Source organism: Corynebacterium sp. HMSC30G07 (assembly GCF_001806945.1).
Classification (GTDB): domain Bacteria; phylum Actinomycetota; class Actinomycetes; order Mycobacteriales; family Mycobacteriaceae; genus Corynebacterium; species Corynebacterium riegelii.
Genome location: NZ_KV786473.1, coordinates 179619 through 235821, shown reverse-complemented (window position 1 = coordinate 235821; position 56203 = coordinate 179619). Strand labels below are relative to the sequence as shown.

Genomic DNA, 56203 nt, shown 5'->3' with positions numbered 1-56203 from the left:
TCGGCGGTTCGAGCCAAGAGCATGGGACCTACCGGGGCGGCGTCGACTGCCTGCACCATCAGAAGCGCGGTTGGGGTGATGAAGCTTGTGGCGATGGTGTAGTTGCGGGTGACATACATTTCGGTGAGGTACTGCAGGACCACGATCCAAATGACAAGCTGCCAGCCCTCCAGGGAGTGGGAGAGCAGGAACCCGGCGACCGCGATGCCGGTGAGGGTGCCAAGGACTCGCTCGATCGCACGGTAGTACTGCATACGAAAGCGCGAGTTCACCAGGGGAGCGACGGCGGCAACCATGGCCCAGTAGGAGTGGGAGAGCGGATCAATCAGCGTCACCGAGATAAGGCCCAGGGTGCCGGCGATCAGCGGGGCGAAGAAGAAGCGCGCGGCCTCAACTCTGAGTCGGACCCATGGCAAGCGTTTGGCGTTGGGGCCGCGGGTGGGCAGTTCGTTCGCCTTTGCGTCGCCACCCGGGCCTTCGCCGAAGAGGTGGGAGAACATGCCTAGGACCAGGCTTAATAGCGCCGCACCGCCCGCAATAGCGAACGCCATCAGCGGATGTACCGGGTTGCTTAAAGAGCCGACGGCTGCCACCGAAAAGACGACGAACACGGAGCCGGTGGGCTTCATATCCTTGGCAAGTGCGACCGTGGCCCACAGCGAGGACACCAGGCAGGTGACAACCATCAGAACCCACGGGCTGATGTCTAGCCACGCAATTGTCGCGCCGAGTGTTACCGCCAAAGTCAAGGCGCAGCCGGCTAAGAGGTGGTGTTCCAACCTGACGGCGCGGGTGGTGTGTCGGCCATAGACGCCGGTGAAGGCGCCGAAGTTGGCGTAGATGGCGAGATCGAGGCGTCCTAACGCAAGCAGCGCGAACATCGGGATTGCAACGCCGAGGGCGACGCGGAAGGCGGGGATGTGGTCGCGCCGGGCGGGCCCCATCTGAAAGAGTGGGCTGAAATGGCGCAACTGTAACCTCCCTGGTGCAAGCTTCATCGGTACCCGAGACACTTTAACGAAGGGCCGCTACGATCTGCCTGTGTGTTGGAAGTGCTGCGCGTATTCACCCGTCTCGGTCTGACGTCCTTTGGCGGCCCGACGGCGCATTTGGGCTACTTTCGTGATGAGTTTGTGGACAAGCGGAAATGGCTCAAGGATGAGGAGTACGCGGACCTAGTGGCGCTGTGCCAGTTCATGCCGGGTCCGGCATCGAGCCAGGTGGGCATGGCAATTGGGCTCAAGCGCGCGGGCTACGGCGGCATGTTGGCGGCGTTTGTGGGCTTCACGCTGCCCAGCGTCATCCTCATGGTGGCGTTCGCCCTTGGGGTGGCTCAGCTGGGCGACATCTCGGGTGCCGGCTGGCTCGCGGGCCTGAAGGCGGCGGCGGTTGCCGTGGTTGCGCAGGCGGTGCTGGGCATGAGCAAAAGCATTGTCACTGACCGGCTGCGCGCCGCCGTGGCGTTGGGAGCGTTTTTGGTGGTGCTGCTGGTGCCGCACCCATTGTCCCAGGTCGGTGCCATTGCGGCAGGCATGCTGGTTGCGCTTGGGCTTTTGCGTATCGACGCCACGCCAAACCCCACCCTCGCCCCACCCCAACGCAGCGCAGTGGGTATTGCGGCATTGGGAGCGTTTGCGGGCCTGCTCCTGCTGCTACCAGTGCTGACAAACAGCAGCGTTGGCGCCGCGATCTTTGACAGCTTCTACCGCTCCGGCGCCCTCGTCTTCGGCGGCGGGCACGTGGTGCTCCCACTTTTGGAGCAGGCGACGGTGCCGACGGGGCTGGTGGATCACGACACCTTCCTCGCAGGCTACGGCGCCGCGCAGGCGGTGCCGGGCCCGCTGTTTACGTTCGCGTCGTTTTTGGGCGCCTCGGCACAAGGCGTCAACTGGTTGTGGGGCGCAACTATTGCCACGGTAGCGATCTTCTTGCCGGCAGCGCTGTTGGTTGTTGGCGTGATGCCGTTCTGGGATCGCCTGCGCGCCAACCCGAAGGCTGCCAGTGCCTTGGCTGGCGCTAACGCAGCAGTTGTGGGCATCTTGGCCGCCGCGCTGTACAACCCTGTGTTCACCGTCGGCATCCACGGGCCTGCGACGATGGCGGTTGCCGCGGCGGCGTTCGCGGCGCTACACAACTTCAAGGCTCCAGCCTGGGCTGTGGTTCCGCTGGCGGCCCTGGTTGGCTGGGTTGCGTTGTAAGTGGTGCTGTAGCGTGGGCGCCATGCACGCGCACGACCTTTTAAACGTCATTTACACCGCTGGCGTGGTGTTTGACGGGCTGTCCACCAGTCGTTTCGCAACCGACAAGTTTTTGCGCACTGGGGACACCGACGGTGTGCGGGGGAGAGGGGACTTGGCGCTGCTGCAAGACTTGCAGGCGGCGGCGGAGTTTGTTATCAAAACTGCTGGTAGCCACATTAATGCGGACTACTTGAGCAGGATTAATGGCCAACTGACGCGTAGTGCAGCCCTCAATCCGGGGGCGCTGCGGCGCGCCGAGCAAGGTATCGGAGTCAACACTGCGCATGGCAGACATGAGCCGGAGGCGTTGACGGCTGGGGAGGTAGACGTGATCGTCACAAAGCAGCTGGCCCATACGGACCCGCTTGAGGCTTCCGCGTACCTGTTTGTCGAGCTCGCGCGGGCCCAACCGTTTGAGGACGGCAACAAACGCACCGCGATTTTCGCGGCGAACAGTTACCTGCTGGGCCAAGGGACTGGGGCGTTGCTTGCAGTGCCGCATGATGACGAAGACCCCACCGTGAGTGCCACGTTCAGCGACCTGCTAGCACGCGCCTACGTGTTTGGGGAAGTGGAGCCGGTCGTGGAGATGCTGCTTAAAAACGCAGGGTAGCCGTCACGGAGCCGTCGTCGTGTTGGTCGATGGTGAAGGTGGCGCGGTGCGCGTCTGCAATCGCCTGCACCAAGGTGAGACCCAGGCCGTGGCCGGTGGTGGAGCGCGCGTCACCGTCGGCGTTGGTCACGGTCACGGTGGCGGGGGTTGTCAATGCGAGTGTGGCGGTGTCGGCGGCGCCGTGGGTAACCGCGTTGCGCACCAGATTGTCCACAGCCTGGCGCAGCAGTTCCGGGTCGCCGTCCACCGTGATGCCTGCAGTGATCTCGGCGGGCACGCCGCGTTCGGCGGTGATGGCCTCACACAGTTCGGAGAGATTGACGGGTTGGGAATCTAAGGGGCGGCCCGAGTGGGCGTTCGCAAGCAACAACAGCCCCTCGACGGTGCGCAGGTTGCGCGCGTTGACCTCCCGGATGCGGGTGAGGGCTTGGGTGGCACCGGCGGGGTTGGAAAGCGCCACGTCTGCGATGGTTTGGATGGTGGCGATCGGCGTTTTCAGCTCATGCGAGGCGTTGGCTGCGAAGCGCTTCTGCGCGGCGAGGGCGGCGGCGAGGGAATCCAACATGGTGTTTAGGGCGCCTGCGACCTCGGCGATCTCATCGTCGGCGGCCGGCGGGGTGATGCGCACCGAGGTGTCGCCGGCGGTGATCTGTTGGGCGGTAGCCGCGATGTCTCGTAAAGGTCGGATGACCAGGCCCGCGAGGAACCAGCCAACGGCGCCGGCGGCCACCGTCATCAGCGCCAACACCACAAGCGAGATTGTCAGTACGGTGCGAAGGATCTCGTTGGTGATGGGGATTGCGGCGTCAATCACCGCGCCCTCGCCCGCGAACTCTGCCTGGAACGGCACCGGGGTAAAACGCAGGTAGGCGTACACCAACCCGATGAGCAGCAGGCCCGCGCCCAGGGTGGTTGCTACGAACATGACGGTGATGCGGGCGCGCAGTGTCAATCCCCGTGTCATGCCCCGTGTCATGCCGGTTCCTCCGCCGCGTAGTAGCCCACGCCGGGGGCGGTGTGGATGATCCAGGGGTCGCCCAGCTTGCGGCGCAGATGCGAAATAGTCACGCGCGGGGAGTTGGTGAACGGGTCGGCGTTTTCGTCCCAGGCTTCTTCGAGGAGGGTTTCGGCGGAGATAACGCCGCCGTCGTAACGCAGCAGCACCTCAAGCACCCTGAACTCCTTGGGGCTTAAGGCAACCGGAACCCCCGCGCGCGTGACCTGCTTGCGGAAAGTATCAAGCCGCACATCGCCGCAGCGAAACACCTCGCCCTGCGTGGGGACGGCGCGTTTTGCTAGCGCCTGCACCCGCGCGATCAACTCGGGTACTTCAAACGGCTTGGGCAGGTAATCGTCGGCGCCGATGGCAAACCCCTCCAACCGGTCATCCAGGGTGCCGGAGGCCGTCAGCATGATCACGCGCGTGGCCGGGTGGTCCTGAGTGATGCGCTGGCATACCTCGTCACCATGCAGGCGCGGCAGGTCACGGTCCAACACCACCACATCGGGGCCGAGCTCATCGATCTTGGCTAGGGCCTCCTTGCCGTCGAAGGCGGTGGAAGAATCCATTCCTGCCTGCGACAATGCCTCGGCAACCGCCTCTGCAAGGTAGACCTCATCATCCACCACAAGCACACGAATACTCATGGTCTAAAGCGTAGGTTGCGCACGTTAACGCTGCCGCAACATGGGTACTTTTACTGTCATGAGCATGCAGATGCGAAACGCGAACCGGATTGTCGGTGTGGACGTGGCCAGGGCGGTCGCGCTGATCGGAATGATCTGCGCGCACCTGACGTTTCCCGACGGTGTTTTAGGCGAAGTGCTCTACGGGTTTCCGGCAGCACTCTTCGGCCTGCTCGCCGGGGTGAGCATGGGACTTATGCACGATCGTGGCGCGCGCCCGATGAACTTCGTGGTGCGCGGGCTGATCATCATCGCGATCGGCATGGTGCTGTCTTTGGTACCAAGCTCGATTGTCATTGTGCTGGGGACGCTGGGCATCTGCATGGTCGTGCTGGCGTGGGCGCCGGGGCAGGGATCAGGTTTGCTTGCGGGATGCGTGGCTGCGGCTGCGCTTATCTCCGGGCTGGCCTATGCGTTCCTGCCGTTTGGCCTCGGGGTGTACCCGATCTTCATGTGGCTTGCGCTGCTGCTGTCCGGGATCTTGGTGCAGCGACACCTGCTGGGGCGCCCGGTGCGCCTGGCAGTGGCTGCTGTGCTGGGGCTCGGTCTGATGGCGGCAGATATCGCATCCCGCTGGTACCTGGAGCTGCCCATGTTCCTGGAGGCGCAGGGGCATACAGGTGGGCTGGCGGATGTGATCGGCAGCGTCGGCGCAAGCGTAGGAATCGTCGCCCTATGTTGCCTGGTGGCGCAGCCGTGGCAGGTGGTCCTGCCGCGAATGGGCGCGATGCCGCTGACGCTCTACTTCCTGCACGTACCAACATCACTGTTTATTGGCGTAGTGCCGACACTCATCGGCGCGGCCGTATTCGCAACCGTATGGCTCGCAGTATTTAAGCGCGGCCCGTTGGAGGAAGCCGTGCGCCGCGGGGTTACCGCAGGCACCGGCTGGATTGAAAGGAAACGAAATGAAAAAGGTATTGGGTCTGGCAGCAGCAGTGGGCATGTGCTTGTCGACGCCCCCCGCCCTCGCCATGGAGAGCACCACCTTCGCCGGTGACGCCGAAGAAGCCACCCCGGTAGTCAGCGTGCGCGTGGAAAAGTCCGACCCCGACGACGGCGTATGCACCGGCACCGCGATTAGCGAACACTGGGTGATCACCGCCCGCCACTGCACCGAGGCAGCCCGCAAGCTGGCACCAACGGTACGCACCGGCCAGGGCGACGAGCAGAAAACCTACGAAGTGGACCGCTGGGAGATCGCCCCGCGTGGCGACATCGCCCTGCTCCACACCGTCCAACCCATGCAGCTTTCCCACTTCGCAGGGATTGCGGACACGGTGCCTTCCGGCAGCGTGAACGTGTACGGCTGGTCCTCTGACGGCTCGGGCGGCTCCACCAAGTTGCCGTCTGCAACCGGCCAGGTCAAGGGCGAATCCCCGCTGGCGCTGTTCGAGGCGCCGAGCGCCCTGGAGGTTACCTTGGATAACGGTGCCCGCATCCAGCCGGGTGACTCCGGCGGCGCTATTTTTGCCGACGGCAACGTCGCCGCCATCATGTCCGCCGGCCTCTTCGAAGACCCCGAAAACCCAACAGAGGAGGAAATGACCTCCAACGCGGCGGTTGCCGTGGCGCCGGTTGCGGACCAAGCCGACTGGATCAACGAAACGATCTCGCAGCCGGAGAACGATGCTGCTGCTGAGTCCTCTTCAGAGTCTTCTTCGGAGGCTTCGGGGGTGCTGCAGTGGGTCCTCGTCGGCCTCGGCGTGCTTGTGGTGCTGGGCGGACTGTTCTGGATGCTGCAGCGCCGGAAGGGGTAGTGGCTAGGTAGTGGCTAGGTAGTGGCCAGGTTGTGACCAGGTAGTTGTGGCTAATCGCCATCGGGCGCGCCCGAGCAGGCGGCAAGACCCCACGCGGTTGCGGCGGCGAGCAGGGCAACGAGATCATGTTTCCGGAGGTTGTTCGGCATGGTTGTCAATATAGATCTGTCGATATAGATCCGTGTCTACAGATCACACTCGGGGATGAAAGGCTGGGTCCGGCATCCCTGTTCGGGCGCAGTCGCACCTTCCCTTTGCCGCATATATTCGGCTGACCGCAGATTGTGTTGCGGGGACGGATTGGTTGAAACGCAGCGGATCACTTGGACGTTTCCGGTACCCTGACCTGCCCGTTTGAGGGTCGAAATCCATGTAACCCTTGTTGAAAGAGCCGTCTCTGTGGTCGTTGTTGCACCTGTGGTGTTCTCGACATAAACCGGTGAGGTTTTCAATGTCGGTTCTGCCGCCTTTGATCCACGCCAGGATGTGGTGCGCTTCGCACTCTGACATTGCGGCGGTGCAGCCGAGCCAGGAGCAGACCCCTTGGACGGCAAACATCGCGATGCGTTGTGCAATTGAGGCGATCCTGTTGCTTTGGCCAAGCCACAGGGGAACAGAGGTCACCCCATCTACTTGCAGTACGAAGTCGGTCGTGCCGTCCATACCGAGGCGGACAAGATCGAAGCAATCGACTTCGAGTCCTACGTTGGTGCCGTACAACATGACAGCATCACCGTCCGCGAGGTCATCCAGCGTAACTGCAATGACAACGGACGCCGCACCATTGTGTTCTTCCTGGTACTCCTGCTCGTACTGCCGGAAGATGGCAAAGAACTGGTCGTAGCGACGCTGACGGGGCGTACGCGGGTCAATCTCACCCTGCAGCTCCTTGGGCAGGTTGCTGTTTGGTGCGAGCCCCTGATCCAGGTGTGCCTTGATCAGTGCAGCGTGGCCAGCCGTGGTGTTGATGTGGATATCAACGGTGCCGTCGGCTTTCCTGCGGCCAATCGCAATGCCACGGTTCTCGTGGCCCGCGTTCGGGTTGGTCCGCGGCGCATGCTTCCGGTTCGCCGCCTCGACAGCCTTGCGCACGTAGATACGCAGGTCTTCGGGGGAGCGGGAGAGTGCTTCGCGCATCGCGTCGGCATGAATGCGGGCACGATCCCCGGCTGCGGCCTTGAGAAGCTTGTCCAGCTCGCGGCGGATGATGTCCTGCTTTTCCGCGCTCACCTGGGCGGCGTGCTTGCGCGCGTCGCTCTGCTGTTGGCGCTGCTCCTCTTCCTGCTGCTGGCGACTAGCATCAGGGCCACTGTCAGGGCCAGCGCCAGCGTGACTGTCTGCGCCGCTGAAAAGATCTTCCGCATCTTCGTCCGCAGGCGGGGGAGGAGGTGGCGGGGGCTCGGGTGGAGCGAACAGGAGGCGGCCGCGTTGCAGGCGGTTGTAGGCCTCGCCCTTTGAAAGGTCTAGGCACTGTTGGAGGTAGGCGTTGGCGTAGTTTGCTCCCACCATCCGGCCGGCCTGGTCGCGTTCGGCGATGAAGGCAAAAGCTGCGTCGATAGTCGCCTTCTGCTTGAACTGCACTTCGAGCAGCTCCATGTCCTTGTGTATGTCTTCGAATTCCAAGCAGGAGGGGTCTTCGAACAACGCGCTCAGCGTTTCAAGTGCGGTTGTAATCTGTTCCACGCACTGCGCTACTTCCGTGTTCATTGTACCCTCCTTCCTGCTGGAATGTTGCTTAACTACTCGGTTCAAAAACTGTTAAACAACACACTAGCAAGCGAGGTACACACGCCACTCAGGAAAACAAACGCATGTTCTAAAATGTGCCCTTAACCAGCAAATGTGTACCCGGTGATCTCATCAATCCTCGGGGAGTGGCCGGGCCAGCTTGGATCACCCGGGTAGAAAATCCGGTCAGGATTAAGAAACAGGTGAAGCATTTTGCCTTCAAGCAGGGAAAGGTCCGTGTCGTAACCGAAAAGGTCTAGTGCCTCATCTTCGGTGCCGATGGTGATCCACTTTGTTTCGCTCACCTTAGGCGCGCCGCCCTGGATCCCCGAGATCTCGGTGGGGGCAGGTAGTTCCAGGAAGAAATACGTCTCATCCGGGTCGGCGTAAAAGTTACCGACCTCGCGCACAGCAGTGTCGCCATCCATAATGCGCAGGGTGGCAAAAACATCGGGGTGGTCGGCGTTGACGGGGGCGTCGTCAAGCAAAGGCTCCTCAAGCGCAGGCTCCTCAACCTCCGGCAAATCCGGCACCTCAGGCAACTCCGGCACACACGCGGTCAACGCTAACGCAGCAAGCACGACACTGAGGCGGCGCATCAGTCCAGCACCTCAACGTTCTTAAAGGACGTAACGCGCAGCGCACCCATCGGCATGCCGGTATCGGTTTGGAAGTGGACCGAGTCCGCAGCCATCGTCAAGCGGACGCGTTTGCCTAGGACCTGCTCCCATTCGGTGCCCCAATCCCGGGGGTATGTGCTGATCTCCCGGCCGCCTAGGGAGATGGTGTCGGTGTCGCGGGTCACTACTTCACCGGAGGCCCGGTAGTCGGTGAAGTCCTGCGACGCGTCCAGCTGGAGCAGGAGGTATTCGCTGTTGGGGTCCTCGTTGTTCGGCATGCCTTCAGGGCGAAGCTCGTAGCCATGCTTCATCACCACGGTGCCTTCAGCCACCGCATCCGGTGCGTCAGCGGGAGCGTTGCCCCGACGGGCCTCGGGCAGTGCCACGGTGAGATCGCCAGTTTCGAGCGGGCCGCGGTCCTCGATCGGCGTCCACGTGATTTCTAGATGGAGCGGAAACGCGTACTGAATGTTGAAATCACGGGGTTTTTCTGCCGACAGGATCTCCGTGCCGTCGATCTCGCACCAGGTTGTCTCGCCACGACCCGTGCCGCTGGAGTGCTCGCTTTGGTACAGGCCGTATCCAAGCTGGGAGGCCTGGATCGTCGCACGGTACCCGCCCGCACCGGAGGCACCTTGGGTCAGGATGCTTGTCGACGCCTCCGCGGTCCCACCATCCCCAACCTGAAACAGCAGCACGCGAGAGAAGTGGTTGGACATTTCATCGACGCCGTCGAAGCTCAAAAGCAGCTCCGGCGTGCCGCCGCCGTTGGCCTCTACAAGGGCGTAGCGGTAGTTGCCATCGGGGGCGTATTCAAGGGCGATGCCGGTGGGGTTGGGGAGGTCAAAGTTGTAACTGCCAGGGTTATCTAGCACTTTGGCGTATTCGGTGCGCCAGTCTGCTTCCTTGGCGCGTGTGTCCTGTTTGCGCGTCGGCGGCTCCTCAGGCTGGCCAGCAACGGTGGTGTACACCTCGCCGGAATCAGGGTCTACAACTTCGGTGGCGGTTACAACGACGGTGTCGCCGCTGCCGGAGCAGGCGCTGAGCGCAAGAGCGCAGGCAACAAACGGCAGGGCAACACGCACGGGAAAACTACGACACATAGTCATTTAACCTACAACCGAATCGGCCGCAACTGGTGCTGTGGCAACAGCAAAACACTGGAGTGGAATCTCGAGCATTGATTAGCCCGACTGAATCCATAAAATGAAAGTACGTCACTAAAAAAGGGGGCTGATGGCTACCAATATCCCAAAAACGATCGCGGAATACTCCAAGCTCACTCGGAGTGAGGAGAGCTTTGTAGACAAGCTATTGATGAATGATCCGGCTGATGTTGAGGTTGCGCCTTTGAACATTGGACTTCAGCCGGTGAACACTTGATATATCTCCCAAATCAGCGGGGATAGGGGCAAAACCGGGCAAACCGATGTCGTCTTTCCGCCACTAGGAACACCGGTACACCTCGTAGTCATCAGGAACTCCTGCACCGGGGACGTGCTGAAGTCCCAGCTTCAAAGCCAAACCAATTGACGCCTCATTCGTAGGGTCAATGATGGCAACCACGGGCAACTCTGGGAACCGCTCACGGGCGCTTGCCAGGGCCGCGGCCGCAGCTTCTTTGGCATAGCCTTTGCCTTGGGATTCTGGGGCGAAGCGGTAGTAGAGGTTGAGCACGTCCTCGCCAGCCTCCTGGCTATGGCGCAGGCCCGTAAAGCCAATGGTTGCACCATCGAGTGTGGACACCACGTAGTAGCCCAGCTGCTTCTCACGCCAATTCGTCTGCCACGCATGCGCCAGCTCCTCGGCTTCCTGCCTGGTTTTCATGGCCAGATCGGGGCGGTGCTCGTAGGTACGCGCATCCGAGTGGATGGCAAAGATGGCGTCAACATCGGCGTCCGTGGGTACGGACAATACAAGGCGTGGGGTGCGAAGCAAGTGCATGCTGATCCATGCTACGCGCCGTATTTGACCTTGCCCCTACGGCAACCTGTTCAATCGACAGTATGGTTGATGGAAACGAGTACACGGTTGGCCAGGCGGCGGAAATCCTTGGTGTGAGCGCGAAGGCGCTGCGCCACTGGGAGTCGATGGGCCTGCTTATCCCGGAGCGCACCACGGCGGATTACCGCATCTACACCGACGCTGAGATGGAGCGCGGTGCGGCGATCGCGCTGTACCGCGGGGTCGGCGTGCCGCTTGCCCAGATTGGTGAGCTGCTCGACGCCTCCCCGGATGCCCTTGCGGCCGCCTTGGAGCACCACCGTAGGGCTCTTGCTTATCGACGCCGCACGCTCACCCAACAACTCACCACCATCAACAACCTGATCAACGATATGAAGAAAGGCAACATAGATATGGACGCAATGAAGAAATACCTGGGCGAAGACATGCCCGCGTACCAGGCAGAGGCACAGGAGCGCTGGGGCGATACTGCTGAGTGGGCGCAGTCCCAGGAGAAGCTCGCGCAGATGGGGGAAGGTGACTTCGCTCGCCTCCAAGAAGAGCAGGAGACGCTGGCTGCTGATCTGGTAGCCGCCCGCGATGCTGGTGTGAAACCGGGGTCCGAGGAAGCTGCCCCGTTGGTTACACGCCACCGCGAGAGCATTGGGCAGTGGTATGAGGTAACGCCTGCGCGTCAGCTGATTCTCGCGCGGATGTATGTGGGCGATCACCGCTTCCACAAGGCCTACGCCGGCGCCCAGGACTACCTGCTGCAGTTGGTCGAGGCCGCGGCTGCCGAAGCTGGCGTGGATGTGGATAACCCTCAGTGGGGATAAGGGAATTTATACGGGGCAGATGACGGGGACGTCGGCGTCGTAAAGAATGCGAGCGTCGATGTCGTAGACCTCATGAAGCAGTTCCGGGGTGAGTACCGTTTTGGGCTTGTCGTGCGCGATGGCGCGGCCGCCTTTAATCACCAGCAGCTCGTCACAAAAACGAGCTGCCAAGTTGAGGTCGTGGATGGCCACCACGGCCAGGCGGTCGGTGCCGCGCACCTCCTCACGCACAATCTCCAGCAGGTGTACTTGGTGGTGGATGTCAAGGGCGGAAGTTGGCTCGTCCAGAAGCAAAATGTTCGGGTGGCGCACCAGCATCTGCGCAACGCCAACCAGCTGGCGCTGGCCGCCGGACATTTCGGAGATCAGCCGGTCTGACAGGTAGGTAATGCCAAGGCGTTCCAGGGTGTCAGCTGTTGCGCTTATTGGATCCCAGTCTTCCACTTCGCTCCGGCGGGCGGAGACCATCACTGACTCGAAGGTGGTCAGGGACGCGGTTGCCAGCAGGTCCTGAGGCACGTATCCGATGGCCTGGGTTCGCTCTCTGCCCTCTACAACTTTGCTGCCCACGGTGACGGAGCAAGTGCCTGATTGTGGACGCTTAATCCCCGCAATCGTTTTAACCAGCGTCGACTTGCCCGCCGCATTCGGGCCGATAAGCCCGATGACCTTGCCCGTTTCGAGCGGGCCGAAATCCATATTGTGCAGGATGGTTGTCCGGCCGTATCCGACAGTGAGCGCTCGCGCGGTAATTGTCACGCAACTTGTCATAGTGGTTATCTCCTGCCCTTTGTGCGAGTAAAGATGAGGAACACGAAAAACGGCACGCCAACCAGGGCCGTGATGATGCCGATCGGGATTGCCAAACCAGGGATGATGGACAGGGAAACGGCATAGGCCAAGCTGAGCAGCATTGCCCCTGCGGCAGCAGAACCTGGCAGGAAGTACTTCTGGTCCTCACCAACCAGCATGCGGGCCACATGAGGCCCAACCAACCCGATGAATCCGATGATGCCGGTAAACGCCACGGATGCAGCGGCCAAGAGTGAAGCGACGATGAGGGTGGTGAGGCGGAGGCGCTTGACGTCGATGCCGAGGGCGGCCGCGCGGTCGTCGCCAAGCCGAAGCGCCGTTAAACGCCAAGAGTTAGCCACACAGTAGGGAACTGCAGCAGCCAGCACCACAGCAAGGATCGTGTTCGAGGTCCAGGTAGCGCGCTGCATTGAGCCCATGGTCCAGAACACGATCTGCTGCAGGGCCTCGATGTTGGCACCGTACTGCAAAAGGGATAACAGTGCCTGGAAGAAAAACGACAACGCAATGCCGAGCAGGATCATGGATTCTGCGGTGGCGCCACGCCACACCGATGCCACGGCGACAATTGCTACAGCAAGCAGCGCGGATACGGCGGCGGTTAGCGCCAGGTTGAACTGGGGGTTCGCAATCACCGTCCACCCCATCACGATGGACAATGCCGCACCGAAAGCAGCGGCAGCCGAAATGCCAAGCGTGAAAGGCTCGGCCAACGGGTTATCCAGAATCGTCTGCATCTTCCCACCGGCCAACCCGAGTGCTGCGCCGCACAGGACCGCCATTACGGCGGCGGGCAGGCGAAGCGTACGAATGACTACACGCGTCTGCTCATCTACATGATCCGGGCGAAATACTGCCAGAAACACATCAGCGATGGAGATGTTGAGGGGACCGACAATGATGGCAAACAGGAAGCTCGCAAAAACCGCGACGACTAGACCAGCAATAGCGAACGCTTTGTTACGTCCGCGTTTGCGGTAACTGTCAATCGCGGCCTGGCGGGCATCCACTGCCTTTATCTGCGGCGTAGATACCTGGGTAGTCACGGGTTATGCCTTCTCCGGGTGAGCCGGGTCGAGGAAGAACACGCCGCTGTAAGGAATCGGTAGCCAGTCCTTGTGGAATTGCTTGAATTCCTCCGTTGGGTTGTAGTTAGCGAACTCTTCCGGGTGAATCCATGCAGCAAAAGCTTCGAGCGCGAATACGTTGAAGGGGTTGTCGTAGAACTGGTGGTACACGGCGAAGAAGTTGCCGTCCTTCGGTGCCTGCAGCAGTTCAAAACCTGGCTTGTTCAGCGGGCCCTGCGATGTTTCCAAGGCTAGTTCCGGGGTGGACTGGTAGCCCAGCTCTACGTGGCGGAACGTGTCAGTCTTGTTGGGGTCCCTGGCCCACTCGCCACCGGTGACAATGATCTTGTCAGGGTCAAGCTCAATGAGTTTTTCCGGAGTGATGGTCTTCGTCTCTGGGCCGAGGACATCCGGCCCGAGGTTGTGTCCACCTGCTGCGGTAACCAACGTGCCCAGGTGGACATTACCTGCGACGGCGCAGCACTCGTTGTAACCCGCAGCGGTCCACAGCAGCACGTTCGGGCGCTCTGTAGTTTTTGCAACGCGGTCAGTGATCTCTTTGACCTTTGCGTTGTAGAACTCGTTGTACTTTTCTGCGCGTTCGCTCTGGCCCAGCAGGTCTCCCAGGAGCTTCATAGATACTGTGGTGTTTTCCAAGGGCTTTTGGCGGAAATCGATGAACGCGTAGGTGATGCCAGCGGCATCCATGTCGGAGATGAATCCGCTTTCCTCAACGGCCTTCTTCTGATCCAGGGTCATAATGACCACATCTGGGTTCTGTGCCAGCAGGTTTTCTACGGTGACATCGCCCTTGTGAACAGAGCCGATCACCGGCATCTTTTCCACCTCTGGGTCGAGTTCGATGAGCTTGTCGCGGAATGCGCCAGCATTTTTCACCAGGTCCTGGCCGTATGCGGCGATGTTGTGCAGCGGATCTTCCTGCAACAGGGCAGTGGCGAAGGCAGCGCGGCCTTCGGCGAGCACAATGCGCTCCGGCAGTTCATCGAATTTCAGTGTGCGGCCGGCGGCGTCCGTGACGGTGAGTGCGGTCGTAGCGCTGCGCTCCACTGACGAGGATGTCGCAGGTGCTGTAGATGACGAAGTAGACGAGGTTTCGGAGCTTGAGCAAGCCGCAAGGCTCAGCGCGGTGCACGCTGCGATAGCAAACGCGCCGAGTTTGGTGGAGAGTTTCACAACACAACCTTTCCAAGGTAGGTAAGCCTAAGTTAAGGGTCGATACAGAACGTAAGGTAAGGCTCACCTAATGTCAAGAAGGGGTAGTTGGGATCCCCAAGGCTTCGCTACCCTTGGCCTCGTGTCACCCGAAAACATCCTGCTGCGCTTGTCAGATGAAGACGAGCAGACTGTGCGCGCGATCTACGCGGAGCTTGCGCGGCGGGGGTTTCCCAAGCAGCGCCAGCGCCCGCATGTGTCCATCACATTCGCGCCCACTATGCAGCGCCAGGTGATCGGGGAGGCCGCTGTACTCTTGCCGCCGCTGCTTCCGGCTTCTTTGCGACGCGTCGGCGTCGCCGTGTTTGGCACCAAATCCAAACAAACAGTCACCTGGCTACTGGAGGCGCCGGAACCACTTGAGCGAGCCGCCCGCACCATCAGCGCGATGAACCCAGAAGGGCGCGGCGAGCGCTGGATTCCGCACCTGACCATGGGGTTGCGTCTGCCCAAAGCGATCGTGCCGGACTACATCGCAGCACTAGCGGAGGTCACCTCGCCCCACTTCAACGACATCACCGCCCAGCGCGCCGTGTTCTACCAGCCAAGTCTGGGTACGGAGTTTGAGTTTTAAGGGGTTGCGCGCCGGGGGTGGGGTTGGTCGTGGTGGGGGTTGACGTGGGCGTCGATAAGCAAACTGCCCTTTTTGGATGGAACCGCACCACGGAACGCCAAAGGAGAATCTGTTGCCGCAACCACCACGTTGCCGTACGCGCGGCCGGCAAGGACTTCAGGCGTGGCGGCGGCCATGGTGTAGGCGAAAACCTCGGCGAGTCCGGCAAGCTCAGCGCGGGTATTCGGCAGTCCCGCACGATCACCGATGTTGGCCACGAACAACCCGCCGGGCCGAAGTGCGCGATGTGCCGCATGGAAGAACTCCACCGTGGTCAACGGGCGCGGGGTATCCGGGCCAGCAAACACATCGCGAACGATCACATCCACCGAAGCCGGCGCAAGAGCATGCGTAAACGCGCGGGCCTCAGCCACCACGATCTCCACCTGCGGATCGAAGGCGCTGCGCACCACGCGAGCCAAACCCCGGTCCAGCTCAACGGCAATATTGCGGCTATCCCAACGGTGGTTGACGTAACTGGGCAGCGCGCACCCGGCCGCACCCAGATGGACTGCGGTAAACGGCTCCGTCAGCCCAGCGCCGGCGATGAAACCTGCGACCCACTGCATGTAGTCATATTCCAGCACCTCCGGCGCGCCGGGCACAACGTAGGACGAGGGCACACGGTTGACCTCAAGAATGTAGCCGCCGTCGCGCGCAGGGTCCGCGACGATGCTGGCGTGACCAGTGTCAATTGGGTAGGTGCCGGTGATTCGCCGTTTGGGGGAGCGTGGCTTTCGTCGACTTGTGCCGCTGCCCGTTACACTCATGCCTCATGCATACACTGCGCGAGGCGACACCGGCGGATAGGGATCAGGTTTGTGAGGTATGGGATGTCTCCGGCATCACCAACCGTTGGAACAACCCGCCGGTAGATTTTGATCTGGCAATGGCCACCCCCACCAGCACCATCTTCGTTGCGGAAGCCGACGGGGTTATTGACGGCGTAATCATGCCCGGTTTTGACGGCCACCGCGGCTGGCTGCACATGGTTGGGGTTCGCCCGGAAGTGCAGGGAAGCGGCATTGGGCGGATGCTTGTTAACGCCGCCGTGAAGTACCTCGCCGACCTAGGCACCCCAGCCATCCACCTGATGGTCATGCCGACGAACACCCAGGCCGTGAAGTTCTGGGAGCACTACGGATTTGAACGCATTGATCCGCCGGTGTGGAACCTGAACCCGGATACGTTTGCTGCTATTGCGCAGACCAAGACTCAGTCCGTTTAAAGCAGCACGCCACCAACGCACCAAGCGCGATGACGGCGCAGGGCAGCCAGATGGATGTACTCATGGCGTCTGCAAACGGCTGGTGCAGCGGCGGCGGCAGCGTGCCACTCATGTGCGTTGCAGCGGCGCCGGTGGTGCTGGTTTCGCCAGCGCTGCCGCCGAGCGTGCGCGTGAGCTGCGATGTCATCATCGCTGCGATGGCTGCAGAGCCGATCACGGCACCGATCTGACGTGTGGTGTTGTAGACGCTGGAACCGGCACCCGCCAGCGTGCGTTCCAGGTTGCGGGTGGCCACCATGGACAGCGGGCCCCACATCATGGAGTTGGCCACGCCGTAGAGCGCGGCGATGGCGTACATCCAGCGCGAATCTACCTCAGGAGTAGTGATCAGTGCTGATATCGCCATAGATAGTGCCGCGAGCGAAAGCCCGGTGATGGCAAAGGGCTTCGGGTCATGTGTGTTGGTGAGTCTGCCGATGATCGGCGCCAGCACGCCAGAGATGACGCCCGACGGAAGGACCAGCAGCGCAGCCTGCGTTGGCGTGAATCCTTGGACGTTTTGCACGTAGATCATCCACGGAATGATGTAGGTGGAAACGGCGAACCCGACGGTGGCGATGGTGACGTTGGCCAAGGTGAAGTTGCGGTCATTGAACAGCCGCAAGGGAACCAGCGCGGTATCTCCAAGCGTCCGCTGCTTTTGCACAAACAGCGTCAGCAGCACAGCCGCGGCGATAAGCAGCGCCCAGACCCGCCAGTCCCAGTTGAAGTGCTCCGCCTCCTGAATGCCAAATACTAGGCAGAACATGCCCGTGGCGCTTAAAACAACGCCGAGCCAGTCAAACGTGCGGTTCGTCTGCTCCAGCTTGGGCACGTAGATAAGCGCCAAGATGATGCCGATAATGCCAATGGGCACGTTGACGTTGAAGATCCAGGGCCAGCCGCCGGCGTCTACAAGCACGCCGCCTAGCAACGGTCCCATAACAGTGGCAAGGCCAGCGGTTGCGCCCCACACTCCCATAGCACCGCCGCGCTGGGTGGGGGTAAACGTGCGGATCATCACCGACATGGTTTGCGGCGTGACCATCGCCCCGCCGAGTCCTTGGAATGCGCGCGCCGCGATCAGTGCTGCGGAGGTGCTAGCCAAGCCGCATGCGAGGGATGAGAGGGTGAATAGTGCCAGCCCAAGGATGTAGATGTTTCGTGGCCCGAACCGGTCGCCGAGGCGCCCAGTGATCAAAAGCGGCACAGCGTACGCAAGGAGGTAGGCGCTATTGACCCAGATGACCTCGTTGTAGCTGGCGCCAAGATCCTCAGTAATCGCCGGGATTGCAACGGAGACGATGGTGGAATCCACCAAGATCATGAAAAAGCCCAGCATCATTGCCCAAAGCGCCGGCCATGGCGAGCTCTGCTGGGGCGAAGGTGGGGTTGTGGGCTTCATCGCTGTGACTTTACGCCACGTACCCCACACGCCCGCGGAGATGGGCATCTCCGCAGGCTAAATGGGGGCTAGAACGGCAGCACGTCCTGGATCTGTGCCGGCAGCAGCGGGCGCAGCATCGGCCAGCTGAACACCGCAAGCGCACCGATGGAGGCGATAATGCCAAGGACAATCGCCGTGGTTTGCAGGGAATCCGAAGACGTCGGAACCGGAAGCGTCGGCTCCGGCAATGCGGGGCGGATCGTCTTTTCCGGGAACTCCGTGCGCGGCGCGATGGATTCAAACGGCTGGCCGCTTTCATCGACCAGGTTTGGGTAGAAGGTTTCCAGACCGCGGACGTTGAACTGAGTCGCCATGTAACGGCTATTGTCACTGGTCTTCCACTGGGAGACAACAATGTCCATGTCATTGATGCTGGAACCCGGCACGATGTAGCCGCCGTAGGGCTGCGACCAGTTGGATGGCGTTTGCTGGTTAGACCAAGGCCCATTCTTCGCGATAGCGACGGCGGGGACGTTGTTCCAATCAACGTCAATATCCTTGGAAATGCGCACCTCTACCTGCAGCGTCGTCTCGTTGAAAAGCACGAGTACCCAGTTGCCGTCGATGTAACGCAAGTTCATCTCGCCGGCGTTGACCACGCGGCCTTCGGTGTCATGATCCAGGATGGCGGTGCCAGAGCCGTCGACGCCGTACCAGTTGCCGTCGTTAAGATTCAGCATCTTCCAGGCGTTGCGGTTGGTCAGGTTTTCCGGCTCAACGCGGAACAGGTACATGGGCGCAACGTTTGTTTTATTGCGATCAAACGTGGTGGTGACGATGTAAACGTAGCCATCAGGGCCCATCTCCCACGACAACATCTCGTCCATGCCGCGTTGGCTTCCTCGATGCTTCATGGCGGAGTAGTAGAAGCCATCCGGCTGCCAGGTTTGGCCCTGGTCCGTAGACTTCCAAAACTGCGAAACCTCGGTGTTGTGCAACCCGCGGGTACGCATCGCCTGCAGGTACAGCGTTCCGTTGATATTGATAATGTCCGAAGGAATCACGGTGAGGTTGCCGTCGCGCAAGTACCCAAGGGTCTGCTTGACGCGCTCGCCCTTGTTCAACGGGCGCTGAATATCCACGTAGTCATTCTCGTCGCGCTTGGCCACGACACCGACAGGGCTCATCCACTCGCCCTGGCCAACACTTGCGCCACGGAAGGAGTCGCCGAAGATCATGGCGAACTCGCCCTCATCATTAATCGGCGCCATGATGCCCAAATCACCAGAGCGGAAACCCACGTGCTGCGAGTAGGGACCCAGGATGTCACCGAGCACCTGCACGGTCACGTTCGGCTCAACCTGGCTTGGAGCAGCGACGCCTTGTGGGTCCGCGCTGCGAGCAAAACCCTTGTCAAAGTAGCCCAAGGGCTCACCTTCGTCCTGGGTTTGCTCTGCTCCAACTTCAGCGTCTTCAGCCGCTGGGCTGCTGTCCACCGGAACCTCGGGTTTCAACGTTTCGTGCTCGGCAGGCAACTCCTGGGCCTGAGCGTGAGGCGCAGTGGTTGCGGCCAGGGTGAGCGCGGAGATGGTTGCTGCGCTCACGAGGGCGCGGGAAGAGGCGTTGCGGAACATGAAACCCGATTTCTTGACAGCGAAATTCGATACAACTTGCAAGGATCTTGCAAGGATTCTGACTCTAACAAACACATAACTAAAAGGCGCGCGGAAACTGTCCGGAACTGTCCAGTGTTTTGAAGCGTGCGAGGTGCTGTGCCGTTATGCGCTAGTGTGTGAGGCATGTCTCGAATCAGTCCTCTCAACTGGCCGGTTGTGCGCCAGCTACGCGGCGGTGACCTCTTCGCCCGCGGTGAGAACACTGAGTCTCGCCGCACGAAGGAAATGGAAGGGCGCACCATTGACGCTGACCGTGTGGTCAAAAGCGTGTGCCCGTACTGTGCTGTCGGTTGCGGCCAGAACGTCTATGTCAAAGATGGCAAGGTCATCCAGATTGAGGGTGACCCGGATTCCCCGCACTCCCGTGGGCGTCTGTGCCCGAAGGGTGCCGCCTCCGAGCAGCTAGTCAACGCCCCCAACCGTCTGACTGAGGTGCTCTACCGTGCGCCGAAGGCAACGGAGTGGCAAACGCTTGACCGTGAAACCGCGCTGGAGATGATTGCGGATCGCTTCATGGAGGCCCGCAAGAACGGCTGGCAGGACACGGACGAGCACGGCAACCCGGTTCGCCGCACCATGGGCATCGCTGGCCTTGGCGGTGCGGCCATGGACAACGAGGAAAACTACCTGATTAAGAAACTCTGGACTGCCTCTGGCGCGGTGCAGATTGAAAATCAGGCCCGTATATGACACTCCTCCACGGTTCCCAGTTTGGGATCCTCGTTTGGCCGTGGCGGCGCGACCCAGCCGCTGCAGGACATGGCGAATGCGGACTGCATTGTCATTCAAGGGTCGAATATGGCCGAAGCACACCCGGTGGGTTTCCAGTGGGTGATTGAAGCCAAGAATCGTGGTGCTCGGATTATTCACGTGGACCCGAGGTTCACGCGAACGTCCGCAATCGCCCATAAGCACATCCCGATCCGAGGTGGCTCGGATGTGGTGCTGCTTGGCGCGGTGATTAAGTACGTGCTGGACAATGAGCTCTACTTTGAGGATTACATCAAGGCGTTCACCAACGCCTCCGTGATCATCAACGAGGACTTCCAAGACACGGAAGACCTTGAGGGCATCTTCTCTGGCTATGACCCGAAGACGGGTAAGTACGACAACTCCACGTGGCAGCCGAAGCCTGCTTGGGATGCGCAAGTGTCCTGGGATGTGGAGAAGGACGAGACACTTAAGGATCCGAACTGTGTGTTCCAGATCCTGAAGCGCCACTACTCCCGCTACACCCCGGAGATGGTGGAGAAGTCCTGCGGTATTTCGCAGGAAGACTTCTACTACCTGGCTAAGTCCATTGCGGAGAACTCCGGTCGTGAGCGCACGACGTGCTTTGCCTATGCGCTTGGCTGGACGCAGCACACCATGGGTGCCCAGTTCATCCGTACCTGTGCGATCCTGCAGCTGCTCATGGGCAACGTGGGCCGTCCAGGCTCCGGCATTATGGCGCTGCGTGGTCACGCGTCGATCCAGGGCTCGACTGACGTGCCGACGCTGTTCCACCTGCTTCCTGGCTACCTGCCGATGCCGCAGGCGGAGGTGCAAACCTGGGACCAGTACCTGGATACGGTGGCCGTGGCAGACCAAAAGGGTTTCTGGCAGAAGCGCGATAACTATTCGGTCTCCCTGATGAAGGCCTACTGGGGCGATGCGGCCACCGAAGACAACAACTGGGGTATGGACCTCATGCCACGTCTGACCGGTGCACATTCGACGTACCACACGCTGCAGCTGATGATGCAGGGACAGGTTGATGGCTACTTCGTGTTCGGCCAAAACCCGGCGGTGGCGCAGTCCAACGGCTACATGCAGCGCATGGCACTGTCCAAGCTGAAGTGGCTGGTGGTACGCGATTTCCAGGAGATTGAGACGGCAACGTTCTGGAAGGATTCTCCAGAGGTTGCTTCCGGCGCGTTGGTGACCGAGGAGATTGACACTGAAGTCTTCTTGCTGCCTGCCGCGAACCACGTGGAAAAGGCCGGTACATTTACCCAGACGCAGCGTCTGCTGCAGTGGCGCTTCCAGGCGAAGCAGCCACCAGGCGATGCGGATAGTGATCTGCAGTTCTTCTACGAGCTGGGTCTGCGCCTGAAGGAGCGGGTGAAGGATTCCACTGACCCGCGTGACCTTCCGTTGCAGTCCATCACCTGGGACTATGACCTGGATGAGCACGGTGAGATCGATGCAGAGTCTGTGCTGCGTGAGATCAACGGCTACTTCCTCGAAGGTCCGCGCAAGGGACAGCTGGTGGATAGCTTTGCTGACCTGAAGGCGGACGGCACCACCTCGTCTGGCTGCTGGATTTACTCCGGCGTGTTTGCAGGCGGCGTGAACCGTTCCGCAAACAAGCGCCCTGGTTCCGAGCAGGATGAGATGGCGCTTGACTGGGGCTGGGCGTGGCCGCTGAACCGCCGCGTGCTGTACAACCGTGCGTCCGCTGATGCGGATGGCAAGCCGTGGTCTGAGCGTAAGAAGCTGGTCTGGTGGAATGAGGACGCTGAGCGTTGGGAGTCGCCGGATGTGGTGGACTTCCCGGTAAACAAGGCGCCGGATTACAAACCGGATCGTGACGCTGTGGGACCGGATGCGTTGGCTGGCGATGATCCGTTCATCATGCAGCCGGACGGCAAGGGTTGGCTGTTTGCCCCGCGTGGCATGGTCGACGGCCCGATGCCGACGCACTATGAGCCACAGGAGTCGCCATTCCCGAACTTCCTGTACAAGCAGCAGCAGTCGCCGTCGCGAATTGTCATGCGTGGCCCGAATAACCTGTCTGCCCCGAACTACGGTGAGGAAGGCACAGAGGTCTACCCGTACATCCTGAACACCTACCGTTTGACGGAGATGTATACCTCGGGTGCGATGACGCGAACGCTGCCATTCTTGGCGGAGCTGCAGCCAGAGCTGTTCTGCGAGGTTTCCCCGCAGCTGGCCGAGAAGGTTGGTTTGGAAAACGGTGGCTGGGCAACCTTGATTTCGCCGCGTGGCGCAATCGAGTCCCGCGTGCTGGTCACGGACCGCATTCAGTCCCTGACCATTGGGGAGCAGCAGTACGAACAGATCGGCATGCCGTTCCACTACGGCAAAGGCAAGTACGCCGAGGTCAGCGGTGACGGGCCAAATGACCTGCTTGGCATCATGCTGGATCCAAACGTGAACATTCAGGCGTCCAAGGTGTCCGCGGTGGATATCCGCCCGGGCCGCCGTCCACGCGGTGCTGAACGCGATGCGCTGGTGCGTGAGTACCAGAAACGTGCAGGCCTGACCGAGGACACTGGCTCCAAACTGGGCTCGCACGATGCAACCGCGTCGCCGGGACTGGACGATGAGCACACGGCGGAAGTAGATAACACGAAGCAGAATATGGCGGAGAGGGAAGGCTAGGTAGACGCCAATGGCGAAGACGAACAGCATTACCGAAGCGCCACAGCACGTTGGCTACGACCGCGCTGCGCGCAAGGCGTTCTTCACGGACACCTCTATTTGTATTGGCTGCAAGGCCTGCGAGGTGGCCTGTAAAGAGTGGAACCGTAACCCGCAGGACGGCTACGAGTTGTCGGGTAACTCTTACGACAACACCGGCTCGCTCGGCGCGGATACGTGGCGCCACGTGGCGTTTATTGAGCAGAGCGAGGAACAGATCACCAAAGCCCGCGAAGAGGGCGCGAAGTTGGTCTCGCTGGGTATGCCGAGCGTTGGGGCAGGCGGCAACGCTGAAACCACGCAACCCACGCAACCCGCACAGCCTGCGCAGTCTGTTACCCCGGGTGATACACCGGATTTCCGTTGGCTCATGTCCTCTGATGTGTGCAAGCACTGCACCAACGCGGGCTGCCTTGACGTGTGCCCGACAGGTGCGCTGTTCCGTACGGAGCACGGCACCGTGGTGGTGCAAGATGACGTGTGCAACGGTTGCGGCACCTGCGTGGCAGGCTGCCCGTTTGGCGTGATCGAGCGCCGTGAAGACGGCGGCGTGTCCAAGCGCGACGATCGCACGAAGCGTGGAGCAGACTTCACTGTTGGCGAGGTCGCTCCAATCAAGAACATCGGCGTGGCGCAGAAGTGCACGATGTGCTTTGACCGTCAGGCGATCGGGGAGGGCCCGGCGTGCGCCAAGACGTGCCCGACCACGTCGATTAAGTACGGCTCCTACGAGGAGATGCTGGCAACCGCCCAGGCACGCGTGAAGGAGCTACACGCCCAGGGCATGACGGAAGCGCGTCTGTATGGCGCCAACAGCGAGGACGGCGTTGGCGGTACAGGCTCAATCTTCTTGCTTTTGGACGCCCCAGAGGTCTACGGCCTGCCGCCAGACCCCCAGGTGCCAACCGCTAACTTGCCCACGATGGCTAAGCGTGCCGTCTTTGCGGCAGCCGGTCTGATTGGTGCGGTTGCGGGTGCATTTGTGATTGGAGGACGCAGCTAATGGCAGAGTTTGATAGCTACCGGCCCCCGGAAGAGCCGCGCGGACCGAAGCGAAACCAGGGCAGTGGTAGTGGCGGTGCAAAACCGCAGGGCAAGAAGCGGCACCGTGGTGAAGAACTCATGGTGCCGAAAGCGGACTTCACGCAGTATGACTCGTACTACGGCAAGCCAATTGTGAAGTTCCCGCCGTGGGAGTGGCCAATTGCCGGATACTTTTTCCTCGGCGGTGTAGCGGGCGGGTCGGCGCTTCTGGCTGTTGGCGCAGGGCTGACCGGCAACCGTGAGCTGCAGCGCAACACCCGACTGACCACGTTCGCGGCGGCAGGGTTGGGATCGAGCTTTCTCATTTTGGACCTAGGACGTCCGGAGCGGATGCTCAACATGTTCCGCGTGTTCAAACTGTCCTCGCCCATGAGCGTGGGTTCGTGGATTCTGGGAGCGTTCGGTTCAACCGCTGCGGTGCCTGCGATAGCTGAGGTAGACACCCTCACGGGTGAGCGCCTGCCGCTGCCCGATTTCGCGCGTAGCTTCCTCCACTGGGCCGCCACTCCTGCTGGTGTGGCTGCCGGCCTGCTCGGCGCGCCCCTTGCCGCGTACACAGCAGTGTTGTTGGGCAACACGTCAGTGCCGCTGTGGCAAGACGCGCATAAGGAACTGCCGGCGCTGTTTGTCTCCTCAGCGGCAGCTGCCTCCGCAGGAGCGGCGCTGGTGACCACGTCCACCAGGAACAACGGTCCGGCACGCGTGCTGGGTGCCGTTGGCGCCGCGGCGGACATCTTGGCCTCCAAGAACGTGGAGCGTAACCTGCACGCGCCACTGGAGGAGACGATGCACCAGGGCAAGGCCGGCAAGCTGCTCAAGGCGGCAGAGGCCTGCGTTATCGCAGGTGGCCTTGGCGCTCTGGTGGGTGGCCGCAACCGTGTCATCGCAGCGCTTTCGGGTGCGGCACTCATGGCCGGTTCCTGCCTAACCCGCTTCGGCATCGTCCAAGCGGGACGTCAGTCCACCGAAGACCCGAAGTATGTGGTGGAACCCCAGCGCGCCCGACTTAAGGAGCGCCAGGCCGCAGGCCAGGTGGGGGACTCCATCACCACAGCGCGCTAAAAACAAGCGCTAGCGCACGCGCACCCGACCGTTGCCCGGCACGGTTTCGCCGATGATGGGGTAGCCGGGCACTTCGCCGATGACGAGGAGGCCGCCGGACGTCTGGGCGTCGGCAAGCAAGAGCAGCGCCTCCTCATCCAGGTCGGAGTCGACGTGGGGGCTGACCCAGTCCAGGTTTCGGCGCGAGCCGCCAGGGACGAAGCCGTCGCGGAGGGTTTCACGTGCGCCGTCGATAAAAGGCACAGCAGCGAAATCAATCACCGCATCCACCCTGGAGGCGCGTGCCATCTTGTACAGGTGTCCGAGCAGGCCGAAGCCGGTGACATCGGTCGCTGCCTTCACACCAGCATCCACCGCAGCGCGAGAGGCATCCCGGTTCAGCGTGGTCATGACGTCGACTGCCTGCTGGAACCACTCGCCGGTGGCCTTGTGGCGGTTGTTCAGCAGGCCGGAGCCGATCGGCTTGGTCAGGGTGATTGGCAGCCCGGCCTCGGCGGAGTCGTTGCGCATCAGTCGCGCGGGGTCGGCGGTGCCGGTTGCGGCCATGCCGTAGATCGGCTCCGGTGCAGTAATGGAGTGTCCGCCGGTAACGGAAATGCCGGCTTCAGTTGCGGCGTCGAGCCCGCCGTGGAGGACTTCACGGATCAGTTCCTGCGGCAGGACTTCGCGCGGCCAGCCCAAAATATTCAGGGCAGTAATTGGGGTGCCGCCCATGGCGTACACATCGCTGAGCGCGTTGACGGCGGCGATCTTGCCCCAGGTATACGCATCATCCACCACAGGGGTGAAAAAGTCGGTGGTGGAGATAATCGCCAGGTCATCGCGGACGCGGATGGCGGAGGCATCATCACCGTCGTCAAGACCAACGATCACGTTGGGGTCTGTAAAGCCAACCAAGCCGGCTACTGCGTCTTCGAGTTCCCCGGGTGGGATTTTGCAGGCGCACCCGCCACCGGCAGCAAATTGGGTCAGTCGGATTTCTGAGGCTGTTTTGCTCATATCGCTGTATGGTAGCGTCACGCGACGGAGGCGTACGTGTCCTGGTGGGCGCCCCAGTCTTCAAAACTGGTGAGGTTGAGCATCTCAGCCTGGCAGGTTCGATTCCTGTCCGTCTCCGCCATAGTTTTTCGGGAGGTTTCGTTTGGATCCGCGCCGCAGCATTCCCCGTACGGATGAGCTTTTATTGCTTGCCGACGCCACGTCGAACCTCTCAACCGCCACCCTCAAAGCCCTCGCGCACGATGTGCAGGCGGCTGCCCGCCGAGGCGAGATTTCGCCTGAGGATGTGCGCGACGTGTTTGTGGCGCGGGCGAACCAAGGCGCAACCACCCTGACTCCCGTGATCAACGCAACGGGCGTGGTTGTGCACACGAACGTGGGGCGTGCGCCCCTGTCGACCGGCGCGGTGGAGGCGATGTCCCGCGCGGCAGGCTACGTGGATGTGGAGATGGACTTAGAGGCAGGTGTGCGCTCGCGTGAGCGTGGCAAGCAGGCAACGGATGCGTTGCTGGCCGCGTGCCCTGCCGCCGAGGACGCGCTGGTGGTGAACAACGGTGCCTCCGCGTTGCTGCTGGCAGCGGCAACGTTTGCTGAGGGTGGGGACCTGGTAATCTCTCGTGGTGAGCTCATTGAGATCGGCGCGGGTTTCCGGCTGCCGGAGCTGATTGAGTCCGCGCGCGTGCGCCTGGTGGAGGTCGGTGCGACGAATCGCACGCACCCCGCGGACTATGAGCGCGCGCATGAGGCGAAGGCGATTTTAAAGGTGCACCCGTCCAACTATCGGGTGGAGGGCTTCACGGCGAGTGTGAGCGTGGCACAGCTGCGTGAGATCGCCAACGCCAATGGCCAGACGCTGATCGTGGACACAGGCTCTGGCCTGCTGGCCCCGGACCCGCTGCTGCCGGATGAGCCGGATGCGACGACCGCGTTGAAGCAGGGTGCGGACGTGGTGTTGTTTTCCGGCGACAAGCTTTTGGGCGGCCCGCAGGCAGGCGTGGTGTTGGGCACGCGTGAGGCGATTGCGAGGATGCGCAAGCACCCGCTGGCACGCGCGGTGCGCATTGACAAGCTGCGCCTTGCAGCGCTTGAGGCGACGATGCGTCTTGCCTACAACCCCACGCACGCCTACCTGCACGCGGACCCGGCTGTGTTGAAGCAGCGCACCGAGGCCTTGGCGGCAAAGGTTGGCGGCACGGTTGTGGCGCACGATGGCCGCGTTGGCGGTGGGGGAGCGCCCGGCCACCCGCTTCCCGCCTACGCGGTGGAGTTGGACGAGGAACTGGCTCATGCTTTACGACGCCACGATCCCGCCATTCTCGGCCGCGTCCACGGCGGGCGCTTACTCATTGACCTGCGTTGTGTGCCTGAAGACCAAGACGCGCTTGTTGCTGCCGCCATTGTTGAGGCTGTAGATGAAGCCGCGGGTGAGGTACGCGCATGAGCTTTGTCGTTGCCACCGCAGGCCACGTAGATCATGGCAAGTCCACCCTGGTCAAGCGTTTAACCGGCATGGAGCCGGACCGCTGGGACGAGGAGCGCAAACGCGGCCTGACCATTGATCTTGGGTTCGTGTGGGTCGGCGACATCGCCTTTGTGGACGTGCCGGGCCACGAGCGTTTCATTGCCAACATGCTTGCCGGTGTGGGACCCGCGCCGGCGGTGTTGCTGGTTATCGCTGCTGATGAGGGGTTCAAAGAGCAGTCCAAGGACCACCTGGACGCCATCAACGCGTTCGGCATCACCACTGGCGTGATTGCGATGTCGCGCGCGGACAACGCTAACCCGCAGCGCCGCACCGAGGTGCGCCAGCAGATCGCGCGCGAGGTCGCCGGCACCACAGCACAGGACTGGCCGGTGGTGGAGGTATCCGCGAAGACCGGCGAAGGAATCGGGGAGCTCACCCGTACCCTCCACGAGGCGCTTGAGGCCGCACCGGCCCCGGACCCAGGCGCGCGGATCCGCTTTTGGGTGGATCGTGCTTTCAGCGTCAAAGGTGCGGGCACGGTGGTTACCGGTACGCTCACCGCTGGCACGATCCGACCGGGGGACGTGCTTGAACTGCGCGGTCAGCAGGTCCACGTGCGTTCCGTGCAGTCTGAGGACACCCCCATTGACGTGGCGCAACCGGCGATGCGTGTGGCACTGAACCTGCGTGGCATCGACGCCGAAAGCATTGGCCGCGGCGATGCCTTACTCACCCCGGGAGCTTGGCAGAGCACTCTGCTTATCGACGCCACGTTAACCACCCCAACCACCTCCCCCCTCCCACGCGAAGCCGTCGCCCACGTTGGTACCGCCAGCGTGCCGTGTGCCGTGCGGCTGCTGGGGAGGAACCACGTGCGCCTTAGCTTTGAGTTGCCGCTGCCGCTCAAGATCGGCGACACGGTAGTGTTGCGCGGCTCCGGCGAGCAACACATCCTGGCTGGTGCTCGCGTGGTGGACGCGGACCCACCGGCCTTTCTCCGCCGCGGGGACGCCGCACGTCGCGCCGAAGCGCTACCCACACTGCCCGATATCAACGCCGAGATTACCCGCCGCGTGGCCGTTACCCCAGAACACCTGGCGCGGCTGGGCTACGACGTACCCGACACACCACCAACGGGAGCAGTCGCGTTTGCTGGCTACTGGATTCAAGCCAGCCAAGTCATGGCTTGGAAGACCGCCCTGCTCAAAGCCGTTGCAGAACATGAGCGGAGCCACCCGCTGTCGGCAGGGATGGGGGTTGCGGAGGGCGTGGATAAGCTAAAGCTCCCCGATGCCAAGCTGCTGCCACTGGCTGCCGCCGCGGCAAAACTGACGATGGCCGAAGGGCTGATTTCGACTGGCCGCACACTCGATTTGGGCGAGGGGATAGCCAAACTGGAGGAGCACCTGCACGCCCAGCCGTTTGCCGCGCCCGAGGCCGCTGACCTTGCGGCGTGGGGAGTGGGCGATAAGGAGCTGGCGGCAGCCGAGCGTGCCGGGCGCATTGTGCGGATCGCTGACGGTGTGGTGTTGCTTGCCAACGCCCCCGCCAAAGCCGCCGCGCTTCTCCAAGAATTGGAACAACCATTTTCGGCCTCCGACGCCCGCAAAGCGTGGGGCACCACTCGGCGCGTGGCAATTCCGCTGCTAGAAATGCTTGACGCGCGCGGTGTTACCCGTCGTGTTGACGGTACCGCGCGCGTCTTGCGCTAGTTATACAGCGCTGGTTACACAGCGTCATGCTCGTGCGGATCGTTGTCCGCATCCGCCTTGGTCTCGTGGCGAGTGCCCGGCTTGTGCTCCGGAGCTGCGTAAATGGAGTAGAGCTTCGCCGGCTTGTCGGACTCATTGACAAAGTTGTGGAATTTGCCGGATGGCACGAACGCTGCCCAGTCTGCGCCAACAACCTGGTCAACCTCAAGGTCGTCCTTGCTCGGGCCGATCTGTGCGCGCAGCTCGCCCTCCTCAAGGCGGAGGAACTGATCGTGACCATCGTGGATCTCAGCGCCAATCTCGCCGCCAGCCGGGATGGTCATAACCGTCAGCTGCAGGTACTTTCCGGTCCACAGGGTTTCACGGAAGGCCTCATTTTCCAGGGTGGCCTTCTCAATATCTACTACGTACGGGTTAGGTCCTTTATCGTTGCTCATAGGCCCCACCGTACGCGTCTTTGCCTACTTGCGGTGCCGACCAACCTCGCCAGCAACCCGTTCGCGACGCCTGAGCTGCACCTTCTCAACTTCGGTGAGGTAGCCACCGGCACCTTGCCACCCGGTTTCGGGCTTTTCCTTAACGACGGCACGCTCCCGCACCTCTACCGGTTTATCTTCCGGTTTATCTTCCGGAAGCTCCACCTTGGCAAACATCTGCGTCGGTGCGGCGACATCGTCGGGGCGGTCCTCACCTGTCAGCGACACGTAGCGTGCCCTGTAGTGCGGCCGGATCGTGTCTTCCGGGTCCGTGGCAAAGGGACGCTCCACGGTGACTGCCCACGAGCCGTCGGGAAAATCCACGAGTGACCACGGGGTAGTAGGCGTCGTGTCCGGGACCTTCAGCGCGGGGATTGTCTGCAGGCCCTCAGACGGGGCGCCGGCATTGAGCGCAGCCATGCCATCGAGCAGCACGGCGCGAACATACAGTGGGGCGCCGGCTTCTTCTATAAACGCAAGTAGCTGTGCGGCGTCTTCGGCGTCGAAGCCACCGAGTGCCTTGCCGTTGAGCGTGACAGCAACGGTGCCTGCCAGCGGGTGCAACGCAACAAACCAGGTGCCGGGGGAGAGTGCGACGAGCTCGTCAGCACTGAACTCTCCTTTGGCGGTATCCACCACAATCATGTCCCCAGGCGGTAGCACCAGCGCACCTTCTGGAGGATCGTTGCGAGGCACCGTAAGTTGGTGCGGCGGCAGAATAATTTTGGCCCGAAACAGGCCGGTCTGGTTATCAAAACGGATCTCTGCGACCGTGGTTGGCATCAACAGCGAGGCCTCAACGCGTTGCATCTCCGGGTAGCGCTCGCGGTGCCTAGCCGCGACTTCCCCCAGCACTCTGCCCTGGGTGCGGTCATGGCCCACCCGGCGTACCCGCCACGATCCGTTGAGCGGATTCGGGTGGAGCAGGACCGGCAAAAATGCTGAATTTTTCGTGTCCCCAAACTCTTCAAAAAGGGGAGCTTGGATCACGCTGGCGAGCTCAATTTCCTCGCCAGCACCCCATATCGACGGTGCGAGAGAGTAGAGCCTGTCCATTGCTTCAGCTTAAGCGTTGGCCTTCGCGCCACGCATGTTGCCTAGCAGTTTGCCTAGTAGCGCGACGATTCCCAGCACGATGAAACCGGTGATCAACCCCGCAGTCAGAGACACACCGGTCTCAGCCAGCCACCCAAGCGCCCCGCCGCCAGCGGCCTCCTTGAGGTGCTCCGAGACGTCGTGTGGCCAATGCCAGCCGACAACCTCGTGCAAGCCACGCACGATCAGGTGGCCGCCAACCCACAACATGGCAACCGTGCCCACAACACCAATCGCGGTCAAGATATACGGCATGCCCTTCACAAGGCCACGTCCAAGCGTGGCTGCTTTGTCGCGTTCGATCATGCCGCGGCCGATGTCATCAATCTTGACTAGGATCGCCACCGCGCCATAAACCGCGATGGTGATGAGGATACCCACTGAAACAAGCACGGCAGCCTCCATCCAGATGGGCTGATCAGCAACCTCATCAAGCGCAATGATCATGATCTCCGCACTCAAGATCAGGTCTGTCATGATTGCGCCTTTGACTAAGGAATCCTCATCCTCCGGCGTTTTGTTTACCGCACGTTCCTGCTCTTCTTCAGGATTTGCCTTGATCTTTTGGACGATCTTCTCTGCGCCCTCATAACAGAGGTACGTACCGCCCAACATCAACAGCGGTACCAACGCCCACGGCGCGAATGCGTTCAGGACAAGTGCAATGGGCAGGATGATTAGCAGCTTGTTGCGCAAAGAACCCTTGGTAATCTTCCAGATCATCGGCAGCTCACGCGCCGGGGTGACCCCAGAGACAAACTGTGGGGTCACTGCTGCGTCATCAATGACCACGCCCGCAGCTTTCGCAGACGTCTTCGCCGTCATCGCTGCCACGTCGTCGGCTGAGGCGGCGGCAGTGCGGGCGATCAGCGCAACGTCGTCAAGCAGGGCGAGCAAACCACCGGACATGAATGGCTCCTTTGGTAGGTAGCGGCGGGCGTAACCCTTTGACGCTACCAGCCCAGCAGCAGGTCACAGTGAACGCAAAGTAAATACGAGAAAAACTTTCGGGTGGATTTACGGAATCTGTTGGGTAGTATTGTGTTCTATTCCGGCTACCGGTAACAAATGTGATTGGGATCATTGGGATCATCACATGAATCAAGGAGAATCTATAGTGAACATGAAGAAGACCCTGGCTGTTGTTGCAGCCAGCGCGCTAACCTTCACCATGGCCGCATGTGGCTCGGACAGCGCCTCCACCGGCGGCGCAGACGGCGGCAATTACATCACCGCTAGCGGCACTGAGCCGCAGAACCCGCTCATCCCAGGTAATACCAATGAGGTCGGCGGCGGCAACATCGTCGATATGATCTACTCGGGTCTTGTCTACTTTGACAAGGACGGCGTGTCCCACAACGAGATGGCACAGTCCGTTGAGCTGGAGGGTGAAAAGACCTACCGCGTGACCCTGCGCGATGACATCAAGTGGTCCGACGGCTCCCCGGTGACCTCCAAGGACTTCGTCAACACCTGGAACAAGGTTGTTGAGGATGCGATGCTCGGCGCTTACTTCTTCGAGTCCATCCTGGGCTTCGAGGAGGGCAAGCCGCTCGAGGGCCTGGAGATTGTGGACGATCAGACGTTCACCATCGAGCTGACCCAGCCAGAAGCCGACTTCCCGCTGCGCCTGGGCTACTCCGCCTTCTACCCAATGCACGAGTCTGCATTCGATGACCTCGCTGCATACGGCGAGAACCCGATCGGCAACGGCCCGTACAAGCTTGCTGAGTGGAACCACAACCAGGACGCCATCATCGTTCCAAACGAGGAGTACTCCGGCGACCGCGCTGCGCAGAACGACGGCATCAACTTCGTCTTCTACGCACAGCAGGACGCTTCCTACGCTGACCTGCTCGCAGGCAACCTGGACGTGACCGACGCTATCCCGGACTCTGCGTTCGCAACCTTCAACGACGAGCTGGGCGAGCGCGCCGTGAACCAGCCGGCTGCCATCTTCCAGTCCTTCACCATCCCGGAGCGCCTCGAGCACTTCGGTGGTGAAGAGGGCAAGCTGCGCCGCGCTGCAATCTCCCGTGCAATCAACCGCGAGGAGATCACCGCGACCATCTTCGACGGCACCCGCACCCCGGCAACGGACTTCACCTCCCCGGTGATCGCTGGCCACACCGACACCCTGAACGGTGCTGAGGTTCTGGAGTACGACCCGGAGGAAGCAAAGCGTCTGTGGGAAGAGGCTGACAAGATCAACCCGTGGACCGGCACGTTTGCCATCTCCTACAACGCTGATGGTGGCCACCAGGCATGGGTTGATGCAGTTGCAAACTCCATCAAGAACACCCTGGGCATTGAGGCTGAGGGCAACGCATACCCGGACTTCAAGTCCCTGCGTGATGACGTGACTAAGCGCGAGATCACCACCGCGTTCCGCACCGGCTGGCAGGCAGACTACCCGTCCTTGGGTAACTTCCTGTCCCCGCTGTACGGCACGAACGCTGGCTCCAACGACGGTGACTACTCCAACGCCACCTTCGACCAGCTGCTGAAGCAGGCTGCCGGCGCAGCCAGCGTTGAGGAGGCTTCCGAGTACTACAACGAGGCTCAGGAGATCCTGCTGCAGGACCTGCCGGTTATCCCGCTGTGGTACTCCAACGTGGTCGGTGGCTACTCCGAGAACGTTGACAACGTGGCATTCTCCTGGAAGTCTGTCCCGCTGTTCTACGCAATCACTAAGAAGTAACGTCCCTCCAAGCGGATGCCGCTTCGTAGTTGCACAAACCCACACTCAGACACGGCTCGTGTCGGGTGTGGGTTTCGTGTTGCGTCCGGCGGTATTCTGCCAAGCATGTCCGCAACACCGACGACTGAAGACAACTGAAGACAACTGAAACTGTCAACGAAACTGCTTAACCGAAAGAGAGCGAACTAACCCATGTGGCGCTACATCGGGCGGCGGCTCTTGCAAATCATCCCCGTGTTCTTCGGGGCCACGCTTTTGCTCTATGCCCTCGTCTTTCTTATGCCGGGCGACCCAGTCGAAGCGCTCGGCGGCGACCGAGGCTTGAGCGAAGCTGCTCGCCAACGCATCACCGAAGAGTACAACTTAGACAAGCCATTCTTGGTCCAGTACCTGCTCTACCTCAAGGGCATTTTGACGCTGGACTTCGGCACGACGTTCTCCGGCCAGCCGGTGCGCTCCGTAATGGCAAACGCCTTCCCGGTCACCATCAAGCTGGCGCTGATGGCGCTGGCCTTTGAAGCCATCTTTGGCATCATCTTCGGCGTGATCGCCGGTGTTCGCCGCGGCGGCATCTTCGACTCCACCGTGCTGGTTGTCTCCCTGTTTGTTATTGCGGTGCCGAGCTTTGTTATCGGTTTCGTGCTGCAGTACCTCGTTGGCGTGAAGTGGGGATTACTCCCCGTGACAGTGGGAAGAAACGAAAGCTTCACAGCGCTGTTAATGCCCGCGGTGGTGCTAGGCGCCTTGTCATTTGCGTACGTGTTGCGATTAACCAGGCAGTCCGTCAGCGAAAACCTCCGCGCGGATTATGTGCGTACCGCCCGTGCTAAGGGCCTGTCCAACGGTCAAGTGATGAACCGCCACGTGCTGCGCAACTCCATGATCCCGGTTGTGACCTTCCTGGGTGCTGACCTTGGTGGGCTGATGGGTGGCGCCATTGTTACCGAAGGCATCTTTGGCATCAACGGCGTTGGCGGCACCATCTTCCAAGCAATCATCAAGGGTGAGCCTGCCACGGTGGTGTCATTCACCACGGTGCTGGTGATCGTGTACATCGTTGCCAACCTGCTGGTGGACCTGCTCTACGCTGTCCTGGATCCGAGGATTCGCTATGCATAACCCAAAAACCAATAACGCTGTAGATGCTGTAGATACTGTGCTGCCTGGGCAGGAATACTACGTAGCTGAGACTGATGAGTCGGGCCTCGGCGCCGTTGACGCTGTGGCCGATGACCGGGCGCCGTCAAGCCAATGGGGCGAAGCGTGGAAGTACCTGCGCCGCCGTCCCCTGTTTTGGGTAGCAGCCGCACTGATTCTGATGGCGCTTGCCGTGGCAATCGCACCTCAGCTGTTCACCGCTACTGACCCGCGTGAGTGCATCCTGTCGCGCTCACTGAATGGACCGACCTCTGGCCACCCATTTGGTTTTGACCGTCAAGGCTGCGACATTTACGCGCGCACCATCTACGGTGCACGTGCATCCGTTGCTGTGGGCGTGCTGACCACGCTGATTGTTACCGCACTTGGCACCATCATCGGTTCCATCGCCGGCTTCTACGGTGGTATCTGGGACACGCTGCTGTCTCGCCTGACAGATATCTTCTTCGCCGTCCCGCTGGTGCTGGCTGCGATTGTGGTTATGTCCATGTTCCAAAACCAGCGCTCCATCTGGATGGTGGTGCTTGCACTGTCTATGTTTGGCTGGACGCAGATCGCACGTATTACGCGTGGCGCGGTGATGGGTGTGAAAAACGACGAGTTCGTGACCGCTGCGCGCGCACTTGGCGCTTCCGACAGCAAGATCATCTTCTCCCACATCCTGCCGAATGCAGCGGCGCCGATCATTGTGTACGCGACGGTGGCGCTGGGCACGTTCATTGTTGCTGAGGCAACGCTGTCGTTCCTTGGTATTGGTTTGCCAACGTCCGTGGTGTCGTGGGGTGGAGATATTTCGAGGGCGCAGGCGTCCCTACGCACCCAGCCCATGGTGCTGTTCTACCCGGCAATTGCCCTGGCACTGACGGTGCTGAGCTTTATCATGATGGGCGACGTGGTCCGCGACGCCCTCGACCCGAAGGCGAGGAAGCGATGAACCAGCCCCTGCTTAACATTGAAGACCTCAAGATCACCTTCGAATCCACCACGGGTGTGGTGGAAGCCGTACGTGACTTTGACCTGACGATCTACCCAGGCCAATCCGTGGCCATTGTGGGTGAGTCTGGCTCCGGCAAGTCCACCGCTGCGATGAGCATCTTGGGCCTGTTGCCAGGAACCGGCAAGGTGACCAACGGCACCATCACGTTCGACGGAAAGGACCTGACCAACCTCGACGAGAAGGGTTGGCAGGAAATCCGAGGCAGCGAGATTGGGCTGGTGCCACAGGACCCGATGAGTAACCTCAACCCGGTGTGGCGCATTGGCACGCAGGTGGAGGAGTCGCTGCGCGCCAACAACGTGGTGCCGGGCTCCGAGCGCCACAAGCGCGTTGTTGAGCTTTTGGAGGAAGCCGGCCTGCCGGACGCTGAGCGCCGGGCGAAGCAGTACCCGCACGAGTTCTCTGGAGGCATGCGCCAGCGAGCGCTCATTGCGGTCGGCCTGGCTGCACGTCCGAAGCTGCTCATTGCCGACGAACCAACGTCCGCCCTCGACGTCACGGTGCAGAAGAAAATCCTGGATCACCTGGACAAGCTCACCGCTGAGCTGGGTACCTCGCTGCTGTTCATCACCCACGATCTTGGGTTGGCGGCAGAGCGCGCCGACTTCCTCGTGGTGATGCACCGCGGACGCATCGTGGAGAAGGGCCCGAGCCTGAAGATTCTGCGCAATCCACAGCACCCGTACACGCAGCGGTTGGTGAAGGCGGCGCCATCGTTGGCGTCTGCACGCATCCAGTCCGCTAAGGCGCAGGGCCTGGAAACCGCAGAGCGCAAGGCGGGCGACCGCGGCGGCGAGGAAGTCGTGCGCGTGGAGAACCTGGTGAAGGAATTCGACGTGCGCGGCCAAAAAGGCGCCAAGAAGATCCTTCGCGCGGTTGATGATGTGAGCTTTTCTTTACGACGTGGCACGACGCTCGCCCTCGTCGGCGAATCCGGCTCCGGCAAGTCCACCGTGGCCAACATGGTTCTGCGTCTTCTCGAACCGACCAGTGGGCGAGTGATCTTCGAAGGCCAGGATATTGCGCAGCTTAAAGGTAAAGAGCTGTTTGAGATGCGCCGCAAAGTCCAGGTGGTGTTCCAAAACCCCTACGGCTCACTCGACCCGATGTTCTCGGTGTACAAGTGCATCGAGGAACCATTAGCGCTGCACAAGGTCGGCGGCCGCAAGGAGCGCGAATCTCGCGTTGCTGAGCTGCTAGACATGGTGCAGATGCCGCGCTCTGCTATGCGACGCTACCCGAACGAACTCTCCGGCGGCCAGCGCCAACGCATCGCAATTGCGCGTGCGCTTGCGCTGCACCCGGAAGTTGTCGTACTGGATGAGGCCGTGTCTGCACTTGACGTGCTGGTGCAAAACCAGATCATCAACCTGCTGGCAGACCTGCAGGAAGAGCTCGACCTTTCCTACCTGTTCATTACCCACGACCTAGCTGTGGTCCGCCAGACCGCTGACGACATTGTGGTGATGCGCCAAGGCGTTGCCGTGGAGCAGGGGAGTTCGGACGACATCTTTGATAATCCGCAAGACCCATACACCCAGAACCTGATCAATTCGGTTCCGGGCTTGGGCATTGAATTGGGCACTGGCGAAGACCTCGGCATCGAAGTCCGTTAACACCAGTGCCCTAAGGGGGAGTGGGGGTGCTTGTCGGCGCAGGGGGAGCGTCGACAAGCAACAAGGCCCTATTCCGGCTTGTAGGTTTGGCGCACGCGGTTGCGCTCAACCTCCGGGTCAGGAATCGGGATCGCAGACAACAACGCCTTGGTGTACGGGTGCTGGGGGTTATCAAACACCTCATCCGCCTCGCCGAATTCCACGAAGTCGCCCTTGTACATCACCGCAACACGGTCCGACAGGTGGCGGACCACCGACAGATCGTGTGCCACGAACAGGTAAGACAGGCCAAGCTCGCGCTTCAGGGACTCCAGCAGGTTAATCACACCAGCCTGGATAGATACGTCGAGCGCTGAGACCGGCTCGTCCAGCACAATCACCGAGGGGTTGGTGGCAAGCGCACGGGCCAGGCCGATGCGCTGGCGCTGACCGCCCGAGAAGTGGCCTGGGAAGCGGTCAATCTGGGACTCATCCAGACCCACGGTGCGCATCAGTTCAGCAATACGTTCGTCCTTGTCACCCTGGTAACCAAGCGCGTCCAGCGGCTCCTGGATGATCTCCTTGACCGTCATGCGCGGGTTCAGCGAACTCATCGGATCCTGGAACACCATCTGCAGGTTGCGGCGGGCCTTCTGACGCGACGCATGGTTGAATTTCGAGGCATCCTCACCGCACAGCACAATGCGGCTGCCGGGAGCGGGATCCAGGTTCATGATCTCCAGCAAGGTGGTGGTCTTGCCGGAGCCGGACTCGCCCACGATAGCCATGCACTCACCGGCGCGAAGGTCGAAGGAGACGTTCTTGACCGCATGCACAGTGCCCACGCGGCGCTTCACCAACGCACCCTTAGTCAGCGGGAACTCCTTGTTCAGGTTCTCCACTTCCAGGGTCACCTCGCGCTCCTCGCGCGGAACGTGCGCCAGCGAGTCCTGTGGAAGCACCGGGGTGGGGTAGAGGGGGCGGCCGTTGATCATGCCGTTTTCGATCTCGTTGTGGCGGATGCAGGCAACCTCGTGACCTGCAATATCACCCACGGGCTCAAGCAGCGGTTCGCCGTTTGAGCACTCCGGGATGGCAATCGGGCAGCGCGGCGCGAACTGGCAGCGTTCCTGCATGTTCACCAGCTTCGGCGGGGTGCCCTCGATAAAGGTCAGGGGCTCGTCCGAAGGGACGTCCACACGCGGGGTGGAGCCGAGCAGGCCGATGGAGTACGGCATCTGCGGGGCCTTAAACAGCGTATGTACGTCGGCCTTTTCCACGGGGCGGCCACCGTACATCACCAGCACGTCATCTGCGGTGCCGGCAACCACGCCCATGTCGTGGGTAATCATGATGCAAGCCGCGCCAGTTTCGCGCTGCGCAACCTTGATCACGTCCAGGATCTGGGCCTGGATGGTCACGTCGAGGGCGGTGGTTGGTTCATCCGCGATCAGTACCTTCGGATCATTCGCAATCGCAATAGCAATGACCACGCGCTGGCGCATACCGCCGGAAAACTCGTGGGGGAAGGACTTCAGGCGCTTCTGCGGCTCCGGAATACCCACAAGGTCCAAAAGCTCAGCCGCGCGGGTGAGTGCCTTGGACTTGGAAATGTTGTTGTGGGCCTGCATGGCTTCCACCAGCTGCGTACCAATGTCATACACCGGCGTCAAAGCGGACAGTGGGTCCTGGAAGATCATGCCGATCTCGTTGCCGCGGATGTGCGACATGGCCTTGTCGTTTTTGGTCAGCAGTTCCTCGCCTTTGTACAGCACCGAACCGGTGACCTTGGCGTAATCCGGCAAAAGGCCCATCACGGCCATGGACGTAACCGACTTGCCCGAGCCGGACTCGCCCACAATGCCAAGGGTTCGGCCGGGGTAGAGGTCAAAGTCCACGCCGCGCACCGCGGAGACAACGCCTGCCTCCGATGGGAAGGAAACGTTGAGATCACGAACGCTAAGTACCGGGTTAGCGGAATTCACGGAAGATGTCATGCTCGGCCTCCAGAGTTCGAGTTCGGGTCAAAAGCGTCACGCAGGCCGTCAGCAATGAAAGCCATGGAGACGGTCAACAGCGTCAGCACAAGCGCCGGGAAGTAGAACTGCCACGGGGTGGTGATCAGGGTTCCGGTACCGGTCTGCAGCAGGGTACCCAGAGACACATCCGGCAGCTTCACACCCAAGCCAAGGAAGGACAGGGCGGTCTCACTCATGATTGTGGAGACCACGCCCATCATGAACTGGATCACCAACAGCGACGCCACATTGGGGATGATGTGGCGCACAATCGACTTCGGACGGGAGACACCCATGAAACGGGCGGCACGGACGTAGTCGTTTTCTCGGATAGACAAGGCCAGTGACCAAATCACACGAGCGGGGTACATCCAGCCGAAAGCGATGAGCACCACGGTGAGCACCTTCCAGTCGCCGCCAGAGCCGGAGACCAACAGTGCAATCATCAAGAAGGTCGGCACCGCCAGCATGAAGTGGATAATTGCCAGCACGATCTTTTCAAGCACACCGCCGTAGAGCGCAGCACCTGCGCCAATGAGCGCGGAGAGGATCGTGATAGCCAGCGCTGCTGGCACTGCAATGGTCAGGGAACGGCCAAGGCCGTGCACAACCTGAGCGAATAGGTCATTGCCGGAGTCAGTGGTACCAAACCAGTGTTCCTTGCTTGGGCCGGTGGCCAGGTTCAAAAAGTCCGGTTCATCGTAGGCCCAAGGCGTGATGAACTTGCCAAAGACAGCGAGCAGGACCAGCACGATGAAGATAACCGTGCCTACTACCGCCATGCGGTTTCGCAGGAAGCGGCGCAGGTAGATACGGCTCTTGCTGGTGCCGCGTAGCGCTGCGGACTGGTTTGGTGGCTCAGCACTTGCTGTGCCGTCTGCCTGGCGTCCGGTTTCAGACGTAGACGTCATGTCATTAACTGGGATGTTTGCGTGCATACCCAGGTTCTGGCTGGCGCGACGTGGCTGGCCAGAGCTCGAACCGGTGTATTTCGTCGACATTGGTGTGCCTCCCTAGCTAACCCGGACTCGGGGATCAAGTGCCACCACAAGCAGGTCCGCCAAGATCGCAGATATTGCGGTCATCGCGGCGCCGAAGGCAGCAACAGCAACTGCGCCATGCACGTCGTTGCGGCTGATGGTCTGGATGAAGTATTGGCCCATGCCGTTCCAGGCGAAAATGCGTTCCGTCATCACCGCACCGGTGAAAATACCGGGAACGGAGAATGCCACCGAGGTTGCCACCGGAATCAGTGAGGTGCGTAGCGCGTGCTTGCGCACCGCCTGCGCCTTGGTCAGGCCCTTGGCGCGAGCAGTGCGGACGTAGTCCGCGTTCAAGTTATCCAGCAGCAAGGTGCGCTGCATGAAGTGGTAGCCCGCGTAGGAAATGATCAGCAGCGCAAGCGTGGGCAAGATAAGGTGCTGACCAAAGTCAACTAGCTTGTTCCACGTGCCTTGCACATTGGAGCTAGAGGCGCCGGTGACGTAGAAGATACGGCGCCCGGTCCACTCGTTGATCTTGATGCCAAGCCACACCACTGCAATAGACGCCACAACCACGTGCGTGTTCATAGTGATGATGGAAATGCCCTGCCAAACGCGGTCGGCGCGCTTGTACTGACGCGACGCCGTGTACACGCCCACTGCCACACCAATGACGATGGACAGGAAGGTTGCCACGAACGTCAGCTGGGCGGAGACCCAGATGCGAAACGAAATCTGTTCGTTCACCGAGTCACCGAGCGGGGAGTTACCCCAGTCCCAACGAGTCAGAATGCCGGTGAGCCATGTCCACCAACGCTCAATTATCGGCGTATTCGGGCTCAAGTTGTTGGGCTCAAGCAAAGCATCGATCTGCTCTGGTGAAAGCGGAGGGCGACGGCCGAAGTAATTGGCGCGCGGATCCAAGAAAAAGCTGGCGAGGAAATACGTGAGGTTGGTGGCCAGAAATACGATGAGGCTCCAGCTCAGAATTTTCCTTATGAGGTAGCGGAACATGGCGTCTCTCAGTCTGTGTGAAAACGCATAAATCCGCGCGAAGCCACAAGGGCTTCGGCGGATTTACGCGACGTGATCAACGGTTACCGGGTCTCTTACTTCGCCCAGCCGACGTTCTCGATCGGCAGCACTGCGAAGGACATGGCACCCAGGTTAGCCAGGCCCGGCTTGGTAGCAACCATCTCAGGGCCGTTAGCGTACGGCATGATACCGAACTCGCCGAAGGCTTCCTTCTCAAGCTCGTTAGCGCGCTTGATCTGCTCGTCAGCGTCCTCGATCTTCTGCAGCTCCTCGATCTTGGCATCCAGCTCAGCGGAGCCGGTGCCAGACTTGTTCAGCTCAGAGTCAGAGGCGTAGAGCTGGCCGAAGTAGGCAACACCGAACGGGTCGGAGGAGGAAAAGCCCGACATGAACAGGTCAAAGTCCTTCTCGGAGGTCACCTTGGAGAAGTCGGAGCTCGGGCGCTCCTCAACTTGGACGTCGATGCCAACAGCGCGCAGCATGGACTGAATTGCAGAGGTGGTGGCCTGAACCATAGGGGAGTCACCCAGGGTGACGTAGCGCACGGACAGCGGGTTGGACTCAGAGTAGCCAGCCTCCTCGAGGAGCTTCTTTGCCTTCTCCTGGTCGTACTGGACCACAGAGCCGAAGTTATCCTCGTAGCCAGGCTGGTTCTGGAACAGGGTGAAGGAGCCCGGGAGGTCCTCCGTGTAGTCCAGGCCGTTGAAGCGGATTGCGGCAAGCTGGGAACGGTCAATTGCCGTCATGATTGCCTCGCGGACCTTCGGATCATCCAGGCCAGGAGCCTCGGAGTTGATGGTCAGCAGGAAGTTGGACGGACGCAGGGAGACGCGGATATCAGCCTGGTCGCCCATCTGACGTGCGGTCTCCAGACGGTCACGGGAACCAACGCCGGTCAGGTCGATCTCACCTGCGCGGAAAGCGTTGATGGAAGCCTGGTCCTCCATTGCACGGTAGGAGATGCGCTCCAGCTTGGCCGGCTCGCCCCACCACAGCTCATTACGCACGAAGGAAACCTCACCGGTTTCAAAGTTGACGTTCTCAACCTTGAACGGGCCTGCGCCCCACTCCGGGTGGAGCTGCTTGAGGTAGGCGTTCATGAAGGTGTCAGCGGAGTCAACCTGCGGCGGAACGAGGCTGCCGAAGAGGCCCTCCCACCACGGGTATGCCTGCTTGTAGGTGACAACTGCCTGCTTGTCGGTCTCGCCACGGGTGACAGACTCGATCAGCTCGTAGCCATCGGTGGAGTTGACCTGGACATCCGGGTTGGAGCCGTTGTTGAACTTCCAGGTGTTCTCAAACGACTTCCAGTCGATCGGGGTGCCGTCGTTGTAGTTGGCCTCATCCACGATGGTGTAGGTGACCACGGTCTTGCCGTCCACAACCTCGTCCTTCACCTCGCTGAGGTAGGCCGGGTTCGGGTGGTAGGTACCGTCACCGTCGAAAAGGGTGAGCTGCGGGTTGTACTTGTCCCAAACGTTGCGCGTGTAACGGTTCATATTTGCGTGGAAAACGTTCTGCTGCTCAGCCATCTCGGTGATGGCCATGGTCAGCTCACCGCCGTCCTGGATCTGGTCGCGCTCCAGCGGGTTGTAGTCACCAGCTGCCTTGATTTCCAGGCCGCCCGTGGACTCGCCAGTGGACTCTGCAGCCTGGCTGGACTCAGCAGCGGTGGTGCCGGTGCTGGTGGACTCTGCGCCATCACCTGCACATGCGGTGAGAGCCAGGGAAATGGTGGACAGGCCGGCGATTGCGGCGATGCGAATGCGGTTCTTCATGTGACCGGTCATCCTTTCGGCAGGAAACAAAACTAAAATCCACAGAAACAGTGGGTTTCATTAACGTTAATGAAAAAAGTGATGTGTCACACCATTTTCGGCGTATTAATTTTCACCAAAGGGCTTTTTGCTAGCCGACGGGGGTGAGTTCCACCTCATCCGCCCACGTCAGTTCGATGCCGAGGGTGCGCAGCCATTCCATCGGATCATCGCTGTGACGGGTGATGCCCTCGACGGCATTCAAGGTGAAGTCAATGGCTTTCTCGGCTTCCTCAGCAGTGATTAGCCCTGCGGAGGTAGCGGCGGCAAGCTCATCGATGTCCAGAACGTCGATAGGGGTGCCGGTGTTAGAGACTAAGTCAACGTAGAGGTCACGCGTTGTCCATACGTCGCCGTCAACGTCAATGTCCGCAACGTCGAAGTAATACTCCTGCTCTTCTTCTACACCCTCGCGGAAGTGAAAGATGTTGGCTCTCAGGCCGAGCTTTGGAAGCAGCCAGCTTTCGAGGTAGCCAAAGCGGGGGTGGTTGGCCCCGCGTGCCATGTAGAGGCCAAAGTCAGTCACCCGAAACGTGTCTACCTCACGGAGGAATCCCTTGGGGTCCACGTTGGTCTTGGAGACCGTGTCAAAGGTTTCCTGCTTGACAGGGTGTAGGTCAACGCTCATCTCTTACCTCACAGAAAAACTTGCGGCGGTGGGGGCGAAGTTGCACACCCTGTCTTGGGTGCGCACGCCTCCGTCTACAACTGCGAGTACGCGCCCAGGGCCCGTCTTGGCGGTTGCGGACAGGGTCGCCGGTCCTGATGGGTTTATCAGATTGTTATCTAATGGCGTTACGCCCGTGCGGAAATTGTTGAGATTGATCCAGTACACCTTCATCAAACCTTGCTCGGGCGCGGCGGCCGGTGTGCCAAGCGCGGTGAAAACAAACGTGGCCTCCCCAGCGTTAGCCCCAGGTGCCGGGGTGGTGGACGGACCTGGGACGACGAGCGCAGAGGCTGTGGAGTGCAGGCCGGGCCCGATGCAGTGGGATGACACCGTTGGCCAGTAGAACTGGGTGAACGGGGGAGCGTTCTCAGGCAGTGGTGGGCCTCCGAGTTCGGCGCCGCCGGCGTAGAACGTGATCGCCGTACGCAAGGCGTTGGCTACCTCGGCAGGTACGAACGGTTTGTCTGCAAAGTCATGGACGCGCTTGACTACCTGGGGGGTAGGTCGGCCTAGCTCATCTAGCAGGCCGAATGTGCCAGAAGATGTTTGGGCGTTGGCCGCTGGAGTGAAAACGCTAGCGCTGGCAAGCAAAGACGCGGCAAGTGCCGCGCATGCGGAAGCGCGAATTGTTTTGGGCAGGGAAAACGTCACTTGAGACACAATAGTCACTTCTGTAACAACGTCAAGGCGAAATCGAAAGAAACTGCCAGCCTCGGGCCAGTTTTGACCTCTACCGTCTGTGGTGTTCCGGATCACAAAAGATCAAGCCGATAAAGCGAAAGGACTGAAGATCCATGACTGATCCCCAGAACGCAACCCAGAACGAGACCGTCACGTTCAACACCAACCTCACGCTGGCGGAGATTGAAAACCGTCTCTCCGGTCTGGAGAACTTCGATGTCAAGGAGAAGTCCGAGGACGAGCTTGTTGTCAACGTTGGCAACGCGCTGAAGTACCGCTTCCTCGGGGTGTACCTGACTCAGGACTTCCAAGCACCCATTACTATCGACGCCTCCGATAACGGCGACGGCACCGTAACCGTAGAACTGCACCGCCGTGGTCAAGCTGGCACCGTGATCAGCACAAGCAAGAACGACCAGTTTTTCGCCTCCAGCTTCCAAGAGCTCCAAACCGCACTGAGCGGGTAAAAGAAGCGGCTCAAGCGAACGTGCGATTCGGGGGTTGGAGGGGTAGTGTTTAGACGTTCATACCGCCTATATATAAGGAGCAGCGGTTAAGTGTCGCACCCTGAATTTCGAAATGTAGCCATTGTCGCCCACGTTGACCACGGCAAGACCACCCTGGTTAACGCAATGCTGGAGCAGTCCGGCGTATTCGGTGACCATGGTGAACACGGCGACCGCGTGATGGACTCCGGTGAGCTCGAATCCGAGCGCGGCATCACAATTTTGGCCAAGAACACCGCCATCCGTCGCGCAGGCGCCGGCAAGGACGGCCGCGACCTGGTGATCAACGTGATTGATACCCCGGGCCACGCCGACTTTGGCGGCGAGGTTGAGCGCGGCCTGTCCATGGTGGACGGTGTTGTGCTGCTGGTAGACGCATCTGAGGGCCCGCTGCCGCAGACCCGCTTCGTGCTGGGCAAGGCGCTGGAATCCAAGAAGCCGGTCATCATCTGCGTGAACAAGACGGACCGCCCGGATGCTCGCATTGATGAGGTTGTGGAGGAAGCCCAGGACCTGTTGCTGGAACTGGGCGCTGGCCTGGAAGACCCGGAGGCAGCTGAGGCTGCGGAGAACCTGCTGGAGCTGCCGGTGCTCTACACCTCCGGCCGTGCGGGCCGTGCTTCCCAGGAGAACCCGGGCAACGGCAACCTGCCGGACAATGAGGACCTGCAGCCGCTGTTCGACGTTATTTATGACGTACTGCCGGAGCCGTCTGCCGACATCGACGCGCCGTTCCAGGCGCAGGTGACCAACTTGGACTCCTCCTCCTTCCTGGGCCGTATCGCGCTGATCCGCGTCTTCAAGGGCTCCGTAAAGAAGGGCCAGCAGGTTGCGTGGGTGCACTATGACGCGGAAGGCAACCAGCACGTGAAGAACGTGAAGGTTGCTGAGCTTCTGGTCACCGAAGGCCTGGACCGTGTTCCGGCCACCGATGATGTGGTTGCCGGCGACATTGCGGCAATCTCTGGCGTAGACGAGATCATGATCGGTGACACCCTGTGCGACCCGGAGCACGTTGAACCGCTTCCGCGCATCAAGGTGGATGACCCGGCGATTTCCATGACCATCGGCGTTAACACTTCCCCGATGGCAGGCCGCAACGGTGGCGACAAGCTCACCGCGCGCATGATCAAGGCACGCCTGGACCAGGAGCTGATCGGTAACGTCTCCATCAAGGTGCTGCCGACTGAGCGCCCGGACGCCTGGGAGGTCCAGGGCCGTGGTGAGATGGCGTTGACGGTGTTGATTGAGACGATGCGTCGTGAAGGCTTCGAGCTCACCGTGGGCAAGCCGCAGGTAGTGACCAAGGAGATCGACGGCAAGACCTACGAGCCGTACGACCACATGGTCATCGACGTGCCGAGTGAGCACCAGGGTGCCGTCACCCAGCTGCTGGCAAACCGCAAGGGCCAGATGACCGCAATGTCCAACACCGGTGCGGGTGATTGGGTGCGTATGGAGTTTGACGTGCCGTCGCGTGGCCTGATCGGCTTCCGCACCACCTTCCTCACCGAAACCCGTGGTGCTGGCATTGCCAACTCGTACTCCATCGAGCACCGCCCGTGGGCAGGCGAAATCAAGGGACGTCCGACAGGCTCCCTGGTGGCAGACCGCTCCGGCCAGGTCACCGCATACGCCCTGCAGCAGCTGGCGGACCGCGGCGACTTCTTCGTGGAGCCGGGTGCTGAGACCTACGAGGGCATGGTTGTTGGTGCGAACTCGCGTGATGAGGACATGGACATCAACATCACCAAGGAAAAGAAGCTGACCAACATGCGTGCAGCCAGCGCCGATACGACGGTGACGCTGCAGAAGGCCCGCACCCTTTCCCTGGATGAGGCCATCGAGTTCTGTGATGAGGACGAGTGCGTCGAGGTCGCGCCTGAGGCGATGCGCGTGCGCAAGATCATCCTGAACGCCACCGAGCGTGGCCGTGCACGTTCCCGCGCGAAGCAGCTGAATAAGTAATGCGGGATCTCGTCGGCTACCGGGCTGTATTCGTCCACGCTCATCCGGATGATGAGGCGATTACCACCGGCGGCACCATCGCCGATCTGGCTCGCCGTGGTGCGGACGTCACCGTGGTCACCTGCACCCTCGGCGAAGAGGGCGAAGTGATCGGGGAGACCTACCAGCATCTGGTTGCGGACGAGGCCGATCAGCTTGGCGGTTTCCGCATCGGTGAGCTCGCGGCGTCCCTGCGTGCGCTGGGCGCGCGCGGTGAGTTCCTCGGCGGCGCTGGACGTTTCCGTGATTCCGGCATGGCGGGTTCGCCGGCGCACCAGAACCCACGTGCGTTTGTCAACAACACCGATGTGGCGACTGACCTGCTGGTGTCGCTGTTTGAGCGCATCCGCCCGCACGCTGTGGTGACCTACGATGCCAATGGAGGCTACGGCCACCCGGACCACATCCAGGCCCACCGCATCACGCACGCCGCCGCAACTCGTGCCGGGGTGCCGCGCGTGCTGCACACCGTCCGCCTTGCGCATGAGACCAACGCTGCGTTGCCCGCCGCCGCCCCCGCCGGTTGGCGCCTGCCGCAGCCAGGGGAGCTCGATGGGGTAGATGAGGCCGATTTGAGCATTGTGCTTGACGACGCCACGTATGCCGCCAAAACCTCCTCCATGCAAGCTCACGCCACTCAGCTGTGGATCGCCAACGGCCTGGTCTCTGAAACCAACCCGCACGCAGTGCTCTGTGACGGCCCAGTGGTCTACTACGCCCTGAGCAACCTGATCGTGCAGCCGCTGCAGCGCGTGGAACACTACCAGCTCGGGGCGGGTGCGCCGCTGCCGGATGGCCCAGATGGTGCGGACGGGATCTTTTGCGGACTGTAGAACGCGGCGACTCCCGCGAATTTTCCCGCGGCGAAATTATTCAGGCCTACGTGTTCCTGAGTGTTTTCGCCGCGGTTTTCGCGTTTGTGGGGGCGACGTATCTGACGGATCTGTGGCTACCGCTTGCATGGGTGCTTATGCCGTTGGCAACGTTGGTGCTCACGCGTACGGCGGCGCTGTGGACGTCGCGACGCATCGTGTGGCTTGTTCCTTTGGGGGTGTGGTGCGTCGTGTGGATCTTCTTTGGCGGTGGTTGGGCGTTCGTCGCCGGTTTAGTCGGCGGCGTTTGGCCCCTCGCCAGGGCGAAGTGACATACTAGAGCGCATGACTTACGTGATTGCTCAGCCGTGCGTTGATGTCAAGGACCGCGGCTGCGTCGAGGAATGCCCGGTCGACTGCATCTACGAAGGCAAGCGCATGCTCTACATCCACCCGGATGAGTGCGTGGACTGCGGTGCGTGTGAGCCCGCCTGCCCGGTGGAGGCCATCTTCTACGAGGATGACACTCCGGATGAGTGGAGCGAGTACTACGACGCCAATGTTGGCTTCTTTGATGAGCTTGGTTCCCCGGGCGGCGCCGCGAAGACGGGCGCGCTTGATTTTGACCACCCGTTTGTGGCTGCCTTGCCGCCGCAGAACCAGGACTAGATTTTATGCGTACCCCTTTGGCCTCGGTGTTGCCCGATTTCCCCTGGGACACGATTGCGGACGTGAAGGCGAAAGCCGCGTCGCACCCGGACGGGCTGATTGACCTTTCCGTTGGCGGGCCGGTGGACCCAGTTGCGCCTGCGATCCAGCTTGCGCTGACGGAGCATGCTGCGATCCCTGGCTACCCGCAGACGGCGGGCACGCCGGAGTTGCGTCGCACGATCGTGGAGGCGCTTTCGCGCCGCTTCGGCATCACGGGCTTGGATGAGCAGTCGGTGCTGCCCACGATTGGCCTGAAGGAAGCGATCGCCTGGCTGCCCACATTGTTGGGCATGCGCGGCGAGACGGTCATTATCCCCGAGGTTGCGTACCCCACCTATGAGGTCGCCGCACTGATCGCGGGTTGCAAGGTGGTGCGCTCTGATTCGCCTATCGACGGCGCGTCCTTGGCCTTCATCAACTCCCCATCCAACCCGACGGGGTCGGTTATGGGCGTTGACCAGCTGAAGTCCTGGGTGGAGTTCAGCCGCGACACCGGTGCAATTGTGGCCTCTGATGAGTGCTACCTCTACCTCGGCTGGTCCGCTGAGGCGGTGTCCATCCTGCATCCGAGCGTGACTGGCGGGGACAACACGGGTCTTCTGGCGTTGCATTCGTTGTCGAAGACGTCGAATATGGCGTCGTATCGCGCGGGCACCATTTCCGGCGACCGTGCGCTGGTCCAGGAGCTGCTGGAGGCGCGCAAGCACGCGGGTCTCATGGTGCCAGGGCCGATCCAGGCGGCGATGGTCGCCGCGTTTGCGGACGACACGCACGAGGAGCTGCAGCGCACCACGTACGCCGCGCGTCGCGCCGTGCTGCTGAAGGGCTTGGTTGCCGCGGGCTTCGAGGTTGATAACTCTGAGGCAGGTTTGTACCTGTGGGCGAGGAAGGACGGCTTGAGCTCGCGCGAGGCGCTCGCGTGGCTGGCTGAGCGTGGCATCCTTGCCGCCCCGGGTGATTTCTACGGCCCGGCCGGCGCTAACCACGTGCGCGTGGCCATGACCACCACGGATGCCCACGCCGCCGAAGCCGCGCAGCGCCTAGGTGCGCGTTAGGGAATGCCCCCGCAACGGTTTGCGGCTGGTGTCACACAGTTTCTGAAGTTCGGCATCGTCGGCGGGTCCGGCGTGCTGGTCAACTTGGCCGCGTTTTATGTGTTCAAGAAGCTGTTGGACTCCGGCTTTGGCGTCCACGAGTCTGAGGTGTTTTTCAACCTCCTCGGCACGCGTTTCAACGTGCGCTGGTACCACGTGTTGTCCACGGTGGCGTTCGTGGTGGCAAACACGTGGAACTATCAGTTGAACCGTTCCTGGACGTTCCGTGGGGTTGGTGGGCGATCCTGGTTGCGTGGGTATGTGCCGTTTCTTGCCACGGGTGTGGTGGCGCTTGTTGTGTCGCTGACGGTGATGACGTTTTTGATGAACCCGCTCTCGCCGATCGCACTGCCGGCAGAGGTGTTTGATGACTCCACGGGGCTTCGCACCAAGAGCTACTGGGCGCAAGCGATTTCGACGTTTGTGGCCATGCCTGTCAATTTCGTGATTAACAAATTCTGGGCATTCGGCAAGCCAAAAGCCGTTTCTTAAACCTGCAGGTCAAACGATTTCGCTTTTTGCTTACCGACGCCCCGCCTGTGGATAACTTCAACTTATCCACAGGCCCAAGCGCCAAAGCTTGTGCGTGATTTGGGCGGGCAGTAGCTTGTGGCCCATGGAATTTGGGGACTTTCTTTTATCGGGGGTGGACACCCTGGCTGGCTTTGACCGTGACGCGGCGTTGGCGGCGTGCATTGCTCCGTCTCGGGTGCGTGAATGGCAGGCCGTCCACGGCGTCTATTACGGGCCGACGCGCTTTACACGCAGGCAGGCGCAGGCCCGCGAGATGGCGGGAGGGGCGAGCCTGGACAAGCTTGTGCTTATAGAGCGCAAACTGCGCCGCGTTACCGACGACGGCGAGCGCTGGCGCCTGCGCGAGGAACTGCTGCGCTTCACTGGGCGCTATGACGCCCTTTCGCGCCACGCCGATACCCTCATTGACACCCCGAAGCCGCCGCCGCAGAAGCAGCTGCGCTTTAGCCGTTCGAAGTCGGGTATGCGGACGATGACGTTGACGTATGCCGAGCGCGACATTGCGGATGTGGAGCACGCGCTGCGCCAGGTCATCGACCACGAGCGTCCCGCCGCAGCCCAGCTCGCGGACGCATTCGTGGGCCTTTTGCGTAACGACGCCCACGACAACCCACCCAGCGCCCCCACCCGCATCCCGCACGCCGCACCCCGCCCGATGATCCTCATCCCGCTTCCGGAGTGGACCCGCCTGAGCGCCGCCACCGCGGCTGCCGCTGACGCCGCAGAGGTGACCCTGCACCTGACCGACGGCACCTCCATGACCGGTGCCGAGTTCCTGGCCAAGCACTACGGTGCGGAGCTTGAGGTGGCGCTGTTCCACCCGCGCGAGGGGGCGGTGAACCTGTATCGCACGCAGCGTTTCGCCAACGCGAAGCAGCGCGACTTGGCGGGGTTGTTGATGCCGGTGTGTCCGGCGCCGGACTGCCGTCACGGCGCTGATGCCTGCGAGATGCACCACGTGCAGTCCTGGGCGCGCGGCGGGATGACGAATATGGATAATCTTTCGCCGCTGTGTCGCTATCACAACGGCGTGAATGATGATGACCCCGCGCACCACTACCGAGGCCGAATAGAGGTGCGGGGTGGGACGCCGGTGTGGGTGTCGCCAAGCGGCAGACCCGTACCGGCACGAACACCGGGCGCGATGCAGCTGCTCTTCAGTGACTAGGCAGCGGCTGGTCATCGCCTAGTCACCGGCAGGTCACCGGCTAATCGCAGGAAAGGCGCGAGTACTGTGCCAGGTCGATGAATTCGCCGTGCAATAATTCGCCACCACGGATAACGCCTTCGAAGGTGTAGCCGGCCTGCTCGGCAACGTGCCGGGAGGCCGCGTTGTCGACCCCTGCCCGGATGACCAGGCGGTGGAACCCTTGGGCGAAGGCGTGTTCGCTGACCAAGCGGACCGCGCGCGTCATTGCGCCGCGTCCGCGCGCCCAGGGGGCAGCGTTGTAGCCGAAGTCGCCCGAGCGGTGTTGTTCGGAGTGCAGGCGTAGTTCGATGTTGCCGCAGAAGCGGGCGTCCATAACAAGCGCCCACCGCGCACACGAAGGTCCGGGACTGCCTAAGAATGCCGAAGCCATCTCTTCGGTGTAGGGGTGGGGGACTTGCGTCCAGCGCACCATGCGCGGGTCATTGCACGCGGCAATCAGATCGTCGCGTACACCCGCGATGGTGTCCACCTGCGACCACGGCAGCAACACCAAGTCGCCATCCACGAGTACCTCTTCGGGCAGAGGCCAGGTGAGCTTAGTTGGCATGCAGGATGTCATTGAGCTCAACGCCCTTGGCGGGTACGACCTCGATGGCGCCGGTGAGGGAGTTGCGGCGGAACAGCAGCCCGTCCTTGCCGGAGAGCTCCACAGCCTTGACGGTCTCGCCGTTGACCTGCACCTTGGAGGACGCGGTGACGTAGAGGCCGGCTTCTACGATGCAGTCGTTACCCAGGGAGATACCGACGCCGGCGTTGGCGCCGAGCAGGCAGCGCTGACCAAGCGAGATGACTTCCTTGCCGCCGCCGGACAGGGTGCCCATGATGGAGGCGCCGCCGCCGATGTCGGTGCCGTCTCCAACAACAACACCTGCGGAGATGCGGCCTTCAACCATGGAGGCGCCAAGCGTGCCAGCGTTGAAGTTAACAAAGCCTTCGTGCATGACGGTGGTGCCTTCGGCTAGGTGTGCGCCAAGCCGGATGCGGTCCGCGTCTCCAATACGTACGCCAGACGGCACGACGTAGTCCACCATGCGTGGGAACTTGTCCACGGAGAACACCACAACCGGCCCCTTGGCGGCTAGGCGTGCGCGGGTCATCTGGAAGTCGGCCACGGCACACGGGCCGTAGTTGGTCCACACCACGTTTGCCAACAGGCCAAACACGCCGTCCATGTTGGCGCCGTGCGGCTTGATCAGGCGGTGGGAGAGCAGGTGGAGGCGCAGGTAGACGTCGTAGGCGTCGATCGCTGGCTGGTCCAGGTCAGCAATTTGCGTATCGACGACCACGCGAGCCACCCCTCGCGCCTCATCCGGCCCCACCAAGTCAGCGAAGCGGGGGTCTTCCTTTTCAACTCGGGTGGTGCCGGTCTCGCCGGTGCCTTCGAGTTTCGGGGCGGGGTACCAAACGTCTAGAACAGTGCCGTCGTGCGTAACAGTTGCCAAACCACGGGCGGATGCAGAAGTCATGACAGACACCTTAGCCCTTCCTGGAGCCCTTGCTGGATTTTGTCAGGAACGACAGACCGATGAGGACGGCGGAAAGGATGGTGACGGAGATGATTTGGGTGCGTGATGAGGCGTCGAAAAGCATGAGCACCGTAAGCCCCACAAGGGCGGCGAGGGTGACCCAGGGGACCCAGGATGCGCCGCGCACACGCACGGTGGTGGCGCGGATTTGGGGGTGCAGCTTGATGTAGCTGAGTGTGATCATGGTCCAGGTGACAATCAGGCAGCCGCCGGTTGCGGCCATGAGGAAGTCGATCATCCCTGGCGGGTTCCACCACTGCAGGCCGACGGCGACGAATGCGAAGAACACGCTGATCAGCACCGCGTTGGTGGGGACGGCGTTGGCGTTGGTTTTGGCGGTCCAGCGTGGGGCGTCGCCTTCGAGGGCGAGCTGGTAGATCAGGCGGGAGGTGCCGTAGAGCTGAGCGTTGAAGGCGGACAGCAGCGCGAGCACGATCACGGCCTCCATGAGCCCTGCGGCGCCCGGGATGTTCGCCATTTCGAGCACTTGGGTGAAGGGGGAGTCGGCGGCGGAGTTGGCGCCGTCGATTTGGGCGTATGGCAGAAGCAGCACGATGACGGCAATGGAGCCGAGGTAGAACAGTGCGATGCGCCAGATGATGGTGTTAACGGCAGTTTTGACGTTTTGTGCCGGGTTTTCGGATTCTGCGGCGGCGATGGTGACCACTTCGATACCGCCGAACGCGAACGCCACGGCGAGCAGGCCGGCGGCGATGCCGGTGACGCCGTGCGGGGCGAATCCGGATTCACGCACGTTGTCGAAGCCGACGAAGCCGCTGGCTGGCAACAGGCCTAGCCAGAGGGCTGCGCCAATGACAATGAAGCCGACGATCACCGCGACTTTGATCATGGCGAACCAGTACTCAAACTCGCCAAACCCGCGCACCTGGGCGAGGTTGACGGCGGTGAGGAACGCAACCACCACAAGGGCCGGTACCCACTGCGGGACGTTGAACCAGCCGGCCATCATGGCGGATGCGCCAGTGATTTCGGCACCGCACGCCATGATGAGCAGGAACCAATACAGCCAGCCGAGGAGGAAGCCTGCCCAGTGTCCGAAGGCTTGTCGGCCGTAGGTGGAAAATGAGCCGGAGGAGGGGCGGGCGGCGGCCATTTCACCAAGCATGCGCATCACGGCGATGACGATGGCGCCGGCGATGATGTAGGCGATGATGATGGCGGGGCCGGCGGCGCGGATGCCTACGCCGACGCCTAAAAACAGGCCGGCGCCGACTGCGGTGCCCAGGCCCATGAGGGTGAGGTGGCGTGATTTGAGGCCGGTGCCAAGATCGCCGTCGGCAGTGGTGGTGGCGGTGTTGGTGGCGGCGGAGGACGGTGTGGTCATCGTGGGGTCTTTCGGGTCCAGATTGCGCCGGCGAGGCAGATGACGCCGACGACAACGGTGACAGCCAGTACTTGGAAGCGGCCGTCGGGGTTGGTGAGCATGAGCAGGACGAGGCCTGCGATAAGGGCGATGGCGGTCCAGGGCAGCCAGCTGGGCGCCCACATGCGGACGTGGGTGATTTCACCTCGCGCTACCAGCTGCGGGTGGAGGCGCAGGAAGGAAAACGCGATGGAGAACCAGATGACGATCAGGCAGCCGCCGACGGCGTTGAGCAGGAACGCCAACAGTCCTGGCGGGTTCCAGTACTGCAGGCCGACGGCGACGAGGCCGAAGAAGACGGACACCAAAACGGCCCTAACGGGCACCCCGCGGGGGTCGGTTTGGGCGAAGGACGCTGGGGCGTCGCCACGCACGGCGAGCGAGTGGAGGAAGCGCGAGGAGCCGTAGACCTGGGTGTTGCAGGCGCTGAGCAGGGCGACGGCGATGACGGCTTCCATAATCCCCACGGCACCTGGGATGTTGGCTAGGCGCAGTACGGCGGTAAACGGCGATTCGGAGGCGTCGTTCGCGCCGCCGATTTGGTCAAACGGCAGAAGCAGCACGATCAGCAGCACGGAGCCGATGTAGAACACGGAGATGCGCCAGATGATGGTCTTGATGGCCGAGTGCACGGCCACTTCGGGGTCTTCGGATTCAGCCGCGGCGATGGTGACAAGTTCGATGCCGCCGAAGGCAAACGCAACGGCCAGCAGCGCGGTGGCAACGCCGCCGAAGCCGTTGGGCATGAAGCCAACGTCACGGATCTGGCTTAAGCCCACGAAGGATGTGCCTGGCAACAACCCCAGCCACAGCGCCACGCCAAGCGCGAGGAATGCGACGATGACCAGCACTTTGATCAGGGCGAACCAGAACTCGAACTCGCCGTAGTTTTTCACCGCGGCGAAGTTGATCAGCGTAAACACCACGATGGCGATGAGTGCTGGGATCCAGGGGGAGATGGCGAACCAGGAGGCGATGATCGCGGACGCGCCGGTGATTTCTACCGCCATGATCATGACCATCATGAACCAGTAGAGCCAGCCGATGGCAAAACCCGCCCAGCGGCCGAAGGCTTGCTCGGCGTAAGTGGAAAACGCGCCGGAGGAGGGGCGCGCGGCCACCATTTCGGCGAGCATCTGCATCACGCAGACGGTGATGAAGCCTGCGATGATGTAGGCCAGAAGCACTGCCGGTCCTGCGGCGGCGATGCCTACGCCGGTGCCCAAGAACAGTCCGGCGCCGATGGCGGAGCCGAGGCCCATCATGGTGAGGTGTCGTGTTTGGAGTCCTCGCCCTAGCGAGGTGTTGTCTGACATGTGGATGACGTTACGCTACGGCCTTTGGCGCAATACCGGGGAGTTCGAAAATGGTTCGTTGCTGATGACAATGTTGGATTCGCCGCTGATGTCGCGGGCGTGGACTTGGTGGCCCACGCGGGCGTCGAAAAGCGTGGTGCTCGGCTCTAGCACGACGCCGAGGCCGAGCTCACAGTTGTCTCCAAGGTCCACGCCGATGAGCCCGGAGGAGTGGCGCAGGCGGCAGTTGCGGCCGATGGTCAGCGGTTTGCGGTTGCGGCGCACCCCCTCGTCGGCGGCGACGAGGGCGTTGAGCGAGACTTTGCTGCCTTCGCCGACGGTCACGGAAGAAGACAAGCGGCCTTCCACGCGCGCCGGGCCGATGGTGCCGGCGTTGTATGACACGTAGCCTTCGCGGATGACTTGGGTGCCGGGGGCAAGGTGGGCGCCGAGGCGGACGCGTTCGGCTTCGGCGATAGCAACGCCGGTGGGTACCACGTAGTCCACCATGCGCGGCAGTTGCTCGATGCTTAAGACTTGGATTTGGCCGCGCGAGCGCAGGTTGGTGCGGATGTATTCGAAGTTGTCCGCAAGGCAGGGGCCTTTGTTGGTCCAGACCACTTCGGCGAGGTGTTCGAGGCAGTCAAACATGTTGATTTGCATGGGTTGGACAAGGCGGTGGGAGAGCAGGTGGAGGCGCAGGTAGA

Annotated in this window: 53 protein-coding genes and 1 tRNA gene (1 of these 54 running past the window's edge); 26 read left to right on the top strand and 28 right to left on the bottom strand. The window is 61.5% G+C overall.

Annotated features, from left to right (window positions below; translation table 11 throughout):
- A protein-coding gene (locus HMPREF3104_RS09320) for an FUSC family protein (RefSeq protein ID WP_070495356.1) crosses the window boundary here: on the bottom strand, positions 1 to 944 show its 5' portion. 88 nt of this gene lie to the left of the window's left edge; 944 of the gene's 1032 nt are visible here — the first part of the coding sequence; its start codon is at positions 942 to 944; the stop codon falls past the left edge of the window.
- Positions 945 to 1043: 99 nt separating this feature from the next.
- On the opposite strand from HMPREF3104_RS09320, the gene chrA reads away from it, so the two are divergent.
- Both chrA and HMPREF3104_RS09310 read left to right on the top strand, forming a co-directional pair.
- Positions 1044 to 2198 (top strand): chromate efflux transporter, encoded by a 1155-nt coding sequence (gene chrA, locus HMPREF3104_RS09315; RefSeq protein ID WP_210386499.1) that lies wholly within the window; start codon positions 1044 to 1046, stop codon positions 2196 to 2198.
- 22 nt (positions 2199 to 2220) lie between these two features.
- The gene (locus HMPREF3104_RS09310; protein ID WP_070495354.1) at positions 2221 to 2853 is read left to right on the top strand and encodes a Fic family protein; all 633 of its coding nucleotides are present in this window, start codon (positions 2221 to 2223) and stop codon (positions 2851 to 2853) included.
- Here the strand turns inward: HMPREF3104_RS09310 and HMPREF3104_RS09305 are convergent.
- A complete protein-coding gene (locus HMPREF3104_RS09305) occupies positions 2837 to 3817 on the bottom strand; it encodes a HAMP domain-containing protein (protein ID WP_070495352.1) in 981 nt (326 codons plus the stop codon). The two genes, HMPREF3104_RS09310 and HMPREF3104_RS09305, sit on opposite strands and share 17 nt — an antisense overlap.
- A gap of 8 nt (positions 3818 to 3825) precedes the next feature.
- Positions 3826 to 4494, bottom strand: coding sequence for a response regulator transcription factor (locus HMPREF3104_RS09300; RefSeq protein WP_070495674.1), 669 nt, complete (start codon positions 4492 to 4494; stop codon positions 3826 to 3828).
- A gap of 64 nt (positions 4495 to 4558) precedes the next feature.
- Here HMPREF3104_RS09300 and HMPREF3104_RS09295 point away from each other — a divergent pair, with 64 nt between their 5' ends.
- Positions 4559 to 5539 carry an acyltransferase family protein gene (locus HMPREF3104_RS09295; RefSeq protein WP_070495350.1) on the top strand — a complete coding sequence of 327 codons (981 nt, stop codon included), beginning with the start codon at positions 4559 to 4561 and terminating at the stop codon, positions 5537 to 5539.
- A complete protein-coding gene (locus tag HMPREF3104_RS09290) occupies positions 5514 to 6299 on the top strand; it encodes a trypsin-like serine protease (RefSeq protein ID WP_246816405.1) in 786 nt (261 codons plus the stop codon). The genes HMPREF3104_RS09295 and HMPREF3104_RS09290 overlap by 26 nt, the downstream gene beginning before the upstream one ends.
- A gap of 192 nt (positions 6300 to 6491) precedes the next feature.
- On the opposite strand, the gene HMPREF3104_RS09285 is transcribed toward HMPREF3104_RS09290, so the two are convergent.
- The 3 genes from HMPREF3104_RS09285 to HMPREF3104_RS09275 all read right to left on the bottom strand — a co-directional run bounded on the left by HMPREF3104_RS09285 (position 6492) and on the right by HMPREF3104_RS09275 (position 9750).
- Positions 6492 to 8006, bottom strand: coding sequence for an HNH endonuclease signature motif containing protein (locus HMPREF3104_RS09285; RefSeq protein WP_070495347.1), 1515 nt, complete (start codon positions 8004 to 8006; stop codon positions 6492 to 6494).
- A gap of 122 nt (positions 8007 to 8128) precedes the next feature.
- Positions 8129 to 8626: a hypothetical protein gene (locus HMPREF3104_RS09280; protein WP_070495345.1), complete on the bottom strand. Its 498-nt coding sequence runs from the start codon at positions 8624 to 8626 to the stop codon at positions 8129 to 8131.
- A complete protein-coding gene (locus HMPREF3104_RS09275; protein WP_141738196.1) occupies positions 8626 to 9750 on the bottom strand; it encodes a hypothetical protein in 1125 nt (374 codons plus the stop codon). The genes HMPREF3104_RS09280 and HMPREF3104_RS09275 overlap by 1 nt, the downstream gene beginning before the upstream one ends.
- A gap of 133 nt (positions 9751 to 9883) precedes the next feature.
- On the opposite strand from HMPREF3104_RS09275, the gene HMPREF3104_RS12505 reads away from it, so the two are divergent.
- Complete coding sequence (locus HMPREF3104_RS12505) at positions 9884 to 10030, top strand: hypothetical protein (RefSeq protein ID WP_157045293.1); 147 nt, start codon at positions 9884 to 9886, stop codon at positions 10028 to 10030.
- Between the two features lie 63 nt (positions 10031 to 10093).
- Here the strand turns inward: HMPREF3104_RS12505 and HMPREF3104_RS09270 are convergent, their stop codons facing one another.
- Positions 10094 to 10591, bottom strand: coding sequence for a GNAT family N-acetyltransferase (locus HMPREF3104_RS09270; protein WP_070495342.1), 498 nt, complete (start codon positions 10589 to 10591; stop codon positions 10094 to 10096).
- Between the two features lie 62 nt (positions 10592 to 10653).
- On the opposite strand from HMPREF3104_RS09270, the gene HMPREF3104_RS09265 reads away from it, so the two are divergent.
- Positions 10654 to 11427 carry a MerR family transcriptional regulator gene (locus tag HMPREF3104_RS09265; protein ID WP_070495340.1) on the top strand — a complete coding sequence of 258 codons (774 nt, stop codon included), beginning with the start codon at positions 10654 to 10656 and terminating at the stop codon, positions 11425 to 11427.
- 6 nt (positions 11428 to 11433) lie between these two features.
- On the opposite strand, the gene HMPREF3104_RS09260 is transcribed toward HMPREF3104_RS09265, so the two are convergent.
- Genes HMPREF3104_RS09260 through HMPREF3104_RS09250 form a run of 3 tightly spaced genes read right to left on the bottom strand, consistent with a single transcriptional unit; the run spans position 11434 to position 14501 of the window.
- Positions 11434 to 12186 (bottom strand): ABC transporter ATP-binding protein, encoded by a 753-nt coding sequence (locus HMPREF3104_RS09260; protein WP_232305789.1) that lies wholly within the window; start codon positions 12184 to 12186, stop codon positions 11434 to 11436.
- 17 nt (positions 12187 to 12203) lie between these two features.
- Positions 12204 to 13286: a FecCD family ABC transporter permease gene (locus HMPREF3104_RS09255; RefSeq protein ID WP_083279042.1), complete on the bottom strand. Its 1083-nt coding sequence runs from the start codon at positions 13284 to 13286 to the stop codon at positions 12204 to 12206.
- Positions 13287 to 13289: 3 nt separating this feature from the next.
- Positions 13290 to 14501 (bottom strand): ABC transporter substrate-binding protein, encoded by a 1212-nt coding sequence (locus HMPREF3104_RS09250; RefSeq protein ID WP_070495338.1) that lies wholly within the window; start codon positions 14499 to 14501, stop codon positions 13290 to 13292.
- 70 nt (positions 14502 to 14571) lie between these two features.
- Here HMPREF3104_RS09250 and HMPREF3104_RS09245 point away from each other — a divergent pair, with 70 nt between their 5' ends.
- Positions 14572 to 15114, top strand: a complete 543-nt coding sequence (locus HMPREF3104_RS09245; RefSeq protein ID WP_070495336.1) for a 2'-5' RNA ligase — start codon at positions 14572 to 14574, stop codon at positions 15112 to 15114.
- On the opposite strand, the gene HMPREF3104_RS09240 is transcribed toward HMPREF3104_RS09245, so the two are convergent.
- Positions 15111 to 15923: a spermidine synthase gene (locus HMPREF3104_RS09240; protein ID WP_070495334.1), complete on the bottom strand. Its 813-nt coding sequence runs from the start codon at positions 15921 to 15923 to the stop codon at positions 15111 to 15113. The genes HMPREF3104_RS09245 and HMPREF3104_RS09240 overlap by 4 nt on opposite strands.
- Before the next feature lie 5 nt (positions 15924 to 15928).
- On the opposite strand from HMPREF3104_RS09240, the gene HMPREF3104_RS09235 reads away from it, so the two are divergent.
- Complete coding sequence (locus HMPREF3104_RS09235; RefSeq protein WP_070495332.1) at positions 15929 to 16381, top strand: GNAT family N-acetyltransferase; 453 nt, start codon at positions 15929 to 15931, stop codon at positions 16379 to 16381.
- Here the strand turns inward: HMPREF3104_RS09235 and HMPREF3104_RS09230 are convergent.
- Positions 16350 to 17825, bottom strand: a complete 1476-nt coding sequence (locus HMPREF3104_RS09230; RefSeq protein ID WP_246816404.1) for an MFS transporter — start codon at positions 17823 to 17825, stop codon at positions 16350 to 16352. The two genes, HMPREF3104_RS09235 and HMPREF3104_RS09230, sit on opposite strands and share 32 nt — an antisense overlap.
- Before the next feature lie 68 nt (positions 17826 to 17893).
- Positions 17894 to 19441 (bottom strand): DUF4185 domain-containing protein, encoded by a 1548-nt coding sequence (locus tag HMPREF3104_RS09225; RefSeq protein ID WP_070495328.1) that lies wholly within the window; start codon positions 19439 to 19441, stop codon positions 17894 to 17896.
- Positions 19442 to 19606: 165 nt separating this feature from the next.
- Here HMPREF3104_RS09225 and fdnG point away from each other — a divergent pair, with 165 nt between their 5' ends.
- From fdnG to nrfD, 3 genes are read left to right on the top strand one after another with little or no spacing between them, the layout of a single operon-like run.
- Positions 19607 to 22870, top strand: a complete 3264-nt coding sequence (gene fdnG, locus HMPREF3104_RS09215) for a formate dehydrogenase-N subunit alpha (protein WP_210386498.1) — start codon at positions 19607 to 19609, stop codon at positions 22868 to 22870.
- Between the two features lie 10 nt (positions 22871 to 22880).
- Positions 22881 to 23912, top strand: coding sequence for a 4Fe-4S dicluster domain-containing protein (locus HMPREF3104_RS09210; RefSeq protein ID WP_070495327.1), 1032 nt, complete (start codon positions 22881 to 22883; stop codon positions 23910 to 23912).
- Positions 23912 to 25015 (top strand): NrfD/PsrC family molybdoenzyme membrane anchor subunit, encoded by a 1104-nt coding sequence (nrfD, locus tag HMPREF3104_RS09205; RefSeq protein ID WP_070495325.1) that lies wholly within the window; start codon positions 23912 to 23914, stop codon positions 25013 to 25015. Before HMPREF3104_RS09210 ends, nrfD begins: the two co-directional genes overlap by 1 nt.
- Before the next feature lie 9 nt (positions 25016 to 25024).
- Here nrfD and selD read toward each other — a convergent pair whose 3' ends face one another.
- Positions 25025 to 26014: a selenide, water dikinase SelD gene (gene selD / locus HMPREF3104_RS09200; RefSeq protein ID WP_070495323.1), complete on the bottom strand. Its 990-nt coding sequence runs from the start codon at positions 26012 to 26014 to the stop codon at positions 25025 to 25027.
- A 26-nt stretch (positions 26015 to 26040) separates the two neighbouring features.
- On the opposite strand from selD, the gene HMPREF3104_RS09195 reads away from it, so the two are divergent.
- The 3 genes from HMPREF3104_RS09195 (at position 26041) to selB (ending at position 29191) form a co-directional block, all read left to right on the top strand.
- Positions 26041 to 26135 (top strand) — tRNA-Sec (locus HMPREF3104_RS09195).
- Positions 26136 to 26156: 21 nt separating this feature from the next.
- Positions 26157 to 27455, top strand: coding sequence for an L-seryl-tRNA(Sec) selenium transferase (selA, locus tag HMPREF3104_RS09190; RefSeq protein ID WP_070495321.1), 1299 nt, complete (start codon positions 26157 to 26159; stop codon positions 27453 to 27455).
- Complete coding sequence (gene selB, locus HMPREF3104_RS09185; RefSeq protein WP_070495319.1) at positions 27452 to 29191, top strand: selenocysteine-specific translation elongation factor; 1740 nt, start codon at positions 27452 to 27454, stop codon at positions 29189 to 29191. The genes selA and selB overlap by 4 nt, the downstream gene beginning before the upstream one ends.
- Positions 29192 to 29205: 14 nt before the next feature.
- Here selB and HMPREF3104_RS09180 read toward each other — a convergent pair whose 3' ends face one another.
- Genes HMPREF3104_RS09180 through HMPREF3104_RS09170 form a run of 3 tightly spaced genes read right to left on the bottom strand, consistent with a single transcriptional unit; the run spans position 29206 to position 31671 of the window.
- A complete protein-coding gene (locus HMPREF3104_RS09180) occupies positions 29206 to 29628 on the bottom strand; it encodes a cupin domain-containing protein (protein WP_070495314.1) in 423 nt (140 codons plus the stop codon).
- 24 nt (positions 29629 to 29652) lie between these two features.
- Positions 29653 to 30723 (bottom strand): hypothetical protein, encoded by a 1071-nt coding sequence (locus HMPREF3104_RS09175; protein ID WP_070495313.1) that lies wholly within the window; start codon positions 30721 to 30723, stop codon positions 29653 to 29655.
- 9 nt (positions 30724 to 30732) lie between these two features.
- Complete coding sequence (locus tag HMPREF3104_RS09170; protein WP_070495311.1) at positions 30733 to 31671, bottom strand: DUF808 domain-containing protein; 939 nt, start codon at positions 31669 to 31671, stop codon at positions 30733 to 30735.
- A 208-nt stretch (positions 31672 to 31879) separates the two neighbouring features.
- On the opposite strand from HMPREF3104_RS09170, the gene HMPREF3104_RS09165 reads away from it, so the two are divergent.
- The 4 genes from HMPREF3104_RS09165 to HMPREF3104_RS09150 all read left to right on the top strand — a co-directional run bounded on the left by HMPREF3104_RS09165 (position 31880) and on the right by HMPREF3104_RS09150 (position 37234).
- Positions 31880 to 33463 (top strand): peptide ABC transporter substrate-binding protein, encoded by a 1584-nt coding sequence (locus tag HMPREF3104_RS09165; protein WP_070495309.1) that lies wholly within the window; start codon positions 31880 to 31882, stop codon positions 33461 to 33463.
- A gap of 192 nt (positions 33464 to 33655) precedes the next feature.
- Positions 33656 to 34582 (top strand): ABC transporter permease, encoded by a 927-nt coding sequence (locus HMPREF3104_RS09160; protein WP_070495307.1) that lies wholly within the window; start codon positions 33656 to 33658, stop codon positions 34580 to 34582.
- On the top strand, positions 34575 to 35555 hold the full coding sequence (locus HMPREF3104_RS09155) for an ABC transporter permease (protein WP_070495305.1): 981 nt from the start codon (positions 34575 to 34577) through the stop codon (positions 35553 to 35555). Before HMPREF3104_RS09160 ends, HMPREF3104_RS09155 begins: the two co-directional genes overlap by 8 nt.
- Positions 35552 to 37234 carry an ABC transporter ATP-binding protein gene (locus HMPREF3104_RS09150; protein ID WP_070495303.1) on the top strand — a complete coding sequence of 561 codons (1683 nt, stop codon included), beginning with the start codon at positions 35552 to 35554 and terminating at the stop codon, positions 37232 to 37234. The genes HMPREF3104_RS09155 and HMPREF3104_RS09150 overlap by 4 nt, the downstream gene beginning before the upstream one ends.
- Before the next feature lie 68 nt (positions 37235 to 37302).
- Here HMPREF3104_RS09150 and HMPREF3104_RS09145 read toward each other — a convergent pair whose 3' ends face one another.
- The 6 genes from HMPREF3104_RS09145 to HMPREF3104_RS09120 all read right to left on the bottom strand — a co-directional run bounded on the left by HMPREF3104_RS09145 (position 37303) and on the right by HMPREF3104_RS09120 (position 44387).
- Positions 37303 to 39210 (bottom strand): ABC transporter ATP-binding protein, encoded by a 1908-nt coding sequence (locus HMPREF3104_RS09145; RefSeq protein ID WP_070495301.1) that lies wholly within the window; start codon positions 39208 to 39210, stop codon positions 37303 to 37305.
- Positions 39207 to 40142: an ABC transporter permease gene (locus HMPREF3104_RS09140; RefSeq protein WP_070495299.1), complete on the bottom strand. Its 936-nt coding sequence runs from the start codon at positions 40140 to 40142 to the stop codon at positions 39207 to 39209. Before HMPREF3104_RS09140 ends, HMPREF3104_RS09145 begins: the two co-directional genes overlap by 4 nt.
- A 102-nt stretch (positions 40143 to 40244) precedes the next feature.
- Positions 40245 to 41228 carry an ABC transporter permease gene (locus HMPREF3104_RS09135; RefSeq protein ID WP_070495296.1) on the bottom strand — a complete coding sequence of 328 codons (984 nt, stop codon included), beginning with the start codon at positions 41226 to 41228 and terminating at the stop codon, positions 40245 to 40247.
- Positions 41229 to 41323: 95 nt separating this feature from the next.
- Positions 41324 to 43027, bottom strand: coding sequence for an ABC transporter family substrate-binding protein (locus HMPREF3104_RS09130; RefSeq protein WP_070495668.1), 1704 nt, complete (start codon positions 43025 to 43027; stop codon positions 41324 to 41326).
- A 130-nt stretch (positions 43028 to 43157) separates the two neighbouring features.
- Positions 43158 to 43694: a ribonuclease FAU-1 family protein gene (locus tag HMPREF3104_RS09125; protein WP_070495295.1), complete on the bottom strand. Its 537-nt coding sequence runs from the start codon at positions 43692 to 43694 to the stop codon at positions 43158 to 43160.
- 3 nt (positions 43695 to 43697) lie between these two features.
- A complete protein-coding gene (locus HMPREF3104_RS09120) occupies positions 43698 to 44387 on the bottom strand; it encodes an Rv1157c family protein (protein ID WP_070495293.1) in 690 nt (229 codons plus the stop codon).
- A 143-nt stretch (positions 44388 to 44530) separates the two neighbouring features.
- Here HMPREF3104_RS09120 and HMPREF3104_RS09115 point away from each other — a divergent pair, with 143 nt between their 5' ends.
- From HMPREF3104_RS09115 to HMPREF3104_RS09080, 8 genes are all read left to right on the top strand, one after another.
- A complete protein-coding gene (locus HMPREF3104_RS09115) occupies positions 44531 to 44884 on the top strand; it encodes a hypothetical protein (RefSeq protein ID WP_070495291.1) in 354 nt (117 codons plus the stop codon).
- Between the two features lie 90 nt (positions 44885 to 44974).
- Positions 44975 to 46891 (top strand): translational GTPase TypA, encoded by a 1917-nt coding sequence (typA, locus tag HMPREF3104_RS09110; RefSeq protein ID WP_070495289.1) that lies wholly within the window; start codon positions 44975 to 44977, stop codon positions 46889 to 46891.
- Positions 46891 to 47763, top strand: coding sequence for an N-acetyl-1-D-myo-inositol-2-amino-2-deoxy-alpha-D-glucopyranoside deacetylase (gene mshB, locus HMPREF3104_RS09105; protein WP_070495287.1), 873 nt, complete (start codon positions 46891 to 46893; stop codon positions 47761 to 47763). Before typA ends, mshB begins: the two co-directional genes overlap by 1 nt.
- Complete coding sequence (locus HMPREF3104_RS09100) at positions 47751 to 48074, top strand: hypothetical protein (protein ID WP_070495285.1); 324 nt, start codon at positions 47751 to 47753, stop codon at positions 48072 to 48074. The genes mshB and HMPREF3104_RS09100 overlap by 13 nt, the downstream gene beginning before the upstream one ends.
- A gap of 13 nt (positions 48075 to 48087) precedes the next feature.
- A complete protein-coding gene (fdxA, locus tag HMPREF3104_RS09095) occupies positions 48088 to 48411 on the top strand; it encodes a ferredoxin (protein ID WP_052204818.1) in 324 nt (107 codons plus the stop codon).
- A gap of 5 nt (positions 48412 to 48416) precedes the next feature.
- The gene (gene dapC / locus HMPREF3104_RS09090) at positions 48417 to 49508 is read left to right on the top strand and encodes a succinyldiaminopimelate transaminase (RefSeq protein ID WP_070495283.1); all 1092 of its coding nucleotides are present in this window, start codon (positions 48417 to 48419) and stop codon (positions 49506 to 49508) included.
- 3 nt (positions 49509 to 49511) lie between these two features.
- The gene (locus HMPREF3104_RS09085) at positions 49512 to 50039 is read left to right on the top strand and encodes a GtrA family protein (RefSeq protein WP_070495281.1); all 528 of its coding nucleotides are present in this window, start codon (positions 49512 to 49514) and stop codon (positions 50037 to 50039) included.
- Between the two features lie 124 nt (positions 50040 to 50163).
- Positions 50164 to 51249: an HNH endonuclease signature motif containing protein gene (locus HMPREF3104_RS09080; protein WP_070495279.1), complete on the top strand. Its 1086-nt coding sequence runs from the start codon at positions 50164 to 50166 to the stop codon at positions 51247 to 51249.
- Between the two features lie 40 nt (positions 51250 to 51289).
- Here the strand turns inward: HMPREF3104_RS09080 and HMPREF3104_RS09075 are convergent, their stop codons facing one another.
- The 5 genes from HMPREF3104_RS09075 to HMPREF3104_RS09055 all read right to left on the bottom strand — a co-directional run.
- The gene (locus tag HMPREF3104_RS09075) at positions 51290 to 51838 is read right to left on the bottom strand and encodes a GNAT family N-acetyltransferase (RefSeq protein ID WP_070495277.1); all 549 of its coding nucleotides are present in this window, start codon (positions 51836 to 51838) and stop codon (positions 51290 to 51292) included.
- Positions 51828 to 52757 (bottom strand): 2,3,4,5-tetrahydropyridine-2,6-dicarboxylate N-succinyltransferase, encoded by a 930-nt coding sequence (gene dapD / locus HMPREF3104_RS09070; RefSeq protein ID WP_052204808.1) that lies wholly within the window; start codon positions 52755 to 52757, stop codon positions 51828 to 51830. The genes HMPREF3104_RS09075 and dapD overlap by 11 nt, the downstream gene beginning before the upstream one ends.
- Before the next feature lie 10 nt (positions 52758 to 52767).
- Complete coding sequence (locus HMPREF3104_RS09065) at positions 52768 to 54162, bottom strand: amino acid permease (RefSeq protein ID WP_070495275.1); 1395 nt, start codon at positions 54160 to 54162, stop codon at positions 52768 to 52770.
- The gene (locus HMPREF3104_RS09060) at positions 54159 to 55517 is read right to left on the bottom strand and encodes an amino acid permease (protein WP_070495274.1); all 1359 of its coding nucleotides are present in this window, start codon (positions 55515 to 55517) and stop codon (positions 54159 to 54161) included. The genes HMPREF3104_RS09065 and HMPREF3104_RS09060 overlap by 4 nt, the downstream gene beginning before the upstream one ends.
- A gap of 15 nt (positions 55518 to 55532) precedes the next feature.
- The coding region (locus HMPREF3104_RS09055) for a DapH/DapD/GlmU-related protein (RefSeq protein ID WP_246816403.1) at positions 55533 to 56203 on the bottom strand (671 nt) is incomplete at its 5' end.

Bases quoted from the DNA above. Each gene is read 5' to 3' on its own strand.
- HMPREF3104_RS09135 (WP_070495296.1), bottom strand. From the start codon at position 41,228: ATGTTCCGCTACCTCATAAGGAAAATTCTGAGCTGGAGCCTCATCGTA.
- HMPREF3104_RS09115 (WP_070495291.1), top strand. From the start codon at position 44,531: ATGACTGATCCCCAGAACGCAACCCAGAACGAGACCGTCACGTTCAAC.
- fdxA (WP_052204818.1), top strand. From the start codon at position 48,088: ATGACTTACGTGATTGCTCAGCCGTGCGTTGATGTCAAGGACCGCGGC.
- HMPREF3104_RS09180 (WP_070495314.1), bottom strand. From the start codon at position 29,628: ATGAGCAACGATAAAGGACCTAACCCGTACGTAGTAGATATTGAGAAG.
- HMPREF3104_RS09285 (WP_070495347.1), bottom strand. From the start codon at position 8,006: ATGAACACGGAAGTAGCGCAGTGCGTGGAACAGATTACAACCGCACTT.
- dapC (WP_070495283.1), top strand. From the start codon at position 48,417: ATGCGTACCCCTTTGGCCTCGGTGTTGCCCGATTTCCCCTGGGACACG.
- HMPREF3104_RS09240 (WP_070495334.1), bottom strand. From the start codon at position 15,923: ATGAGTGTAACGGGCAGCGGCACAAGTCGACGAAAGCCACGCTCCCCC.
- HMPREF3104_RS09155 (WP_070495305.1), top strand. From the start codon at position 34,575: ATGCATAACCCAAAAACCAATAACGCTGTAGATGCTGTAGATACTGTG.
- HMPREF3104_RS09140 (WP_070495299.1), bottom strand. From the start codon at position 40,142: ATGACGTCTACGTCTGAAACCGGACGCCAGGCAGACGGCACAGCAAGT.
- HMPREF3104_RS09150 (WP_070495303.1), top strand. From the start codon at position 35,552: ATGAACCAGCCCCTGCTTAACATTGAAGACCTCAAGATCACCTTCGAA.
- HMPREF3104_RS09065 (WP_070495275.1), bottom strand. From the start codon at position 54,162: ATGACCACACCGTCCTCCGCCGCCACCAACACCGCCACCACCACTGCC.
- HMPREF3104_RS09080 (WP_070495279.1), top strand. From the start codon at position 50,164: ATGGAATTTGGGGACTTTCTTTTATCGGGGGTGGACACCCTGGCTGGC.
- HMPREF3104_RS09310 (WP_070495354.1), top strand. From the start codon at position 2,221: ATGCACGCGCACGACCTTTTAAACGTCATTTACACCGCTGGCGTGGTG.
- HMPREF3104_RS09280 (WP_070495345.1), bottom strand. From the start codon at position 8,626: ATGCGCCGCCTCAGTGTCGTGCTTGCTGCGTTAGCGTTGACCGCGTGT.
- HMPREF3104_RS09145 (WP_070495301.1), bottom strand. From the start codon at position 39,210: ATGACATCTTCCGTGAATTCCGCTAACCCGGTACTTAGCGTTCGTGAT.
- HMPREF3104_RS09265 (WP_070495340.1), top strand. From the start codon at position 10,654: ATGGTTGATGGAAACGAGTACACGGTTGGCCAGGCGGCGGAAATCCTT.
- HMPREF3104_RS09290 (WP_246816405.1), top strand. From the start codon at position 5,514: ATGGAGAGCACCACCTTCGCCGGTGACGCCGAAGAAGCCACCCCGGTA.
- HMPREF3104_RS09085 (WP_070495281.1), top strand. From the start codon at position 49,512: ATGCCCCCGCAACGGTTTGCGGCTGGTGTCACACAGTTTCTGAAGTTC.
- HMPREF3104_RS09130 (WP_070495668.1), bottom strand. From the start codon at position 43,027: ATGAAGAACCGCATTCGCATCGCCGCAATCGCCGGCCTGTCCACCATT.
- HMPREF3104_RS09160 (WP_070495307.1), top strand. From the start codon at position 33,656: ATGTGGCGCTACATCGGGCGGCGGCTCTTGCAAATCATCCCCGTGTTC.
- HMPREF3104_RS12505 (WP_157045293.1), top strand. From the start codon at position 9,884: ATGGCTACCAATATCCCAAAAACGATCGCGGAATACTCCAAGCTCACT.
- HMPREF3104_RS09270 (WP_070495342.1), bottom strand. From the start codon at position 10,591: ATGCACTTGCTTCGCACCCCACGCCTTGTATTGTCCGTACCCACGGAC.
- nrfD (WP_070495325.1), top strand. From the start codon at position 23,912: ATGGCAGAGTTTGATAGCTACCGGCCCCCGGAAGAGCCGCGCGGACCG.
- HMPREF3104_RS09275 (WP_141738196.1), bottom strand. From the start codon at position 9,750: ATGTGTCGTAGTTTTCCCGTGCGTGTTGCCCTGCCGTTTGTTGCCTGC.
- HMPREF3104_RS09295 (WP_070495350.1), top strand. From the start codon at position 4,559: ATGAGCATGCAGATGCGAAACGCGAACCGGATTGTCGGTGTGGACGTG.
- dapD (WP_052204808.1), bottom strand. From the start codon at position 52,757: ATGACTTCTGCATCCGCCCGTGGTTTGGCAACTGTTACGCACGACGGC.
- HMPREF3104_RS09245 (WP_070495336.1), top strand. From the start codon at position 14,572: ATGTCAAGAAGGGGTAGTTGGGATCCCCAAGGCTTCGCTACCCTTGGC.
- HMPREF3104_RS09125 (WP_070495295.1), bottom strand. From the start codon at position 43,694: ATGAGCGTTGACCTACACCCTGTCAAGCAGGAAACCTTTGACACGGTC.
- HMPREF3104_RS09075 (WP_070495277.1), bottom strand. From the start codon at position 51,838: ATGCCAACTAAGCTCACCTGGCCTCTGCCCGAAGAGGTACTCGTGGAT.
- HMPREF3104_RS09305 (WP_070495352.1), bottom strand. From the start codon at position 3,817: ATGACACGGGGATTGACACTGCGCGCCCGCATCACCGTCATGTTCGTA.
- HMPREF3104_RS09210 (WP_070495327.1), top strand. From the start codon at position 22,881: ATGGCGAAGACGAACAGCATTACCGAAGCGCCACAGCACGTTGGCTAC.
- HMPREF3104_RS09060 (WP_070495274.1), bottom strand. From the start codon at position 55,517: ATGTCAGACAACACCTCGCTAGGGCGAGGACTCCAAACACGACACCTC.
- selD (WP_070495323.1), bottom strand. From the start codon at position 26,014: ATGAGCAAAACAGCCTCAGAAATCCGACTGACCCAATTTGCTGCCGGT.
- HMPREF3104_RS09230 (WP_246816404.1), bottom strand. From the start codon at position 17,825: ATGAAGCCCACAACCCCACCTTCGCCCCAGCAGAGCTCGCCATGGCCG.
- HMPREF3104_RS09235 (WP_070495332.1), top strand. From the start codon at position 15,929: ATGCATACACTGCGCGAGGCGACACCGGCGGATAGGGATCAGGTTTGT.
- mshB (WP_070495287.1), top strand. From the start codon at position 46,891: ATGCGGGATCTCGTCGGCTACCGGGCTGTATTCGTCCACGCTCATCCG.
- HMPREF3104_RS09175 (WP_070495313.1), bottom strand. From the start codon at position 30,723: ATGGACAGGCTCTACTCTCTCGCACCGTCGATATGGGGTGCTGGCGAG.
- HMPREF3104_RS09170 (WP_070495311.1), bottom strand. From the start codon at position 31,671: ATGTCCGGTGGTTTGCTCGCCCTGCTTGACGACGTTGCGCTGATCGCC.
- HMPREF3104_RS09225 (WP_070495328.1), bottom strand. From the start codon at position 19,441: ATGTTCCGCAACGCCTCTTCCCGCGCCCTCGTGAGCGCAGCAACCATC.
- selB (WP_070495319.1), top strand. From the start codon at position 27,452: ATGAGCTTTGTCGTTGCCACCGCAGGCCACGTAGATCATGGCAAGTCC.